Raw genomic sequence first — 46,571 nt, forward strand, 5'->3', positions numbered from 1 at the left:
ACGAGGGGCAGGGCGAAGCCGTTGAGGCCGAGGCAGCTGGCCCCGACCACGCCGGTGAGGAGCTCCCGGCTCCCGAGGCAGGAGACGGGAACCATGAGTGACGTGGCGGGCACCGGCACGTCCCTTGTGGAGCGCTTCGACGCCCTGCTGTGCGACCTGGACGGCGTGGTCTACGCCGGCCCCACGGCGATCGACGGCGCCCCCGAGAGCCTGGAGCGAGTGCGGGCCACGGGCCGGGCGGTCGTGTACGTGACCAACAACGCGTCGCGCCCACCGGCGGCCGTGGCCGAGCACATCTCGTCGCTGGGAGCGAGTACGAAGGCGTCGGACGTCGTGAGCTCCGCCCAGGCCGCGGCCTCGTTGCTCGCGGAGCGGTTGGAGGTCGGCGCGCCCGTGCTCGTCACCGGCGCAACCGCGCTCGCCGACGAGATTCGTGCCGTGGGACTCGTGCCCGTGCGCTCGCAGGACGAGAAGCCGCGCGCCGTGGTGCAGGGCTTCGATCCGCGCCTCGGCTGGGAGGACCTCGCGGAGGCCGCGTACACGCTCGCGGACGAGTCCGTGCTGTGGTGCGCCACGAACACCGACCGCACGATCCCGAGGGAACGGGGGATCGCCCCGGGCAACGGGACGCTGATCGCCGCCGTCGCGGCCGCCGCTGGGCGGCAGCCACTGGTCGCGGGCAAGCCGGAGGCGCCCATCTTTCACCGGGCCGCCGAGCGGGTCTGCGCCCACCGGCCCGTGGTGGTGGGCGACCGGCTGGACACCGACATCCTGGGTGCCCACAACGCCGGCATGGAGAGCATCGAGGTGCTGACGGGCGTGGACACCCCGGCCTCCGTGCTCGGGGCGTGCACCGCCCAGCGCCCCACGTACCTCCTGGGCAGTCTGCGGGAGCTCTTCGAGCCCTACCCGGAGATCGCCGCGGGCACCGCGGAGAACGGGTTCCACGCGGAGTGCGGCGGAGCGCGCGCGGAGGTCGCGGGCGACGTCGTCCGCGTGGCCGCGGAGCGCGACGCACTGGACGGCTGGCGCGCGGCCTGCGCCGCCTGGTGGGCGGCCCACCCGGACGAGACCGAGGCCACCTCCCCCGAGGTGCGGTGGGAGCCCGCACCGTGACGAGGGAGTCCCCCGCCGAGCAACCCGGTGTGCCGGGGGATCCGTCCCCCGCAGGGGCCGGGGTCGCGGAGACGCCGGGCGTGGCAGGAGACGCAACAGGGCACCAGGGAGCCGGGCGTCATGCCACCGCGTCCCCGCGCACCGGGTTGGATCCCGTGGACCGGGTCCTCGCCCGGGAGGCCGACATCGCGCGCCTGCCCGTCACCGAGCGGGCGGCGGCGTACGAGGAGCTGCACGCCGAGCTGGAGCGCATCCTCAGCGAGGACCCGGGGAAGCTGCCGCAGGGTCTCTTCGCGACCTTGTCCCCGGCAACCGCCGAGGCCGCCCGCGGCCTCACGGGGGCACCGCGCCCCGGAGAGGCGCCGCGTCCACGAGCGGGTGCCCCAGACACGGGGGAGGGGCGCGCGCGGTGACGACCCGTCTGGACCGGGCGCTGACCGAGCGCGGTCTGGCCCGCTCCCGCACCGTGGCCGCCGCGCGGATCAGAGAGGCCCGCGTGAGCGTGAACGGGCGCGTGGTCACCAAGCCCTCGGCCCCGGTGTCCGGTGAGGACCGCGTGGTGGTGCTGCCCTCGGAGCAGGAGGAGTACGTGAGCAGGGCGGGCCACAAGCTGGCGGGGGCCCTCGAGGCCTTCCCCGACGTCAACCCCTCGGGACTGCGGTGCCTGGACGCGGGGGCTTCCACGGGCGGGTTCACCGACGTCCTGCTGCGCCGAGGAGCACGGGAGGTGGTGGCCGTGGACGTGGGCCACGACCAGCTCGTGCCGCAGCTGCGCGCGGATCCGCGGGTGCGGGTGCACGAGGGACTGAACGTGCGCCACCTGGACCCCGCCACGATCGGCGGCCCCGCACGCCTCACGGTGTGCGACCTCTCCTTCATCTCCCTCACGCTGGTGGTTCCCGCCCTGACGGGCGCCACCGAGCCCGGTGGGGACCTGCTCCTGATGGTCAAGCCGCAGTTCGAGGTGGGGGCGCACAACCTCTCGCGCACGGGCGTGGTCACCTCCGAACGGGCCCGCGCGGAGGCGGTGCGCCGGGTGCAGGACAGTGCGGCGGAGGCCGGGCTGGAGGTGCGCGGGAGCGTGCCGAGCCCGCTGCCGGGACAGGACGGGAACGTGGAGTTCTTCGTGTGGTGCCGACGACCGGGCGGCGCTGTGCGCGTCGGAGTGCTCGCGTAGTCTTGGCCGAGTCAGCCCGCCGTGGGAGTCGACCGCAGGAGGATGGTCCGCAGCACGTGACCCGCAAAATCTTGGTGATGACCCACACGGGACGCAGCGAGGCCAAGGACGCCGCCCGCCAGTCCTGCGAGCAGCTGCACACGGCCGGCCTCACCCCCGTGCTCTCCCGGCCGGACCTCGAAGCCCTGTGCGCCGACGGGCTGGAGATGTCCCCGGTGGAGATCCTCGAGGAGGACGTCGCCCTGCGGGAGATCGAGCTCGTCATGGTCCTCGGTGGGGACGGCTCCATCCTGCGCGCGGCCGAGCTCGTGCGGGGTGTGGACACGCCCCTGCTCGGCGTGAACCTGGGACACGTGGGCTTCCTCGCAGAGTCGGAGCGCTCCGGACTGACAGAGACCGTGCAGGCCATCGTGGACGGGCGCTACACCGTGGAGCGTCGCATGGCCCTGGACATCACCGTGTGGGAGCACCGGCGCAAGGTGCTGCACACGTGGGCCCTCAACGAGGCCTCCGTGGAGAAGGGCGACCGCGAGAAGATGATCGAGGTGGTCACCGAGGTGGACCGCCGCCCCCTGTCCACGTTCGGCTGCGACGGCGTGGTCATGGCCACGCCCACCGGGTCCACCGCCTACGCGTTCTCCGCCGGCGGTCCCGTGGTCTGGCCCGAGGTCGAGGCGCTGCTGATGGTGCCCCTGTCCGCGCACGCCCTCTTCTCCCGCCCCCTGGTGATCTCCCCGCGCTCCATGATGGCGGTCGAGGTCCTCACCCGCACCGACGCCCGCGGGGTCCTCTGGTGCGACGGCCGCCGCACGGTGGACCTGCCGCCCGGCTCCCGGATCGAGGTGCGCCGCTCCGAGAAGTCGGTGAACCTGGCCCGGATGCACGCCACGCCGTTCTCAGAGCGCCTGGTCAAGAAGTTCGAGCTGCCCATCGCGGGCTGGCGCGGGCCCCTGCCGAGCGAGCAGACCGACCCCGCGACCTCCGCCCTGCCCCTGGTCCAGCCCACCACAGCGGTGCGGGAGCAGGACCTCTCCCACCCACGGCTCTCCGTGGGCCGGGAGATCCCGCACCGGACCGGTTCCTGCCGTGACGGTGGCCCCGGGGACGGACAGGAGGATCCGCGGCGTGAATCCGCCGCACCGGACGGAGGGGGTCGGCCGTGATCGAGGAGATCCACATCCACGACCTCGGCGTCATCACGGACGCCGTGCTGCCGCTGGGCCCGGGACTGTCCATCCTGTCCGGCGAGACCGGAGCGGGAAAGACCATGGTGGTCACCGCCCTGAACATGCTGCTCGGCAACCGGGCGGACGCCGGTGCGGTGCGCTCGGGCAGCTCCCGGGCGCTCGCCGAGGCCACGGTGCGTGTGCCCTCGGAGCACGCCGCGGTGTCCCTGGTAGAGGAGGCCGGGGGTACCGTCGACCGCGAGGACGTCGCCGGGGGTGAGGAGGCCCTGATCCTCGTCAGCCGCACCGTGTCCGCGGAGGGCCGCAGCCGCGCCCACGTGGGCGGGCGCTCCGCCCCCGTGGGCACGCTGGGTGCGGTGGGGGAGAGCCTCGTGGCCGTGCACGGGCAGTCGGACCAGCTGCGGCTGAAGTCCACGGCGGCGCAGCGCAAGGCCCTGGACGACTACGCCGGCGCGCCACTGGCCACCGAGCTCGCCTCCTTCCGCACCCAGCTCGCCCGCTACCGCAGCGTCGTGGCCACGCTGCGCGCCGCGAAGGAGAACTCGCGCGAGCGAGCCCTGGAGGCACAGAGCCTGACCACCGCGCTGGCCGAGATCGACGCCGTGGAACCCGTCCCCGGCGAGGACGCCCGGCTGGACGCCGAGAGCGAGAAGCTCACCAACCTGGAGGCCCTGCGAGCCGCGGCCACCACCGCCCACGCCGCGCTGAGCGGCTCGGACGCCGACGACGCCCCGGACCTCAACGCCGTCGCGCTGCTGTCCCGGGCGCAGCAGGCACTGGACGTGGAGTCCGACGCGGACCCCGAGCTTGCCGCGCTCGCCGGACGGGTGCGCGAACTCACGGTGGTCGCCGCCGACGTCGCCGCGGACCTCTCCGGCTACGCGAGCGGGCTCGACGAGGACGGGCCGGAACGGCTCACGGAGGTCGAGAACCGTCGCAGCGCCCTGCGCCGGCTCACCAAGAAGTACGGTGCCACGATCGACGAGGTCCTGGAGTGGGCGGAGCGGGCGCGCGCCCAGCTGGACGAGCTGGTGGTGGATCCCCAGCGCGAGGAGGAGCTGCGCGCGGAGGGGGAGGCCCTGCACGCCTCCCTCACCCGGCACGCCGAGAAGCTGCTCGCGCTGCGTCGCACCGCCGCCGAGAAGCTCGCCACCGCGGTCAGCGCGGAGCTGACGGCGCTGGCCATGCCCAACGCGTGCCTCGTGGTGGCGGTGGAGCCCGCCGAGCGCTTCACCGACGACGGCCGGGACACCATCGAGTTCATGCTCGCGCCGCACGCCCAGGCCACGCCCCGTCCGCTCGGCAAGGGTGCCTCGGGCGGTGAGCTCTCCCGCATCATGCTCGCGCTCGAGGTGGTGCTCTCCGAGGTGGACCCCGTGCCCACGTTCGTCTTCGACGAGGTCGACTCCGGCGTGGGCGGCAAGGCCGCCGTGGAGATCGGACGCCGTCTGAAGATGCTCGCCGAGAACGTGCAGGTGCTGGTGGTCACCCACCTCCCTCAGGTGGCGGCGTTCGCCGACCACCACATCCTGGTGTCGAAGTCCTCGGACTCCAGCGTCTCGGACGTGAAGGTCCTCACCGACGACGAGCGCGTGGTCGAGCTCGCCCGCATGCTCGCCGGGCACGAGGACTCCAGCGCCGCTCGCGAGCACGCCCGTGAACTCCTGCGGGACGCCAGCGCATGACCCCTCCGCACCCCCGACCCGACGAGACACGAATGGTAGGCTTGAATCCCGTGGTGAATGCTCAGGACGCCGCCCACGAGGCAGGCACAGAAAAGAACAACGGCAAGGTGACCCGGCAGATCTTCGTCACGGGTGGTGTGGCCTCGTCCCTCGGGAAGGGCCTGACCGCTTCGTCCCTCGGGATGCTGTTGCGCGCACGCGGGCTGTCCGTGACCATGCAGAAGCTGGATCCCTATCTGAACGTGGATCCCGGAACCATGAACCCCTTCCAGCACGGCGAGGTCTTCGTGACCGACGACGGCGCGGAGACGGACCTGGACATCGGCCACTACGAGCGCTTCCTGGACGAGAACCTCGACGCCTCGGCGAACGTGACCACGGGCCAGGTGTACTCCACCGTGATCGCCAAGGAACGCCGCGGCGAGTACCTGGGGGACACCGTGCAGGTGATCCCCCACATCACGGACGAGCTCAAGCGGCGCATGCGTCGCCGCGCCGAGGACCAGGACGCCCCGGACATCATCATCACCGAGATCGGTGGCACGGTGGGGGACATCGAGTCCCAGCCGTTCATCGAGGCGGCCCGCCAGGTCCGGCAGGACGTGGGACGGCGCAACGTCTTCTACCTGCACGTGTCCCTGATCCCGTTCATCGGCCCCTCGGGTGAGCTGAAGACCAAGCCCACCCAGCACTCCGTGGCCACACTGCGGGGCCTGGGCATCCAGCCGGACGCCCTCGTGCTGCGCTGCGACCGGGACGTCCCGGACGCGATGCTCCGCAAGATCGGCAGCGCGTGCGACGTGGACCTGGACGCCGTGATCTCCTGCGCGGACGCCCCGAGCATCTACGACATCCCCAACACCCTGCACAGCCAGGGCCTGGACACCTACATCCTGGACTACCTGGGCCTGGACTACCGGGACGCCGACCTGCGGCAGTGGTCCCGGCTGCTCACCGCGGTGCACGAACCGGCCCACCAGGTCACGGTGGCGCTCGTGGGCAAGTACATCGACCTGCCGGACGCCTACCTCTCCGTCTCCGAGGCGCTGCGGGCCGGTGGTTTCGCGAACAACGCCCGCGTGAACATCAAGTGGGTTGCCTCGGACCTGTGCGACACCCCCGAGGGAGCCCAGCGCGAACTCGGTGACGTGGACGCCGTCCTGATCCCCGGAGGCTTCGGCATCCGCGGTCTGGAGGGCAAGCTTGGTGCCCTGACGTGGGCCCGCGAGCACAAGGTCCCCACGCTCGGCCTGTGCCTGGGCCTGCAGTGCATGGTCATCGAGTACGCGCGCAACCGGGCGGAGCTGCCGAACGCGTCCTCCACCGAGTTCGACCCCGAGACCGACACCCCCGTGATCGCCACCATGGAGGAGCAGAAGCAGTTCGTGGAGGGCGCCGGCGACCTCGGCGGCACCATGCGCCTGGGTCTGTACCCGGCTGCGCTCCAGGAGGGTTCGGTGGTGGCCGAGACCTACGGCGCCACGGAGGTCTCCGAGCGGCACCGGCACCGCTACGAGGTCAACAACGTCTACCGCGACGCCCTCTCCGAGGCCGGGCTGCGGATCTCGGGCACCTCGCCGGAGGGGACCCTCGTGGAGTTCGTGGAGCTGCCCCGGGAGGAGCACCCCTACTACGTGGCCACGCAGGCCCACCCCGAGCTGGCGTCCCGCCCCACCCGCCCGCACCCACTGTTCGACGGACTTGTCCGGGCGGCACTGGAGCGTCGCGGGGTCCAGGCCGACGGCTGACCCTGCGCGGTTCCGGCCGGGGGCTCAGGGGGCACGATCGCCCTCGGAGTCCCCGGCCGTTCCATTCCCAGGCGCCCCCGGCCGCTCTCATGGGCGGCGCCCCTCACTTCCCCCCACAGGGCGGTCGAGCACGACAGACTCGCCCACGACAGACCACCACGCGAGTCCACCACGAGAGAACGGACACACCATGGATTTCACGACCATCACCCCGGAGCAGCTGCAGGACCGGCCCGATCCCCACGAGGTCACGGACGCGGAGACCGTGTACCACGGGGCCATCTGGGACGTGGCACGGGAGACCTTCCGCATGGCGGACCAGGACGAGCCCCTGGTCCGCGACTACATCACCCACCCGGGCGCGGTGGCCGTGCTCGCGCTGGACGAGCACGACCGGGTCCTGCTCATCAACCAGTACCGGCACCCGGTGCGGATGCGGATGTGGGAGATCCCCGCTGGCCTGCTGGACGTCTCGGGGGAGCCGGCGCTCGACGCCGCCCGGCGTGAGCTGGGGGAGGAGGCTGATCTCACCGCCGAGCAGTGGGACACCCTGGTGGATTTCGAGAACTCGCCGGGCTCATCTGCGGAGGCCAACCGGATCTTCCTGGCCCGCGGGCTCGGCGAGGTTCCCGAGGCCGAGCGCTTCACCCGCGAGGGCGAGGAGGCAGAGATCGTGGCCGGGTTCGCCGACCTCGACGCCGCCCTGGCAGCGGTTCTCTCCGGCCGCCTCACCTCGCCCGCCGCGGCGCTGGGCATCCTGGCCGCCCATGCCGCACGTGCCCAGGGGTGGAGCACCCTCCGGGCACCCGACGCCCCCTGGTCGGCCCGGCCCCACCACGCCGGGTGAGCGGCACGCTCCTGGACCCCGACTCTCCGGCCCCGGAATCAACCGACCGGGCATCACCGCACCCGGACTCCCCGGGGCCGGACGACGCGGAACGCAGGGCTCCGGGTGCGGAGGGAACTGGTGCGGAGCCCGAGGTGACCGTCACGGCGCCCCTGCCCGTGGTGGCGGGGGCGCGCCGTGAACCGGGGCGGGCGGCGTCGTCGGCCGAGGAGGGGGAAACCGCGCCGGAGCTGACCCGCGCGGTGGGCCGGTACCTGGACCACCTGGTGGTGGAGCGCGGCCTCGCGCAGAACACGGTGAGCGCGTACCGGCGTGACCTGCGGCGCTACCTGGACCACCTCACGGCCACGGCGCCGCAGCTTCGTGTGCCGCGGGACATCACCACGGACCACGTGCGGGCGTTCGTGCGGGTGCTGCGGGAGGGGGACGCCGAGCACCCCGCGCTGTCCGCGCGCAGCAGCGCCCGGGTCCTGGCCGCGGTGCGGGGCGCGCACGCGTTCTGGGCCACGGAGTCCACGGTGGACACCGACGTGGCGTCCCGGGTGAGTCCGCCCACCCCGCCGCAGCGGCTCCCCAAGGCCATCGGGGTCACGGAGGTGGAGAACCTGCTGGCCGCGCCGGACCCCGAGACTCCCGCGGGACTGCGGGCCAGGGCGTTCCTTGAGCTGCTGTACGCCACGGGTGCGCGCATCTCGGAGGCAGTGGCGCTGGACGTGGACGACCTCGCCGGACTGCACGACGAGGACCTCGCTCTCCTGCGGGTGACGGGCAAGGGCGACAAGCAGCGGCTCGTGCCGGTGGGCTCCTACGCAGTGTCAGCGCTGGACCGCTACATGGTGCGCGCCCGGCCCGAGCTGGCACGCCACGGTCGGGGCAGCCCTGCCGTGTTCCTCAACGCCCGGGGGACACGGATCTCCCGGCAGACCGCCTGGACCATGGTCAAGGACGCCGCGCGCAGCATCCACCAGGAGGAGCGGATCACGCCGCACACCCTGCGGCACTCCTTCGCCACCCACCTGCTCGAGGGCGGCGCGGACCTGCGGGTGGTCCAGGAGCTGCTGGGTCACGCCTCCCTGGCCACCACGCAGATCTACACGCGGGTCTCCGTGGAGTCCCTGCGGGAGGTGTACGCGACGTCGCACCCCCGGGCCCGGTGAGGCGGGCGCCGGGGGATTCCCCCGCCGGGCGCGTCACCGTCGAGGCGCGGTCGGGAGCCGGGTGACCCCGGCGGAGCGGACCACGGGCCGGGTCAGTCCAGATGGCGCTCCGCGGGCCCGTTGTAGTCCGAGAGCGGACGGATCAGCGAGTTGTTCGCGCGCTGCTCCATGATGTGTGCGGTCCACCCCACGATGCGGGCGGCCACGAAGATGGGCGTGAACGTGGGGATGTCGAAGCCCATGAGCCAGTAGGTGGGACCGGCGGGGTAGTCCAGGTTGGGCTTGATGGCCTTCGCCTCGTCCATGGACTTGGCCAGACCGTTGTATAGCCCCAGGATCTCCGGACGCTCGTAGTGCTCCAGCATGCGGAAGAGGGCCTCCTGCATGGTGGGCACACGGGAGTCGCCGTGCTTGTACACACGGTGCCCGAACCCCATGACCTTCTTCTTCTCCGCGAGCGCCCGGTCCATCCACTCCTTGGCGCGCCTCTCGGCGTCCTCCGCCGACTCGTCCGTTCGGATGCCCAGCTCCTCGAACGTGTGCATCACGGCCTCGTTGGCACCACCGTGCAGGGGGCCCTTGAGTGCCCCGATGGCGCCGGTGACCGCGGAGTGCAGATCTGAGAGGGTGGAGGTGATCACCCGGGCCGTGAAGGTGGAGGCGTTGAACGAGTGCTCGGCGTACAGGATGACCGACACCCGGAACGCGTCCACCACCTCGGGGGCGGCTTCTCGACCGAATGCCATCCAGAGGAAGTTCTGGGCGTAGTCCAGGTCCGTGCGGGGTTCCACGATCTCCTGCCCGTGGCGGCGGCGCTGGTCGTAGCAGACCACCGAGGGCATCACGGCGAAGAGCTCCTGGGCCTTGCGCAGCTCCGCCTCTGGGGAGTTGTCCTCCGCGAGGGGGTGCTGGGCGCCGATCACGGAGGCGGCGGTGCGGCACACGTCCATGGGGTGGCAGGTGGTGGGCAGCAGGTCGATGGCGCGTCGCAGCTCGGGGGACATGACGCGGTGCGAGCGCTCGAGCTCCTGGAACGCGGCGAGCTCCTCCTCCGAGGGCAGCTCGCCGGTCCACAGCAGCAGCGCCACTTCCTCCGCCGTGCACTTCTCCGCGAGCTCCTGCACGGGGTAGCCCCGGTAGAGCAGGGAGTTGGTCTCGGCGTTGACCTTGGACACGGCGGTGGCGTCGGCGACGACGCCGGCGAGTCCCTTGCGGATCTCTGTATCGGCCACGGTTGTTCTCCTTCGACGGGTGAGGACGGGTCAGGGGTGCCGGCCCGCCCCGTGGTGGAGGGGCGGGCCCGGTGGGTCAGTGCTCGGGTGCTCCGGGGACCTCGAAGTCGAAGATCCCGGAGTCGAACCGGTTGTACCCGGTGTAGTCCACCAGCTCGTACAGGCGCTTGCGGGTGAGCATGGTCTCCACCTGGGCCTGCTGGGTGCCGTCCTCCCGGATGGTGGTGAGCAGCCGTTCCATGGCACCCATGGCCTGTCGCTCCAGGGACACGGGGTAGATGACCATGGAGACGCCGGCGTCCTGCAGCTGCCGCGTGGTGAACAGCTCGGACTTCCCGAACTCGGTCATGTTCGCGAGGATCGGCACGTCCACCGCGGCGGCCATGCGCTCGAACTCGGAGAGATCTGCCATGGCCTCGGGGAAGACGACGTCCGCGCCGGCGTCCACGAGCGCGCGCGCCCGCTCCACGGCGGCGTCGAAGCCGTCCACGCCCCGGATGTCCGTGCGGGCCATGACCACGAAGTTCGGGTCCCGGCGGGCCGCCACGGCGGCGTGGATGCGTTTGACGGCGGTGGCGGTGTCCACGACGTTCTTGCCGTCCAGGTGGCCGCAGCGCTTGGGGTTGAACTGGTCCTCGATGTGGCAACCCGCGAGTCCGGCGTTCTCCAGCTCCTGCACGGTGCGCGCCACGTTCATCGGCTCTCCGAAGCCGGTGTCCGCGTCCACGAGGCACGGCAGGTCCGTGACGCGCGCGATCTGCCCGGCGCGGGTGGCCACCTCGGTGAGGGTGGTGAGGCCGATGTCCGGCAGGCCGAGCTCGTTGGCGAGCACGCCACCGGAGATGTAGACGCCCTCGAAGCCCTGCTCCTGGATGAGCGTGGTGGACAGCGGGGTGAACGCGCCGGGGAAGCGGGCGATCTGCGGGGCGGCCAGCAGCTCGCGGAAGCGCTCCCGCTTCTGCGCGGGGGTGACGGTGGAGTACAGCATGATCAGAAGATTCCCTTCGGCGACTTCTCCAGGCCCACGGCCGCGGTGATGTTGAGCTGGCCGAGCTCCCCGGCCTTCAGCTCGGGCAGGCGCTGCGCGGCGTCGAGGAAGCGCTCGATCTCCTGGGGTGCCACGAGGCCCTCGGCCAGGGTGCGGAACTTGGCGATGTACTGCTCCCGCGCGAAGGGCCGTGCCCCGAGCGGGTGCGCGTCCGCCACGGCGATCTGGTCCGTGATCACGGTTCCGTCCGTGAGGGTGATCTCCACGGAACCGCCGAACGCCTTCTCGGAGATGTCCAGCGAGTGGTAGCGCCGGGTCCACTCGGGATCCTCCCGGGTGGTGACCTTGTGCCACAGCTCCACGGTGTCCGGGCGGGCGGCACGCTCCGGGGCGTAGGAGTCCACGTGGTGCCACGCACCGTCCTGCAGGGCCACGGTGAAGATGTAGGGGATCGAGTGGTCCAGGGTCTCGCGGGACGCGGTGGGATCGTACTTCTGCGGGTCGTTGGCCCCGGAGCCGATCACGTGGTGGGTGTGGTGGGAGGTGCGGATGAGCACGGACTCCACGTTCGCGGGGTCCGTGACCTCGGGGTGCTCGCGGTGCAGCTTGCGGGCCAGGTCGATCCACGCCTGCGCCTGGTACTCCGCGGAGTGCTCCTTGGTGTAGGTGTCCAGGATGGCGCGCTTGGGCTCGCCGGGCGCGGGCAGGGCCACCTGGTAGCGGGCCTCCGGGCCGGAGAGCAGCCAGGCGATCACGCCGTCCTCGCCCTCGTAGATGGGGGTGGGGGAGGTCTGCCCGCGCATGGCACGGTCCACTGCCTCGACGGCCATCTTCCCGGCGAACGCGGGGGCGTGGGCCTTCCACGTGGAGATCTCGCCCTTGCGGGACTGGCGGGTCTGCGTGGTGGTGTGCAGTGCCTGGCCGATGGCCTGGAAGATCGTCCCGGTGTCCAGGCCCAGCAGCGTGCCGATGCCTGCGGAGGCGGACGGGCCGATGTGCGCGATGTGGTCGATCTTGTGCTCGTGCAGGCACATGCCCTTGACCAGGTCCACCTGGATCTCGTAACCGGTGGCGATGCCGCGGGCCAGGTCCTCGCCGGTGGCGCCCACGTGCTGGGCGACGGCCAGGATCGGGGGGATGTTGTCCCCGGGGTGGGAGTACTCCGCGGAGAGGAACGTGTCGTGGTAGTCCAGCTCGCGCACGGCCACGCCGTTGGCCCACGCGGCCCACTCGGGCGAGACCGCGGCGTCGTCCTGCGGTGCGCCGAACAGCAGCGCACCCTGGCCGGAGAACCCGCCGCCCGGGACCACCCGGTGGCACAGCGCCTGCGAGCGGGCGGAGACGATGGGTGCGCGGTTCAGCGAGGCCACGGCCACGGAGGCGTTGTCGATGACGCGGTTGACCACCATCTCCACGACCTCGGGCTCCACGGCCACGGGGTCGGAGGCCACGGCGGCGAGCTTGTGGGCGAGCTGCTCCTCGCGGGGCAGCTCCTCCTGGGACGAGTGCGTGCGCACGGTGTGTGTGACGGTCACGGGTGTTCCTTCCGGTACGGGTCTTGCGGTCGGTGGGTGCTCAGGAGGCCACTGCGGACACGGTGGCGAGCTCCGGGGTGCTCAGGGCGCTGCCGAGGGCGTTCTTGAGGTGGACGCGCGTGGTGGCCACCGCCAGGGGGGCGTCTCCGTCGGCAACGGCAAGGGCGATCGCCTGGTGCTCCGCCGCGGCCACCGCGAGGCGCCGGGGGTTGGACGTGGACAGGCGCCGCACGCGCGCCAGGTGGAGGCGCACGTTCGCCAGGGCCTGCCGCAGGTAGGGGTTGCCCGCGGCGGCGTCGATCTCCGCGTCCATGCGGTCCACGAGGGCGTAGTAGGCGGCGTGGTCGGGATCTCCCGGCAGGGTCTCCGCGGCGTGGGAGAGCTCCTCCGCGAGCGCGCGGAAGGTCTCGGGGTCCCCGCGCTGCGCGGCGAGCTCGGCGGCACGGCAGTCCAGCGTGTCCCGCAGCTCGTAGAGCGCGCGGACGTCCTCGGCGGAGAGTGCACTGACGACGACGCCGCGTCCGGCGTGCGGCTCGGCCAGCCCGTCCGCGGTGAGCCGGGACAGCGCCTCGCGCACCGGGGTGCGGGAGATGCCCAGGCGCTGCGAGAGGTCCACCTCGCCGAGCACCTGGCCCGGGAGCAGCCGCCAGGACACGATGTCCGCCCGCAGCTCGCGGTACGCGCGCTCACCTGCTCGCATGTCTTCTCCTGACGTGTGGGTCGACCCCATTGTATACACCGGCTGGGTCTGCGCCAAGCATGTTCGCGTGGCAGGCGCGTTGATGAGAATTTCTGTATACACAGCCCTTGTGAATTGTGATGTTCACCACTACTCTGGGCGCACGCCGACGTCCGCCCCAGCATCCAGCACCACGTCCGGAGGAAGCCATGTCGCAGCCCACCTACGAATCCGTCTACCGCGCCAGCGCGAACAATCCCGAGGCGTTCTGGCTGGATGCCGCGCGGGCCGTGGACTGGGTCACGCCGCCCACCCGCGCCCTGGACGACTCCGCCGCCCCCCTGTACCGGTGGTTCCCGGACGGCACGCTGAACACCTGCGTCAACGCCGTGGACCGCCACGTGGCGGCCGGTCACGGTGAGCGCACCGCCCTGGTCTACGACTCCGCGGTCCTGGGAGTGCGGGAGCACATCAGCTACGCGCAGCTGCAGGACCGGGTGGCCCGCTTCGCGGGGGCGTTCGCGGCCCAGGGGGTGGGCAGGGGGGATCGTGTTCTGCTCTACATGCCCATGGTCGCCGAGGCCGTGGTGGCCATGCTCGCGTGCGCCCGGATCGGCGCCGTGCACTCGGTGGTCTTCGGAGGGTTCGCCCCGAGAGAGCTCGCGAGCCGGATCGACGACTCGCGGCCGGTGGCCGTGGTCACGGCCTCCGGTGGTGTGGAGCCCAGGCGACGGATCGAGTACCTGCCCGCTGTCGAGGAGGCGCTGCAGCTCAGCGAGCATGCGCCGTCGGCAGTGCTGGTGCACGAGCGGGACGGCTTCGCCACGAGTGTCGCGGACGCGCGTGAGCGCGCGTCGGTGAACGGCGGCCCCGCGTGGCTTTCCTGGACCGAGGCACAGGACGGCGTGGCCCCGGCGGATCCCGTTCCGGTGGCGGCGACCGATCCGCTCTACATCCTCTACACGTCCGGGACCACGGGGAGGCCGAAGGGCGTGGTGCGTGACAACGGCGGGCACGCGGTGGCGCTGACCTGGTCCATGGCGAACATCTACGACGTCCACGCCGGGGACGTGATGTGGACGGCCTCGGACGTGGGGTGGGTGGTGGGCCACTCGTACATCGTCTACGGTCCCCTGTTCGCCGGCGCCACCACAGTGGTCTACGAGGGCAAGCCCGTGGGGACCCCGGATGCCGGCGCGTTCTGGCAGCGGGTCGAGGAGCACGGCGTGAAGGTGATGTTCACCGCGCCCACCGCGCTGCGCGCCATTCGCCGGGCGGACCCGGACGGACAGTTCGTGGCGCGTCACGACACCACCTCCCTGCAGGCACTGTTCGTCGCGGGGGAGCGGCTGGACCCCGAGACCCACCAGTGGGCCACCCGCGTGCTGGGGGTGCCCGTGGTGGACCACTGGTGGCAGACCGAGACGGGGTGGGCCATCTGCTCCAACCCGTTCGGCATCGAGCGGCTCCCGATAGTCCCCGGCTCTCCCACGGTTCCCGTCCCGGGCTTCCGTGTGGAGATCCTGGATCCCGTCGGGGAACCCCTGGGCCCGGGGGAGGAGGGCAACATCGCCCTGCGCCTGCCCCTGCCACCCGGAACGCTGAGCACACTGTGGGGCGACGACGCCCGCTTCGTGTCCTCCTACCTCTCCGCCTTCCCCGGCTACTACGCCACGGGCGACTCCGGGTTTGTGGACGAGAACGGGTACGTGTTCGTGATGGGCCGCACCGACGACGTCATCAACGTCTCCGGACACCGGCTGTCCACGGGGCAGATGGAGCAGATCGTGGCCACCCACCCGGACGTCGCCGAGTGCGCGGTGATCGGCGTGAACGACCCCCTCAAGGGCCAGCGGCCCAGCGGGTACGTGGTGCTCAGGACGGGGGCGGAGACCACGGGTGAGCGGCTGCGCGAAGAGCTCGTGACCATGGTGCGCTCGCAGATCGGGCCGGTCGCGGACTTCAAGGACGTGTCCGTGGTGGAGGCCCTGCCCAAGACCCGCTCGGGGAAGATCCTGCGCAAGACCATGCGCCAGATGGCCGACGGCGAGCAGTACACGGTGCCCTCCACCATCGAGGACCACTCCGTGCTGGAGGCACTGCGCACGGTGATCGCCCCGCGGCACTGAGACCGGCAGAGCGGCACCGACACCGAACCCGCCCTGCGCCGTCCGAGGTTCCCGCCCGCCGTCGCCCGGGGCGGCGCGGAGACTGCGCCGTCTCGCAGCGGGCCCGGCGTGTGAGGCGGGCCCCGGGGCGCGGGGGAGAGCACAATGTGATGTCCGGCTCACCCAGGTTCGCACCGGGTGAGCCGGACACGTCCCACCGATCCACCACAGACCAGGAGCACGCCATGACCCACGATTCCTCCCCGGGAGCCTCGCCCGGCGGCGCACGGGCCGCGAGGCCCGCCAAGAAGCGCGACCGCACCCACTACCTCTACATCGCGGTGATCGCCGCCGTGGTGCTGGGCGTGGTGGTCGGAATGCTGTTCCCCGCCGTGGGCGTGGCCCTGAAGCCCCTGGGCACCGGCTTCGTGGCGCTGATCAAGATGATCATCACCCCCGTGATCTTCTGCACCATCGTGCTGGGCGTGGGCTCGGTGGCCAAGGCAGCCACCGTGGGCAAGGTGGGCGGTCTGGCACTGCTGTACTTCATCGTGATGTCCACGTTCGCGCTGGCCATCGGCCTGGTGGTGGGCAACATCGTCCAGCCCGGTGAGGGCCTGGACCTCGCGAACGCCCACTTCGACTCGTCCTCCCTGGCCACCGGTTCGGGCGAGGAGGGCGAGGGGGGTCTCACCGGCTTCGTGCTCGGGATCATCCCCACCTCGCTGTTCTCCGCGCTGACCTCGGGCCAGATCCTGCAGACGCTGCTGATCGCCCTGCTCGTGGGCTTCGCACTGCAGAGCATGGGCGAGGCCGGCCAGCCCGTGCTCAAAGCCGTGGGCTACCTCCAGGCCGTGGTCTTCAAGCTGCTGTCCATGATCATGTGGCTCGCGCCCATCGGTGCGTTCGGGGCGATCGCCGCGGTGGTGGGCGCCACCGGCATGAAGGCCGTGTTCTCCCTGCTCGGTCTCATGGTGGCGTTCTACATCACCTGCATCCTGTTCATCGTGGTGGTGTTGGGCCTCATCCTGAAGCTGGTCTCCGGGGTCAGCATCTTCAAGCTCATGAGGTACCTGGGCCGCGAGTACCTGCTCATCTTCTCCACCTCCTCCTCCGAGGCGGCCCTGCCGCGGCTGATCGCCAAGATGGAGCACCTGGGCGTCTCCAAACCCGTGGTGGGGATCGTGGTTCCCACCGGCTACTCGTTCAACCTGGACGGCACCGCCATCTACCTGACCATGGGAGCCCTGTTCGTGGCGGACGCCATGGGCAAGCCGCTGGCCATCGGCGAGCAGATCGCGCTGCTGGTGTTCATGATCATCGCCTCCAAGGGAGCGGCCGGGGTGACCGGCGCGGGCATCGCCACGCTCGCCGCGGGGCTGCAGTCCCACCGCCCGGACCTGCTGGACGGCGTGGACCTGATCGTGGGCATCGACCGGTTCATGTCCGAGGCCCGTGCGCTCACCAACTTCTCCGGAAACGCCGTGGCCACCCTCGTGCTGGGCACCTGGGTCAAGCAGGTGGACAGGGCCCGCGTGCAGCGCGTGCTCTCCGGCGAGGAGCCCTTCGACGAGGCCACCCTCGCCGTGGACCCCCACACCTCTTCGACACCCGCGGTCCAGGCCGCCTCCGGGGCGCCCGGCACCGAACCCCGCCCCGCCGACGGCGAGCGCTGAGCGCGGCACCCACCCGCGGCCCCGTCGTCGTCGGCGCGAACGCCGACGACGGCGCCGCCTGCCCGCCACTGCGGCCCCTGCCCACCCGGGTGGGGGCCGCAGTCGCATCCGGAGGCCCACCCGGAGCACAACACGGAGCCCCGCCCAGCACCCCTGTCGGGCACCCGCCGCGTGGTCCCGCCCCACGTGAACGGTAGGGTGGGGCGGTGAGACACGTACCCACGCCGAGCAAGGAAGGCGGTCGCCCGTGAGCAACGCCAGTGATGAGACGCCCCAGCAGAGTCAGGCCGCGTCGTCGGAGGCCGTGGGTCCCACCGGCCGGCCCGTGCGGACCTTTCCCGACCCCCCGGAGCTCACCACCCACGGCCCCGCGCGGATCATCGCGATGGTGAACCAGAAGGGCGGGGTGGGCAAGACCACCTCCACCATCAACCTGGGTGCCGCGCTCGCCGAGCTGGGCCGCAAGGTGCTGCTGGTGGACTTCGACCCGCAGGGCGCACTCTCGGCGGGCTTCGGCTCCAACCCGCACGAGCTGGACCTCACGGTCTACAACGTGATGATGGACCGCTCCGTGGACGTGTGGGACGTGGTGCAGCAGACCCACGTGGAGAACGTGGACCTGCTCCCGGCCAACATCGACCTCTCCGCCGCGGAGGTGCAGCTGGTCAACGAGGTGGCCCGCGAGCAGGTGCTCGCCTCCGCGCTGCGCAAGGTCGAGGACTACTACGACGTGATCCTCATCGACTGCCAGCCGTCCCTGGGGCTGCTCACCGTGAACGCCCTCACCGCCAGCCACGGGGTGATCATCCCCCTGATCTGCGAGTTCTTCGCGCTGCGCGCGGTGGCCCTGCTGGTGGACTCCATCTCCAAGGTGCAGGACCGCATCAACCCCAAGCTGCAGATCGACGGCGTGCTGGCCACCATGTTCGACTCCCGCACCCTGCACTCCCGCGAGGTGATCGCGCGGATCGTGGACGCCTTCGGCGACAAGGTCTTCGACACCGTAATCAAGCGCACCGTGAAGTTCCCGGACGCCACCGTGGCCGCCGAGCCCATCCTGAACTTCGCCACCAACCACCCGGGTGCGGAGTCCTACCGCCAGCTGGCCCGTGAGCTGATCTCGCGCGGCGGCGCGCCGTGACCAGCCGGGCCCGGGAGCATCGAGGCGCGTGAGCGACGTCGTCGAGCTGCCCGCGGCGTCCGGTGAGGACACCGGGCCGGGGAGGGGTGCAACGGGGGAGGGCGCCGCGGCGCCGGAGGCCCCCGCAACGGAGACCGCGCCCGCGGGAACCACCGGCGGCTTCACGGTGGCGCTGGAGAACTTTCAAGGCCCCTTCGACGTGCTGCTGTCCCTGATCGCCAAGCACGAGATGGACATCACCCAGGTGTCCCTGTCGGTGGTCACGGACGAGTTCATCCGCTACGTCCGCGCGCTGCAGGACAGTGCCTCCGCCGAGGCCCTGGACGAGACCAGCGAGTTCCTGGTGGTCGCCGCGACCCTGCTGGACCTCAAGGCCGCGCGGCTGCTGCCGCGCGGTGAGGTGGAGGACGAGTACGACGTGGAGCTGCTGGAGGCCCGCGACCTGCTCTTCGCGCGGCTGCTGCAGTACAAGGCGTTCAAGGAGGTGGCCGGGCAGCTCAACGCCCGCTTCGCGGCGGAGTCCGTGCGCTTCCCGCGCCAGGTGGACCTGGACCCCGCGGTCACCACCGCGCTGCCGCCGCTCACGTGGACCCTCACCCCGGAGCAGCTCGCGCAGCTGGCGGTGGCGGCCCTGGACCCGGAGCGCCACGTGCCGGAGGCGGTGGACGTGGCCCACCTCCACGGCGCGCAGGTGCGGGTGGCGGACGAGGCCGAGACGCTCGCCGCGGCGCTGCGCGACGGCGCGGACCACCCCTTCCGGGAGCTGGTCGCGGACGCCGGGTCCACCCTGGTGGTCGTGGTGCGCTTCCTGGCCCTGCTGGAGATGTACCGGGACCGGGTGGTGCGTCTGCACCAGGACGAGGTGCTCGGCACGCTGCTGGTCACGTGGGACGGGCCACCGCACTGGACGGCGGAGTCCCTCAGCAGCGAGTACACGGGCGGGGAGACCGTGGGTGACGAGGCGGCGTCGTCGGCCAGCGGCGAGGGCGAAAACCTGGGAGACTGAGAACCCCGCACAGGATCGGTGTGAACCGTACCGAAGGAGATGAACGCCGCATGGCGGAACCCGCCCCCGCACCACCCCCACCAGAAGACTCGGCAGAGGCCGCGGACGCCGCGGCGGAAACCCCCGCGTCGCACGCCGCGCCGCAGCCGGAGGACCTGCACGCCCGGCTGGAGGCAGTCCTCATGGTCGCCGCGGCGCCCGTGGGCGTGGCGGACCTCGCGCGTGCCACCGGTGCGCCCACCCACCGCGTGCGCAGTGCCCTGGAGCACCTCAAGGCGGACTACGACGGCGTGATCGGGAACACCGTGGAGTCCCCGGACGGCGGCCGCTCCGCGGGCTATGATGGACGGTCGGCCGCACCGGCCGATGCTCCTCCGCTCCCACCCGGCAGGATCCGCGGCTTCGAGCTGCGCGAGGTGGCCGGAGGGTGGCGCATCTACTCCCGCAGCGACTACGCCCACCTGGTCACGGATTTCGTGGTGGAGGGCAGCAGCTCCCGGCTCTCCCAGGCGGCGCTGGAGACGCTGGCGGTCGTGGCGTACCTGCAGCCGGTCTCCCGCTCCCGGGTCTCCGCCATCCGCGGCGTGAACGTGGACGGCGTGGTGCGCACCCTGGTGCAGCGGGGACTGCTCACCGTCCACGACCGCGAGGACACCACGGGCTCCGTGCTCTACTCCACCACCCCGCTCTTCCTGGAGAAACTCGGTCTCGGCTCGCTGGACGAGCTCCCGGACATCGCACCCCTGCTGCCCGGAACCGACCAACTCGACGATATTGAGGACTGATCGACGCATGGCACCATCAAACGGCAACTCGTCCCGCGGCGCGGGCGCCCGCGGCCCCCAGGGGCGCGGCAAGGGCTCCAAGGCCGGGCCCAAGGGCGGCTTCCGCTCCGGCCCCGGCAAGAAGTCCGGCGACGCCGCCGGCGGCCGTGGCTACGGCAAGGGCCCCGGTGCCCGGGGCTCCGCCGCGAAGGGACCCGCCGCCGGACGCGGCAAGGGCCCCAACGCCAAGGGTCCCGGCAAGCCCAAGGCCGCGGCCGGGCAGAAGGGCCCGCAGAAGCCCCGCGCGTTCGCGGGCGTGGACAAGTACGAGCGCCGCGCCGCAGCGATCAAGGAGCACGGCCCGCACCGGCGGCGTCGTCCGAAGAACCCTCCCGTGGACCGGCTGGAGGTCCACGACGAGAACGGCGTGCGGCTGCAGAAGCTCATGGCCCAGGCGGGCGTGGCGAGCCGGCGCGTGTGCGAGGAGATGATCCAGGACGGGCGCGTGAGCGTGGACGGGGAGATCGTCACCGAGCTCGGTGTGCGCGTGGACCCCGCGCTGCAGGCCGTGCACGTGGACGGCATGCGCATCCAGACGGACGAGAAGCTCGTCTACTACGCGTTCAACAAGCCCGCCGGGGTGGTCTCCACCATGGAGGACCCGGACGGGCGACGCTGCGTGAGCGACTACCTGGACCCGCGCAAGCACGAGCGGGTGTTCCACGTGGGCCGCCTGGACGTGGAGACCGAGGGTCTGCTGCTGCTCACCAACGACGGTGAGCTCACCAACCGCCTGACCCACCCCTCCTACGAGGTGCCCAAGACGTACCTGGTGCAGGTGCACGGCCCCGTGGAGAAGGGGATCGGCAACCAGATGAAGGAGGGCATCCGCCTGGAGGACGGGATCGCGAAGGTGGACGACTTCCGCCTGGTGGACTCCACCCCCGGGCACGTGCTGATCGAGGTGGTGTTGCACTCCGGGCGCAACCGGATCGTGCGGCGCATGTTCGATGCCGTGGAGCACCCCGTGGAGAAGCTCGCGCGCACGCACGTGGGCCCCATCCAGATCGGGGACCAGAAGCAGGGAACGGTCCGCAAGCTCTCCCACACCGAGGTGGGCAACCTGCTCGCGTCCGTGGGGATGTGAGCGTGGTCCCCGTGACCGCCTCCAGCACGGGCCCGGTCCTGGTGGTCGGCTCCGGGCTGCTGGGCGCCAGCATCGGCCTGGGGCTGCGCCACCTGGGCGTGGACGTCCACGTGCGGGACGCCTCCCCGACCACGGAGGCCGTGGCGCAGGACATCGGGGCGGGCCGCTCCGTGCGCGCCGCGGCCGCCGCGGGGGAGCAGCTCCCGGAACCTGCCCTCGTGGTGGTCGCCGCGCCCCCGGACGTGGTGCCCGAGCTCGTGGTCGAGGCGCTCGCCGCGCACCCGGGCGCGGTGGTGCTGGACATCGCCTCGGTCAAGGCCCCGATCCTCGACGCCGTCACGGCCGCGGGTGCGGACCTCACCCGCTACGTGGGCACCCACCCCATGGCTGGGCGGGAGAAGTCCGGGCCAGTGGCAGCCCGCGGCGAGCTGTTCACCTCCATGCCGTGGGTGGTCTGCCCCGGTCCCGCTGCCGGCGCCGCCGCGGTGGCCGCGGCCAGGCACCTCGCGGTGGACCTGGGAGCCACCCTCACGGTGATGGAGCCCGTGGAGCACGACGAGACCGTGGCCCTGATCTCCCACCTGCCCCAGGTGATGTCCTCCCTGCTGGCCTCCCGGCTGCAGGACACCGCCCCGCACCACCTGTCTCTGGCGGGTCAGGGGCTGCGGGACACCACTCGGATCGCGGGCTCGGACCCCGGGCTGTGGGTGCAGATCCTCGCGGCGAACGCGCGGCCCGTGGTGCAGTCCCTGCACGGGGTCCGCGCGGACCTGGACCGGTTGATCGCCACGCTGGAGCACCCGTCGGCGGACGGTGCACGCCTGGACATCGCCCGGCTGATGGCCGAGGGCAACGCCGGACGGGCCCGGATCCCGGGCAAGCACGGCGGCGCCCCCGCGGCGTTCGCCACGATCACGGTGGCAGTGGACGACACCCCCGGCACGATCGCCAGGCTGCTCACGGAGATCGGGGAGATCGGGGTCAACCTGGAGGACATGCGCCTGGAGCACTCGCCCGGGCAGCCGGTGGGTCTGGTGACGGCCTCGGTGGAACCCTCCCGGCACACGGAACTGGTGGACGAGCTGCAGACACGCGGCTGGAAGGTGGTGCAGTGATGAACGCACGGAACGCGGACGCCCGACTGGTGATCGCGATCGACGGGCCCTCGGGCTCCGGCAAGTCCTCGGTGTCCAAGGAGGTGGCGCGCCGCTTCGGGCTCGCGTACCTGGACACCGGGGCCATGTACCGCGCGGTGACGTGGTGGTGCCTGGACTCGGGAGCGGACCTGGACGACCCGGACGCCGTGGTGGGTGCCACCCGCACGGTGCCCCTGGAGCTGGGCACGGACCCGGACGAGGAGCACATCCTCGTCAACGGCGAGGACGTGCGCGCGGCGATCCGCGGGGACCTGGTGACCGACAACGTCTCCAAGGTCTCCACCACGGTGGCAGCCCGCGAGATCCTGGTGCGCATGCAGCAGGACGTCATCCGCGACAGCGGCTACCGGATCGTGGCCGAGGGTCGAGACATCACCACCGTGGTGGCCCCGGACGCGGACGTGCGGATCCTGCTGACCGCCTCGGAGGCCGCGCGGCTGGCACGGCGCGGCAGGCAGCTGGGCGCGGCGGCGTCGTCGAACCTGGAGGCGCAGGTGGTGGGCCGTGACGCGAAGGACTCCACCGTGGTGAACTTCACGCAGGCCCAGGACGGCGTGCAGCTGCTGGACTCCTCCGAACTGAGCATGGAACAGACCGTGCAGGGCGTGATCGACCTGGTCATCCGCGCCACGGACACGGCACACGAGACGGGCCACGAGGCCCACGACGAGACGGGCGCCACGGCCCCCGAGGAAACGAGGCAACCATGAGCGCATCCGACGAGCCCACCGTGGACTCCTACGAGCAGTCCGTGCTGGGCGGGGGCAACGAGGACATCTCCGAGCGCCTGGCCGCGATCGACGACACCGAGGCCGAGGCCCGGGCGCAGGCCCTGCGCGAGGGGCTGGCGGACTACGAGCTGGACGACGAGGACGCCGCGCTGCTGGCGGACTGGATCGACGGCGAGGACGCCCGCGACGCCCGCCGCCCGGACCCGGTGGTGGCCGTGGTGGGTCGGCCCAACGTGGGCAAGTCCACGCTGGTCAACCGGGTGATCGGCCGCCGGGAGGCCGTGGTGGAGGACACCCCGGGCGTGACCCGGGACCGCGTGTCCTACAAGGCGGAGTGGAACGGCAAGAACTTCACCCTGGTGGACACCGGCGGCTGGGAGCAGGACGCCAAGGGCATCCACAAGCGCGTGGCGGACCAGGCCGAGCTGGCCGTGGAGAACGCGGACGCGGTGCTGCTGGTGCTGGACGTGACCGTGGGTGTGACCGCGACCGACGAGGCCGTGGTGAACATGCTGCGCCGCGTGAAGAAGCCCATCATCGTGGTGGCGAACAAGGCGGACTCCCCGCAGCTGGAGCTCGAGGCGACCGCGCTGTGGTCCCTGGGCATGGGGGAGCCGTTCCCGGTCTCCGCACTGCACGGCAAGGGCTCCGCCGATGCGCTGGACGCACTGGTGGAGGCGCTGCCCGAGTTCTCCGAGGTGGCCGAGGCGGAGCTGGAGGGCGGTCCGCGGCGCGTGGCGCTGATCGGACGGCCCAACGTGGGCAAGTCCTCCCTGCTGAACAAGCTGGCCGGCACCGACCGCGTGGTCGTGGACGACACGGCCGGCACCACGCGCGACCCCGTGGACGAGATCGTGATGCTCGGCGGCGAGCCGTGGCGCTTCATCGACACCGCGGGCATCCGCCGGCGCGTGCACCTGCAGCAGGGCGCGGACTTCTACGCCTCGCTGCGCACCCAGACCGCTCTGGAGCGCGCCGAGGTGGCCGTGGTGCTGCTCGCCGTGGACGAGGTGCTCTCCGAGCAGGACGTCCGCATCCTGCAGATGGCCGTGGACTCCGGGCGTGCCCTGGTGCTCGCGTTCAACAAGTGGGACACCCTGGACGACGAGCGCCGCTTCTACCTGGAGCGTGAGATCGAACGGGACCTCGCCCACGTCTCCTGGGCCCCACGGGTCAACATGTCCGCGAAGACCGGGTGGCACAAGGACAAGCTGGCCCCCGCGCTGCACACCGCCCTGGACTCGTGGGACCGCCGCATCCCCACCGGGCGTCTCAACGCGTTCCTGGGGGAGATCGTGGCCGCCCACCCGCACCCCGTGCGCGGCGGCAAGCAGCCCCGCATCCTGTTCGGCACCCAGGTCTCCTCGCGCCCGCCCAAGTTCGTGCTGTTCACCACCGGGTTCCTGGACCCCGGCTACCGCCGGTTCATCCAGCGCCGCATCCGCGAGACCTTCGGCTTCGAGGGCACCCCGCTGGAGGTCACCATGCGCGTGCGGGAGAAGCGCCAGCGCAAGCGCTGAGTCCACCCCGGGCGACGACGCCGCGGCGGGTCCGCCACGAAGGGCCCGCCGCGGGCGCCTCCCGCGATGTGAAAAACGGGGCCGGGTGGGGTAATGTATCCCAGGTGTTCGGCACTGGTTCGCCAGGGCTGAGCACGGTCGCGGGATGTGGCGCAGCTTGGTAGCGCACTTGACTGGGGGTCAAGGGGTCGCAGGTTCAAATCCTGTCATCCCGACCGACGGACCGGCTCTGACAAGGCACAACGCCTCGTCAGGGCCGGTCCTTCTTCGTATCCAGGGGTGAAGGTGTCCACTTACTGACCACTTTCGACACGACTACGCGGGCGGCGCGAACGCCTCCACCACCGCGGAGAAGTCCACCAGCCCGTCCCGCTCGATGTAGTACCGGCGGGTGACCTCCGGGCCCGCGTGGCCCAGTTGCCCGGCCGCCGCCTCCGCACCCTCTGCCCGCGAGATCAGCGTCGCCACGGCCTGCCGGTAGTGCTTGAAGGACACGTGCTCCCACCGTTCCCCGCGGGCCTGGCGCCACAGCCGGTGGATGTTCGACAGCTCGTAGTACGTCCCGTTGCGGGTGGTGAACACCCCACCGGTCTTGTCCTCGGCCCGCAGATAGCGCAGCCGGAGCACCTGCACCACGAACGCCGGGACGGTCACACCCCTGGTCGAGGTCTCCGTCTTCGGGGTCTCCTGCCGGATCAGGCCGTCCTTAGTGCGGGTGATCGTGCCGGTGATGCGCACGACCCCGGCGCGCAGGTCCACGTCCTCCCACCGCAACGCGAGCACCTCACCCGGCCGGCACCCCGTGCCCGCGAGCACGTCGAACACGTCCAGCAGCAAGGGTGCGTTCCGGGGCGGGCCGGGGGCCTTGACCTTCCCCCATGCCACGACCGTGTCCCGCACCGCCTGCACATCGGAGGGCGACAGGGCGACGACGGCCGCACGCTTACCCCGGGGGAGCGCAGCCGCGCCCACGGGGTTGTGGGGGATCACGTCGTCCGAGACGCACATGCCCAAGATCTGGGACAGCGCCACCTTCGCGTGCTTCGCGGCCGTGGGCCCACCCACCGTCTCGCCGTCCTGCTCGCGTGGCTCGGCCACAGTCTGCAGGAACGCCCGCACCTGGGAGGTCTTCACCTCGCCCACGGTGAGCGCCCCGATCAGCGGGACGATGTGCACGCGCACGGTCTTCTCGTACCCGGCGCGGGTCGCGTGCTTCACGTCCAGGTGCTCCAGCCACATGCGCGACGCCGTCGTGAGCGTGGTGGTGGCCTTCAAGGCGCCCGCTGAGGGCGGCACCCGTGTGGCGGCCTTCGCCTTCAGGGCAGTCTGGGCCTTCCCGGAGGTCGCACCATGGGCGGCGATCCGGCGGCGCACACCGTCCTTGTCCCGAATCCACGCCCTGGCCTGCCACTGCCCGGGCTGCAGGTGGGTGACGGTGATCTTCCCCATCGCCCCGATGGGCAGGCGTTCACGCGGCACCCGGGTCACCCTTCGGCGTGGTAGCCGGCATCCTCTTCTGCAGCCACCAGAACAAGGCGGCGAGCCCGAAGAACAAGATGGACCCGTTGAGCACGGACCCCACCAGGCCGAGCGCGAGCAGCACGTAGGCGCACACCCGGTAGACCTTGATCGCCCCCGCGTAGCTGCGCGCCTTCTTCGGGCGGCCGGGTGCGGGTTCGGCCTTCACGAACTGGCCCTTGCTGTTCCGGGCGGGGCCCGCTGACGGCCGGGACGGCGCGGTCTCGGCGCCGGTGGTGCTTCCGGTGAGGAAGTGCTTGGGCTTCGCGAGGTCGAGGGCGATCTCGTCGTCCGCGGTGAACTCGCGGATCGTGGCCAGTACCTCCATGCCCTGCAGGTGTGCGTCCATCAGGGGCGCGTAGTCCACGGCCTCGTCGGCGGGCAGGTAGCCGACGTGGTGGCCCCAGATGTCCACGGCGATTGCGTTCGGGTCGTGGGGGTTCTGGGGCTCCCGGCGCAGGACGGCGAACGAGGGGGTGATCCCGGCGTCAGCGACGGCTTCGACGGCGTCCGGACGGAATATGGTGCCGGCCACGAAGGTGACGGCGCCGGTGGGGGCGAGGTAGCTGCTCATGGGGGTCTCCTCAGATGGTGTGGGTTCTCAGGTAGGTCTCAACGACCCAGGGGAGCACGTCGAGCTCGCGGCACCACTCGGCGGTGTCCTCGATCCCGCGGACCCGGTGAAGGTCCTCGGGGGTGAGGAGCCTGCTGGCGGCGATGCTGTCGCAGCGCTTCTCGCGCTTGGCGTGCCACACGGGGTCGTGGACGGGCGGGTCGTCGTACTCGTGGTGGACGATCTCGTGGGCGAGCGTGGAGCGCTTCGCCCGGGCGGTCATGGTGTCGCGGATGACCGCGGTGTGGGTGGTGTGGTGGTAGATCCCGGCCAGCCCTGGTCCGGGATCGCCCCACACCACACGCAGCCCGAGTTGGGCTGCGTGGGTGTACGGGTCGTACATGGGGGGGTCCTACTCTTCGGGTACGTCCTCGGTTTCGGTCTTGGCGGCCACGTGCAGGTTCGTGACGTTAGAGGTCTGGTCAGACTCGGAGAAGGCGTCGATGCTCTCGTTGAACTGTTCGGCGCCGTGTTGCATCCGGCGCAGCACTTCTTCGGCTACCTGCTCGTCCGTGGCCTGCTGCAGGGAGTTCTCGGAGCGGAGCGCCCGGGCCTCGTGGCGGGTGATCATGCCGGCGACTTCGAAGAGGTCGAGCATGTCGAGGTCGGTGGCGCGGGCGAGGTCCCTGAGTGTCTCCATGCTGAGTGCTGTTTCGCCGCTGAGCTGGCGGGAGAGCTTGGAGGGCTGGATGCCGCTGGCCTTGGCGAGCTGCCTCATGGAGAGGCCTGTGGTCTTCGCGAGGTAGGTGCTGATGTCCATGCCTCTAGTGTTGCATATTTGCAACACTTGCGCCACCTAGTACGCCGTATTCCTAAGCACTCGCGGGCACTTGCGGCACATGTCTGCGTTGACGTGTTGCAATCATGCGTCAAGTGTTCTACTATTGGGACAACACCGAAAGGAGGTGAGGAGATGAACTTCCAGTTCAACCCCGATGTCCTCTGGGACATCAAGCACCAAGAGCGCATCGAGACCTGGGGTGAGCTCGCGGCCCGACTCGGCGTCAACGCGGCCACCCTGGAACGGTGGCGTTCCGGCAAGTCCGCGCCGTCGTTCGCGGCGGTGTCCCGGATGGTCCTGCAGTTCGGGATCCCGTTCCACCGCATGACCCTCCCAGCAGAGGAGGCGGCAGCATGATCGCCCCCCTGGACCCGGCGTCCCGGCTCACCACAAGCGAGTCCGCCGAGTACCTGGGGGTGCGCCCCCAAACCATGGCGAACTGGCGATCCGCCGGCACCGGGCCCCCGTTCTACAAGATCGGCGCCGCGGTCCAGTACCGGGTCGCCGACCTGGACACCTGGATCGAAGCCCAGAAGATCGCCGCCTGACCCCCCCCAACCCCCCTGTTGTTCGCGACTCGGGATCTCGAAGGAGACGACTATGCACTGCCTGTTCGCTGGCGTGGACCGCGCCGACACGAAGAACACCATCCGCGACATGTTCATGGAGAACCTCGCCTACCTCGGTGTGGAGCTCTCCCGGGCGAAGGCCTCGAAGCTCGCCGACCAGTACAAGCGTGGCCGGCTGGACGAGATGGACCCGGAGCTGATGCGGGTCCTGCAGTACTCGGACCCCACGGGGGAGACCGCGGTGCGCCACGTCATGGCGGCCGCCGCGTGACGGCGATGGTGCTGGAGCAGGCGGAGACGGATGCGCGGGAGCGGTGGAAGACCGACGCCGCGGACACCGTGGCCGCGCTCGCCGCCGACGGCGGGGCGTTCACGGTGAACGATCTGCGCGCCGCGGGCCTGCCGGAACCACCGCACCCGAACATGTGGGGCATGGCGCTGCAGTGCGCTGCGCGCCGCGGGGTGATCGAGTACGTCGACCACGTCCGCTCCCCACGACGACAACGCGCCGGCGGGGCTGTAGCCCGCTGGCGAGGAACCCAAGCCGCTCACCCCGAGCGGCTTTTTTGATGCCTGAGGAGGCCTGATGTTGGACCTGTTCCCCGGCCTGGTGGACGTGCTGATCGTCGCCGGGCTGTGCGTCACCGCGGCGCTGACCTACGCGGCCGTGGTGCTCGTGAGGTCGCTGCAGTGAGCGGCCTGTACCCACCGGGGCCTATGGGGGGCTCCGGGATCGACGACTACGACACGGAGGGCACCGCTGACTGTGAGGCGTGTGGGGCGTTCGTCTCCACGACGCTCACCTGGCGGGGCCTGGCGTACACGTTCACGTGCCCCGAGTGCGGGGCTGACGGAGAAGGGAGCCTGTAATGGAGGAGTACTGCAACACCTGTGACGATCTCCGGCCCGTCACGGAGGCCGAGATCAAGCGGCTTGACCAGGGAGACATCGAGTTCACCTGCCGGGAGTGCAGCACGAAGAACCGGAACATCGACGCCACCAGGTCAAGCGGATGATGCGCGTTGACGTCGTCCCGGACACTCTGGAGTGGGAGGCCGAGCGGCGGCACAGCATCGGCGCGTCCGAGGTGGCCGCAGCGGTGGGGGAGTCGTCCTACGACGGCACCCCGCTGAGCGTGTACCTCGACAAGATCGGCGCTGGCCGCAACACGTTCGACCCGATCTTGTCGCTGATCGGCCACGGCGAGGAGCCGATCATCGCGGAGTGGGTGGCCCGCTACCACCCCGAGGTCGGCGAGGTGGGGCCGGGGTTCATGGCCCGCCACGAGGACTACCCGTGGTTGCACGCCTCGTTCGACCGGGTCGTCCGTGACCCGACCGGGTGCACGGTGCCGCTGCAGCTGAAGACCTCCACGGTGTTCGTACGGCACAAGTGGAACCTCGGCGTGCCGGTGGACTACCTGATCCAGGAGGAGATCGAGTGCCTGGTGATGGGAGCCCCATACGCGCTGCTCGCGGTGCACCACACGGGCACCACGGAGTTCGAGCTGTACAAGCTGCCAGCCCACCCGGAACGGCAAGCGCAGCTCGCGGACGCCACCCGCCGGCTGTGGGAGTGCATCAAGAACCGTACCCCGCCCCCGCCGACGCTCGGGGATGACCTGGCCCGCCTGTACCCCGCGAGCGACGGCAAGCAGGTCACCGCGGATGACGACGTCTTGGACACCCTCGACTTCCTCCGGGAGACCGCGGCGCAACGCAACGAGGTCGTGCGCGAGTACAAGGCCATGGAGGCCGACGCGAAGTTCCAGCTCGAACAGTTCATGCAGGACGCCACCGAGATCACCGACCCGTACACGGGCCGCACGGTGCACACCTGGAAGACCACGAAGAACGGCGACCGACGCCACTACACCCCCAAGGGAGAGAACGCATGACCATCCAGACCCGCAAGCCCACGAGCAAGCCCTCGTGGCCCGTCCTGCTGCTGGCAGGAGCGGAGAAGGCCGGCAAGAGCTACGCATGTGCGCTCGCATCGGCGTCCCCGAAGATCGGACGCACCCTGTGGGTGTCCGTGGGGGAGACCGACCCGGACCAGTACGGCGCGATCCCCGGCGCGGACTTCGACATCGTCGAGCACGACGGCACGGTCCGCGGGGTCCTCAACGTCCTAGTGGAGATCGCGTCCCTGCCGCCCCAGGAGACGCCCACCCTGCTCGTGGTGGACTCCATGACCCGCTTGTGGGACATGGTCACCGACGACCTGCAGGCGACCGCGAACGCCCGCGCCAAGCGCAACGGCCGGGGCGGTGACCAGGGCATCACCATGGACCTCTGGAACCGCGGCAAGGGCATGTGGCGGCACATCGTGCAGGCGATCAACGCGCACAACGGCCCGGTGCTCCTCACGGCCCGCTTGGAGCCGGTGACGGTGATGGACGACAAGGGCAAGCCCACCCCGATCAAGGCCGACAAGATCAAGACGGAGAAGTCCCTGCCCTACGACGTGGACGGGGTGATCCAGATGCCCGAGCGCGGGAAGACGATCATCAGCGGCCTGCGGTCCGTGGTGATCCAGCTGGACGGTCCGACCGAGTTCCCGAACTTCACCGTGGACAGCCTGTGGTCCTCCCTCGGCCTGGGGGATGCGCAGCACCGGAGGGTGTCGGAGCCCGCGGCGGCTCAGGACACGGACGAAACCGGCCATGAGTGACGACGACAAGGTGGTGCCCCTCGAAGAGTACGGGCGCCAGGTGAAGGCCCATCAGGGCAACTACGAGCTCACGGGGCACTTCATGGCCCTGCTGAGGGCCAACAACCAGGAAGGAGACGACGATGCCGGTGAGCCGACAGACGCGTGAGCGGGTGTTCGAGCGGGACGGGTACGTGTGCGTGGACTGCGGCACCCCGTACGCGCTCACGGTCCAGCACCGGGCGGGCCGGGGCATGGGCGGGTCGAAGCACCTGGACCGCATGTCGAACCTCCTGACCATGTGCAACGTCCACAACTGCCTGCTGGAGGAGTCCGCGAAGTACGCGGAGACCGGCCGGGAGCTCGGGTGGAAGCTGCACCGGAACCGGCTGGTGTCCCCGGCGGACGTGCCGGTGTTCCACCGTCCCTTGCGGGCGTGGTTCTACCTGGAGGACGACGGGTCGAGGATGCAGGTGGAGGCCCCGGATGAAGCCGCATAGCAGCTCGTACCCGATGCCGAAGACGGTCCCGCAGAACGGCAAGGACCGCGGCGGGTACTACCAGTACCGCGGAGAGAAGAAGTTCCCCCAACCGGGGGAGCGACCGAAGAAGTAGAGCCCCGAACCATGCAGCGGTTCGGGGCTCTCGCATACCAGAACGGAGCATACCAAATGAGCTCAGAAGGAATGGCCTGGGCATTCAAGCAGCACGAGGTCAAGGGCAATGAGCTGTTGACCCTCGTGGTCATCGGGGACGGCGCCACGACATTCGAGGGCGTCGTTCGGGCGACTCACGCGACGACGGGCGAGGCGATGGACTCGCTCTGCTGGTTGGCGGAGAACCGGTACATCTTCGTCCTGCCGGGCGGCACCTACGAACTCGCGATGCCGCCCGCTCAGGAGCCGGGGCGACCTGAACCGGGCTATAAGCGCCGGCCCGTTTCGACACGTAAGGCGCTCGCAGTGTTCGACCGTGACCACTACACGTGCCAGCACTGCGGAGCACGGAAGGGACTGACCGTCGACCACATCGTGCCGGTATCCAAGGGCGGGACCAACGACCCCGACAACCTGCGGACGCTGTGCGGGCCATGCAACTCCAGCAAGGGCGCACGCGACGAGCCCACCCGATCCCGTGGGGCCGGAAGGAGGGGCCGCTTTGGGGATCATCACTAACCACATCGACTTCACCCGTGACTTCACCCAGATCCCGAACACATGGGTGCGAGACAAGCGCCTGTCCCACCGCGCTCGCGGGGTGCTGGCGGTGATCCTCTCCCACCGTGACGGGTGGGAGACCACGACGCAGTACCTCGTGGAGAACGGGGCTGAGGGCCGTAACGCGATCCGCGCCGCACTGAACGAGCTCTGCGACATCGGGTACCTGCGCTACGAACCGATCCCCGGTGAAGGCGGGAGGTTGGCCGGGTCCAGGTACGTCACGCAGATCCCGCCGAGCGACCGGGAATCACCTCACCGAGAGGCAGAAAACCGGGCGGTCGGTGAACCGGGCGCCCGGGAATCGGCCACAAAGAATACCAACTCAAAGAACACCAGAGAGAAGAAGACCAGAGAAGCTTCTTCGTCACCTGCCGGTGACGGCGCCCGCTACTCGGCGGACTTCCTGGCCTGGTGGGAGCACTACCCCCGGAAGCAGGACAAGGGAGCGGCGTGGCGGGCGTTCCAGAAGATCCGGGACACCCCGGTCGAGGTGCTGATCGCTGGCGCTGACCGGTACGCGGCTGACCCGAACCGGGAGCCCAGGTTCACGAAGCACGCGGCGACGTGGTTGCGGGCCCGGGCGTGGGAGGACGAAACCCCGCTCCCGGCCCGTGCCCAGAAGCCGGGCTCGCGGGACCGGCTCGCGCAGATCCAAGCCCTGAAGGGAGGCGCCCCGTGGACCGAGCGGACGTCGTTGACTTCCTGACGAAGGTCAGCAGCTACGACCGGCGGACGGTGGACGAGACGGACATCGCCCCGTGGATGGAGTTCTTCGGCGCGAACGAGTGGATCACCCGCCCGCTCGCGTTGGAGGCGGTGCGCCGGCACTTCGACTCCTCGACGGAGTGGTTGAAGCCCGCGCACGTGAAGCAGCAGGCGCGCATGGCGAAGGACTCGCTGGAGCGGGACGCGGCGAAAGCGTCTGCTCTGGCCCCGGGGCGACGGGTGGAGAACCCGCTGTCGTTCCGGCGTCGTGACCCGGGCCGGTGGGATGCGCTGTTCGAGGAAGGCCGGGTGGAAGGCGCGGTGGAGTGCGCTCGCCGCCGGGCTGACCTGGATGGTGTGCCGCGGGCGGTGGCGGAGTCGTGGGCTCGTGAATGGATCACGGCCCGCATCAACGCGGAGGCACGTGGTGTGCCTGATGCGGTACCGGGGGTCATGCCGTGGCCCCCTGAACAGTGAGCACCCTGCGGGGTGCTCTTTCTCGTTGGAAGGACGAAACACATGGCAGGCGACACGATCATCACGGTGGTTGGCAATCTGACGGCGGACCCGGAGCTGCGGTTCACGACGTCGGGGGCGGCGGTGTGCAACTTCACGGTTGCATCGACGCCTCGGCAGTACGACAAGCAGTCGAACGAGTGGGTGGACCAGGAGACGTTGTTCATGCGGTGCTCGGTGTGGCGGGAGGCCGCGGAGAACGTGGCCGAGTCCCTGTCCAAGGGCAACCGCGTGATCGTTCAGGGCCGGTTGAAGGCCCGCTCGTACGAGACGAAGGAGGGTGAGCGGCGCACGTCCACGGAGCTGGAGGTGGACGAGGTGGGCCCGTCGATGAAGTACGCGACGGCGAAGGTCACCCGGAACTCCCGTCAGAACGGGCAGGGAGCCCCGCAGGGAGGCCAGTACGCCCAGGGCGGGGGAAACACCCGCCAGGGCGCTCCCAGGCCGTCTCAGGGCCAGCCGTGGGGCCAGTCGGGGCAGCAGCAGTCCTCGTACGACTGGGGCACCGGCAACGACCAGGACCCGCCCTACTGATCCACCACCCCACATCGTGAGCCCTCGCGTCGTCCTGGCGCGGGGGCTCACCCACATCTTCGAGGAGACGACCATGCACCCTGACACGAACCTGTACCGGATCATATGCGAGCCGCTGGCCCCTGGGCTGAACACCATCGTCGGGGTGGTGGAGTTCGCGGGCATGGCCCTCACCGGTGAGGGCCATGAGTTGCGCTTCCGGGGCACCGAGCCGCTGACGGAGGTGACCCGGTGAACGCGGCGGAGGACCTCGCGCAACGCCTGGAAGCGGCGCGGGAGACGTTGCACGCGGTGCGCGAGTTCGTGGGCCCTGGGCAGTCGCGGTTCAAGCCGGAGGTGATCGGGGTGTACGAGGCGGCGGTGGTGACGCTGGAGGAAGCGCACGAGCTGGCGCTTGCCTCGACCCCGCCCCCGGCCCCCGCGAAGCGTGAGCCGAAGGAGGACCCGGCGGAGCGTGCCCGGCGTATCCGCGCATCCCGTGAGCGCCGCCTGCGGGCGGCGCGGGACCGGGTGGACGCCTACGAGCGGGCACACCCGATCAACGAACACGGGGTCCACACGGCGCCGTCCGTGGCCTCGAACAACTGGCGGCACCGGAATGCCGCCGTGGACCGGGACCTCGCCGCGTGGCGGCAGTACGAGCACGACACGAAGATCATCCGGCACCTGACCGGACTCATGGAAAAGGAGGCCCCGGATGCTTGATCAGCAGCGGGTGCAGCTGACCCGGGCGGTGGCCGTGCTCCTGGACGAGGACGCGGCCACCGTCCCCAACCTGGAGCACCAGAGGGTGCTGTACGGGGCCACACGGGCCGAACTCGTGGAGATCCTCCACGGGCTCGACACCCAGGCCGCACACGACTACGAGGAGACGACGTGAAGTACGAGGTGAAGATCCGGCGTGACGGGCTGTGGGCGGTGATCGCCCCGTCCGGGCAGGTGGCAGGCCTGTGCCCTACCCGGATGGAGGCCATGACCGCGGCCCGCGGGCTGTTGGCGTTCAAGGCGTTCGCGTGCCGGGAGGTGGCGGCGTGAAGGCCACGGTCCACAAGGTGGGTGACCAGTGGGTGGTGGAGTCCAAGGGCCCGGCCCGGAAGGTGCGGGTGCGGTCCTGGGAGGAGGCCATGCGCGTGGTGGCCGGCCCCACCGGCAAGGAGACGGTGTGTCAGGGGTGCGGGCGCCCCATGAGTTCCATGCGGAACCGGCCCATCGGCGTGTACCACCAGCGCACCCTGCTGCACTGCCATGTGTGCGTCTACCTCGACCCGTCCCTGGTGGAGGTAGGGCGCCGCGAGCGTGAGGCCCGGCGTGCGGCGAAACGGGAGGCGGAGGAGAAGGCGCGGGCGGAGCGTGAAGCGGTGAAGGCCGCCCAAGTGGAGGCTCGTGCCGCGGAGAAGGCGGCTAAGGCGGAACGGGCCCGGGTGCGGGAGGAGGCACGCCGGGAACGCGAGCGGGCCCGCGCCGCCGAGGAAGCCGCACGCGCCGCCCAGCAGGAGGCCCTGGCCGCAGAGCAGAAGCAGCAGCAGGAACGCGAGCGGGCCCGCGCCGCCCGGCGCACGGCCCAGAAGATCCCACCCGACGCGCTCACCCGTGACGCCGGGCTGGCCTCATGGCTGGACGCCCGCAACCGGCGCCTCGCACGCCGACAACGAATGACCACCTGACCCCCGGAACCCCCGGGGGTCTTCTCATGCAAGGAGACAGACATGAACCTCGAACGGCTCGACCCGTACATGCCCGCCCCGTCCTACGCGCACCCCGGTGACGCCGGCCTGGACCTGCACGCAGTCGGGTTCTTCCGCATCACCCGCACACCGAAGCTGATCCCCACGGGGATCAAGGTCGCGATCCCGGACGGGCACGTCGGCCTGGTGTGCCCTCGCTCCGGGCTCGCCGCGAAGCACGGGGTGACTGTCACCAACGCCCCCGGGGTGATCGACGCCGGGTACCGCGGGGAGGTGAAGGTCGTCCTCCACCACCAGGGAGCCGAGGGTGACGCCTACTTCCTGTCCCACGGGGAGCGGTGCGCGCAGCTGCTCATCGTCCCCATCGCCCGCCCCGAGATCACCGTGGTGGACACCCTGGACGCCACCGAACGCGGCGCCGACGGGTTCGGGAGCACGGGCCGGTGATTGTCGAGAACCCGACCGGAGTGCAGGCCCGGCAAGCAGCGCGTCTCGCGCAACACCACTACGAGCTGCGGCAGGCGTACCAGTTCACCCGCAACCCCAATGTGGCCGAGGCAATGGCGACCATACAGGCCCGTCGTGAGGACCACCAGACCCGCACCGGATGGGTCGCCGACTACGACGGCGAGACCACCACCTACCACTACACCGACCCAGCAGAGAGGCCCCAGCTATGACCAGGCTCCGAGACACCACCCCCTGGGCTGTCCAAGACAACTCGGACCCCATCAACCCCGCCCACTACCAGGGCTTCAGCAACGGCGCCCAGGTCATCGACATCACCGAGAACCTCCCGTTCAACGCGGGCAACGCGGTGAAGTACCTCGCCCGCGCCGGACGCAAGCACGCCGAGACGCACGCGGAGGACCTGCGGAAGGCCCTCTGGTACGTGCGCCGCGAGCTCGCCCGCATCACCGGGGAACCGGAACCCGAATCCTCCCCGGCGGCCCCGGTGGTCACCCCGGAGATGGTGCAGCTCGTGCTCGACACGTACGCCGAGCACGAGGACATCGTGACCCGCGAACGCAAACGCTACTGCGCCGAGTGCGACGCCCCGCTGGTTCACGGGCTCACCCCCGCGGCGCATGCTCGGAATATGGCGGCCGCCACCCTAGAGGACGCCATCGCGAAGGCGGGCCGAGATGCCCAGGAGTAGGGCAACCGCGAAGGCCGCGGGCGCGTCCTTCGAGCGGCTGATCGCTGACCACCTCGCCAAGGTGCTGGACGACCGGATCGACCGCCGGGTGAAGACCGGCGCCGCGGACAAGGGCGACATCGGCGGTGTCCGGGACCGTGACGGCCGCCGCGTGGTCCTGGAGTGCAAGGACTACGGCGGCCGCCTGCAGCCCCCCGAGTGGCTCCGCGAAGCCCACACCGAGCGCGACAACGACGGCGCCGCCGTGGGCGTGGTCGTCGCGAAGCGCCGCGGCACCACCGACCCCGGCGCCCAGTACGTGCTGATGACCGTGAACGACCTCGTGCAGCTGCTCGGCGGCACGAGCCCGAAGGAGGACGCATGACCGAGTACAAGCCGCAACGCGGGGAACGGGCCGTGTTCCACGGGTTCGCCGTGGGGTCCGTGGAGGTGTTCGTGGCGAACCACCTGCCCGTTTTCGCGTCGGTGGGCAAGTACGACTCGCGGGCGCCGGGCATGGTGTGGCACCCGGTCACGGCGCACGGCACGGGCGACGTGCGCCCACTCGCCCCGGGCACCCAGGCGTGGGCGTGGGACACGCTGTGCGAGGCGAAGCGCCGCCACGAGGCCGGGGAGGACCTGGCACCCATGGCCACGCACGAGCTCGTGAAGAACGAGAGCAACTCGGGGATGCACCTGGCGCCCATCGAGACGAAGGAGGACCCCTCATGCTGACCTTGATCCTGGCTTACGCCCTCACCGGCGCGGCCGCCTGCGGGCTCATGGCCGCGATGGTGGTCCTGCTGGTGGGTGTGGCCCTGTACACCGACTGGCGGGACGGGGTGAGGGCATGACGATCCTCCCGCCGCCACCGAAGCCCGAGCCGCGGCACACGTGCGGCGCCTCAGAAACCGGGGTGCCCAGCATTATGACGCACCAGGCGGGCACGCTCTGGGAATGCCCGGAGTGTGGGCGCTGGTGGAAGCTCCACACGAGCGGCATGTTCTACGAGCCCGGGTGGACTCCCGTCTCCTGGTACGACGTCCCGGCCCGCCGTCGGATCGCCGCCCACGAGACCGAGAAGATGCACTACCGCGCCCCCTCGACCGTGGGGACGCGCCACTGGTGGGACTGCCACCCCAACCCCAGGAAGGGACGCCCGTGACCCTCGGAGTCCTCCTGGCCCAGGTCGCCGCGTCCTGGGCCCACCACCAACCGCCCGCCCACGGGTGGACACCAACCGAAAGCGAGACCGACATGACCGAAACCCCCGCCCAGCCGACAGCAGTGCCGCTCGGGCACACCGCGCAGATCATGTTGCGGCAGCTCGCCGAGCATCAAGACGCCCGCCCGTTCGACCCCGACAACGTGGGAGACGCCCTGCCCGAGTACGAGGTGGCGCGCATGGACGAGTGGCAGCGCCTGGACTCCGCCATGCGCCTTGTCATGGGCAGCGTGCTCACCCGCGAAGCGTTGCGCGCCTGGCAGGAGGCCACGCCGTGACCCGCCCGAAGTACCGGGCCTACGTGTGGAAGGACAGATGGGCGTTCGGGGACCACTACTGGCTCGTGGGTGTGTGGGCAGACGGCGGCCAGGTCGTGTTCCGCCCCAACGCACCCGTTGGCTTCCCGACGCACGCCGAAGCACTCGCCGAAGGGCTGGCTTGGGCGGCCGAGCTCAACACCCGAGAGAAGGAGGAAGCATGAGCACGCACGAGAGCATGACCCCGGAACGGCTGGCCGAGATACGGGGGCGGGTGGAAGCGTCCACCTGGAACCCGAGCGAACCGTGGGCGATCTACGATGACGGGCTAACCCGGAGCGTGTGGGTCCAGGACGGGGCCACCCTATGCACCTTCGTCGCCGACAACTTCTACCGTGGGGAGCCATGCGGGGAGGCGGATGCTCGGCTCACTGCCCACGCACCCCAGGACCTAGCGGACCTGCTGGCAGAGGTGGAGCGGCTGCGGGCACGGCTCACCGTGGACGACGACATGGCCGAGCGGGCGTCGCGGGCGCTGAACGCGGATGACCCCGAAGCGTACCCCTGGGAAGACATCTCGGAGTTTGCCCGAACCGAACGACGGAACGACGCCCGTGTCGCCCTCAACGCCGCACTCGGCACCCAGGAGGGGGCGTGAGCACCAGCCTTTTCGGCAAGATCACCGGCAACGTCCTCGACGACCTCGCGTACCTCGTTGCCCGCGGACGATGGGAGACACCCCCGCACCTGCCCTCCCAGCGGGGCGTCAGGTGGGGGGACTACCCGGAGGCCCGGCGATGCGTGATGGTCGCCACCATCCGCAAGGAGCTCGAAAAGGTGCTCCGCCCCGCGGTCACGGACGAGATGGTGAGTGCCGCCGTCAGTGCACTCCGCCCGCACCACACCTACCAAGTCGAGAACGGTGAAGCGTGGGTGGACATGGACGGCCCCCTCAAAATGCGGGACGCAATCGAAGCCGCTCTCGACGCGGCGACCTACCACAAGGAGAACCGATGATCCAGATCTTGACCATCATCTGCCAGATGCTGACGGTCTGCGCTCTGGCGCTCACCGTCTACTGGCAGCGGAAAGCAGACCAGCAGCTGAAGGAGGCCGCCAAAACCAGAGCCAAGATCACCGTGCATCACCACCGCTGACCCTCTGACCCAACCCCCAGGCCACTCCGAACCGGCTGGCCTTTTCCGTGGCCCCCGCACACCCGTGTGGGGGCCACTGTCGTAAGGAGAGAACCATGACCACCTTCACGGTCATCGCCGGGTACTGGCTGATCGCGGTGCTCGTCGCCACGGTCGCCAGCATCACCGGCGTGTACGCCAACATCTGGCCCGCCACGTCCCGCAGGTGCGCCCGCACCGCGCTGCTCGCGTTCGCGTGGCCCGCCCTCGTCCTCTACTGGGCGGCCCGGTGGGTGCGCTACATGTGGGGCCTCGCAGAGTGGAGGACCCGATGAGCCTGTGCGGCATCTGCCAAGCCCCCGCCACCGTGGGGTCCATGTGCGCCGGGTGCCTCGCCCGCGCCGAGCTGCGCATCATGGACACCCCGGAACTCCTCCGGGACCTGGACGTGACCATCACGAAGCAGGCCCGGCAAGCCGCCCCCGGCCCAGGTGGGGGATCGGACCGCATGGTCCTCAACCTCCCCGCCTCCGAGACCGGGGCGGAGCTGCGCGCCGCGTACCGGGCGTTCGCCGGGAAGCACGACCCCACCGTCCGTGAGACCCTCGACGGGCTCCACGCCACCGCACGGCACCCGGACACCCCAGCCCGGGTAACCCGCCTGGAGGACGCGTTCAAGGCCGCCGACCGGGCCAGGGACTCCGCACCCGAACGCCGGGTCATCGGCACCTGCCCCTGCGGCCGGCCCCTGGCCACCACCCGCACGACGGGCACCATCGAGTGCCGGCGCTGCGGGCAACGCTGGGACATCGCCGGAACCTTGGAGGACCGCACCCAGAGGGTCCAGCACTGGGAGGTGTCACCCGCGGAGGCTGAGACCTACGTGTGGGCCGCGTACCGGGAGCGCCTCCCCGCGGAGACCGTGCGCACCTGGATCAAGCGTGGCACCCTCACGAGGGTGTGGCCTGACGCGGAACGGGTGCTGCTCGGGGACGTCATCCGGGTGTGGGAGGAGAAGACCGATCGCGTGACCCACCGTGACGCCGCGTGACCCCCACTGATCTCCAGGGATTGCGGCTCAACGCCTGGACCCGTAGTATGTAGTTAGATCAGGTTCCGTCTAGGCGGGGCCTTTTTTCATGCCCCCAACGTGTTCGACACGCTGGGGGCTTTTGCATGTGCTGGCCCCATCTTGGGGGTGGGACCAGCACCGCCCATCGTCGGGAGACGTAGGGCCGCGGCGAGAGTGAAGGCTTCGGCCGGGTTCGAGTCCCGGCGCCGCACTGGTGGTGTCAAACCCTGCAGATCGGGGCAAGGGCGCCCATGACGCGACGAGGAATGCCGAGACGCACCTGCACCACCAACCACTCAACACGGTAGGAGGTGCCCATGCTGACCTGCTACGCGTGCGAGGTCCGAGACCCCAGGGAGTGGTGCGAGATCAACCGGGTCCCCGTGTACCTCGCAGAGGACGCCGAGCTCGCCTTCTGGGGGCCGTTCATGTTCACCCGGGAGGCGCTCCTTCCCGGCATCGGCAAGGGCTGGGGCAGGAAGTTCCGGCGATCTCGCATCGGCCAGCGCTTCCCTCAACTCGGCAGGGCAGTGGACCGGCTCGACTGGGCGGTCTACATCAAGGACCTGGAGCCGCGCACCATGCCGCTCGTGTGGCCGATCCGCCGGCGCCCCGACCTGTACCCCGGAGGTGGACAGTGAAGCCCACCCCTGACCTGTACGACCGGCTGAGGGCCGATGCAGTACGCGCCGCCCAGTCCGCACCACGCCGCGGTCGGAACCCCTGGGAACCCGAGACCACCACATCAGCACGCACCTACCCGGACCCCACCGGCGACCAGGCCACCGCCCAAGCGGACAAGGCCCGCCGCAAGAACCCCCGCCGCTAGCCGGCGGGGTGGTGGGTTGAGCGACCCCTCCCCGGTCACCGCTCCCCACCTGGGTGCGTCCCGGCCCCTTTCTCTCCTTTCAGGCCGGGACGCACCACCCACGACAAGGAGGACCCATGAGCTCTGGACACACCGTGACCGACTGGCACCAGCTCCAGGCTGCGCACCCCATCACCATGCACGGCACACCCGGCATGTACCTGGCACCCGAGCTCACCGGGTATAAGGACCACCTGGTCGTGCTTACCGCACCCGACAGGACCGGGGCGTTCCTGTACCAGTACCTGGTGGGCACGGACGCACCCGAGGGTCTTGCTGTTGCGGGCCCGCCCCTCTACGAGACCCCACACCTGGGCCACGCCCACCCTTCCACCAGGTGACCCGCCACCCCTACCGGCCTCGCCTCTGCTCCTGCGGGTACGAGGCCGTGTACGGCCCATGGTGCGCCGCATGCGCGGAGCAATCGGGAGCTAATGATCAGTCGTCCACGCGACGCAGGGCACCTTGACTGAACCACCCCACGAGGGTGGAGGCCAACAGCACGGCGGCCTGAGCTTCTTCCACGCTCACGTCCTGGTAGTCTCCCTGGCCGTGACGATCCGACTGGGAATGCCACAGCAGCTGCATCATGGACACCAGGTGTTCGACGGCGCTCGAATCCTTCGACCCGGCCATCACGAACTTCCAATTGTGCCCACCGGACCGCAACACGTTGATGTCCTTCCCCAGTGTGGCGTCCTTGTCCTTGGGTGAGATCAGGGGAGTGGAGAGGATTTCCACGGCCTTCACCGCATCGTGGTACGCGGAACTCGGGGAAGGGTTGACCCCGTACGCCTGCCCCCATGCCTTTCGGAGTTGGCTGCTGGCTAGATCCTGCTTGGACATCACCGACTCGACCACCACGGCCACACCCGAGGGCACACGCTCGACGAGTCCGTACCGTCCTTGACGGTTGCCCACGGCCCAGTTCGACCCACTGCGCCGCAGGATCTCCCCCAAAGCCGACACGCTTTGGGGTGCCCGCCCCTCGTAGATGAGATGCTCACTGAGGAGGAAGTCGAGGTAGTAGAGCAGTACCTTGTCTGGAAGTTCAATGAGCTCCTCAAGGACCTCGTGCGGATAGCGCGGGGACGGCGAATGAACGCCGAGGTCAATGTGTGACGCCGTCTGAAACCTCATGAACGAGGACATTGGGGTCATCCCCCGAGGCGTTGCGGCGGGCATCGCCCATGTTGCAAGCTCCGGCTTCGCGGCGGGAGGCACGTCCTCGATTAGTTCAAGGAACGACTCAGCCTCATCGGCATCCAGCCCAGGGGGAACCCATCGGTATTCATCGGTACTCATGACCGCATTGTGTCCGCGCTCACCCCGACGCACCGAGAGGCGCGCCGATACGACGTGACAGACAAGGCGGAGACCCCATGACCACTGATCGCAACTACATACCCACCCTCAAAGATCGCAGCGAGGACACATGAACCCCAAGGCCAAGCAGGTCATCGCCGGTGAGCACCTCACCGTGCGCACCCGCAACGAGTACCACGACATCGTGCATGCACTGCACTGCACCAACCACCTCGACGTGCACGTGGACGGTGACACCACCACGGCAGGCAAGGGCAGCGTCACCTACACCCGAAGCACCAAGGCCAAGGCCAACACCAAGGACTGAGAACGAGGGACAGGTGACGCATGTCAAGGACAGCGACACCAGCATGGCGACAACTCCGCAAGGTCAAGATCGAGGAAGCCCAAGCACGAGGCCAGACCACATGCCTCGTGTGCCGGGCATGGCTCGACTACGACCACAAGGGCCAGCCCAACAGCCCCGAGCTCGACCACATCGTGCCTCACGCCGCCGGGGGAACCGACCACCCCAACAACACCCGCATCATCTGCCGCACCTGCAATAGACGGCTCGGCGGGAAGCTCGGGAATCAACGATCCCGAGCGCGCTCACCCTTCGCCCCCAAGCAACCAGGCACCACCGCGGCCTGGTAACCCCTGGCGGACCAGCCGCCCCCTGTGGATAACCCCAGGGGGGAGACGGTCCCTCAGGGCCCCAGCGATCATCCCGGGCGTTGCAATACCCCCGTGGGGTTTCTGGTATCCGCAGGTGCCCGTAGCGGGTGGCCCGGCCTGGCCTGTGTTTCTGCGGTTCTGGGGATCCGTGATGCGAAGCATTTTCACCCGGAAGGGGGTCGTGATGCCGACTCGTCCTGCGACTGTGTTCACGGCGTCGAGGAAGTCCCGTCTGGAGGGTCTGCGGGCTCTGCGGGACAAGCTTTCTCGGGTGATTGACGCGACGGAGTCGGGCCGTGACCTGGCGTCGTTGTCGGCGCGGCACGTGGAGGTGCTGGCGTTGATCGCGGAGCTGGAGTCCGCGGAGCAGTCGACGCAGCAGACGGCGCCGTCGACGGCGGCTGACGAGGTCGCGGAGCGGCGGGCTCGCCGGTTGGCGGAGCGTAGGGGGGCGTGATGCTGGTTCAGGGCACGCAGTCCCCGCGGGTTTCGATGGCGCCGGTGGGGGAGTGGTCGGAGTCGGAGGACTGCGCGGACCTCGCGGCCCAGTACGGGCTGACCCCGGACCCGTGGCAGCGGAACGTGCTGGACGCGTGGATGCGTCGCGGCGCGGATGACCGCTGGGCGGCGGGTCGGTGGGGTGTGGCTGTGCCTCGGCAGAACGGCAAGAACGGTCTCGTGGAGATGGTGGAGCTGTACTTCATGGTGATCTTGGGGCTGCGGGTGTTGCACACCGCCCATGAGGTGAAGACGGCGCGGAAGGCGTTCCTGCGCATCCTGTCGTTCTTCGAGAACGAGCGGCAGTACCCGGAGCTCGCGGCGATGGTGAAGGGCTCCCCGCGGAAGACGAACGGGCAGGAGGCGATCTTCCTGCACGCCCCTGGCTGTGGCCGTGGTGAGAACTGCGGGTGCAAGGGGGGCGGGTCGGTGGAGTTCATCGCCCGCTCGAAGTCCTCGGGGCGTGGTTTCACGGTGGACGTGCTGATCTGCGACGAGGCCCAGGAGTACGGGGATGACGCGCAGGCGGCGCTGCTGCCGACGATCTCCTCGGCACCTTCGGGGGATCCGTTGCAGATCCTGCTGGGCACCCCTCCGGGCCCGGGCATGGACGGCACGGTGTTCACGCGGCTGCGTGAGGGCGGGCTGTCGGAGGCGACGCGCACGGCGTGGTGCGAGTGGTCCTGCAAGCCCGGCGTGGAGGTGGGGGACCGGGCGGAGTGGTTCGCGTCGAACCCGTCCCTGGGCATCCGCCTGAACCTCTCGACGGTGGAGGACGAGTTCGGGGCCATGTCCCCGGAGACGTTCGCCCGGGAGCGCCTGGGCGTGTGGGACACGGGCGCGAACGGGTCCGCGGCGTTCAACTTCACCCAGTGGCAGTCGCTGACGGGTGAGCCGCCGGCGGATGCGGTGCGGGTGTTCGGCGTGAAGTTCTCCGCTGACGGCTCGCACGTGTCCCTGGCGGGGTGCATGAAGCCGAAGGAGGGCCCGCTGTTCGTGGAGGGCATCGCGTCCCGGCCCATGTCGGAGGGCACCCAGTGGCTCGTGGACTTCCTCGTGGAGCGCAAGGCGGACACGGCGCAGATCGTGATCGACGGCCGCTCGGGTGTGGGTTTCCTGGTGGAGGCTCTGCGTGAGGCGGGTGTCGGGAAGCGGGTGCTGCTGACCCCCACGGTGGGGGAGGTGGTGACGGCGCACACGATGTTCGATCAGGCGATCACCGAGGCCACGCTGACGCACTCGGGGCAGGCCCTGTTGGGCGACGAGATACGAGACGTGACACGCCGACCGATCGGGACCCTGGGCGGGTTCGGGTGGGCGGCCATGACAACGGGCGGGTCTGTGGGGCTCGTCGACGCGGTGACCCTCGCTCATTGGGGTGCCCGGACAACGAAGCGGAAGCCGGGCAGGAAGCAGGTGATGATGTGAACTGGTCGCTGGGTGACATCGCGGACCTGCGCGTGGAGGGCATCTCGGAGGAGGTGTCCTCGGAGCTGAAGGACCTGCTGACGGTGTGGCGGTCTCGGTGGGAGAAGAACTACCGCCGGACCTTGTACTGCGACACGGAGCAGGAGTTCAAGAACATCGGGATCGCCTTGCCCCCGAAGATGTCCCGCACCCGGTACGTGCTGGGGTGGGCGGGGCAGGCCGTGAAGAAACCGGCGATGCGCTCGCAGTTCGATGGGCTGCGGATGCCGGGTTCGGAGGACCCGTTCGAGCTGGGGGAGACCCTGTACGCGAACCGGTTCGGGCTGGAGTTCTCGCAGGCGATCCAGTCGGCCTACAAGCACGGGGTGGCGTTCGTGACGGTCGCCGCTGGCCGTGAGGGTGAGCCGCCGGTGCAGATCATCGGCCACTCGGCGGAGGCCGCGTCGGGCATCTGGGACGCCCGGAACCGGTGCCTGCGCTCGGCGGTGACGATCACGGACACGGACGTGGAGGGCAAGCCCACGGAGTTCGTGGTGTGGCTGCGCGACGAGGTCGTGACGTGCACCTCGGACGGTGGCCGGTGGTCGGCGGAGTCGGTGCCGAATCCCACGGGGCGGGTGCTGTGCGTGCCGGTCGTGAACGACCCGGAGTTGACCTCACCAATGGGGCGGTCCCGGCTGACGAACTCGGTGATGGTCCTCAACGACATCGCGGTGCGCACCATGGCTCGCATGGAGGGCAACGCGGAGTTCTACTCGTCGCCGCAGCTCGCGGTGCTGGGCGCTGACCCGGACGCGTTCTCGGGGTTGTCCTCGGACGCGAAGTTCAAGCTCGCGATGGACCGCATCCTGGCCTTGTCGAAGGACGAGGACGGCGACACCCCGTCGCTGACGCAGCTGTCGCAGGCGACGATGACCCCGCACTCGGACATGATCCGCACGGTGGCCATGGCGTTCGCGGGGGAGACAGGCATCCCGCCGTCGTCGTTGGGCGTGATCCATGATCAGCCGGCGTCGGCGGAGGCGATCCGCGCCGCGGAGCATGACCTGCTGATCGACGTGCTGCGCATGAACCGGTCGGTGCTGCCGTTCGCGGTGAAGGAGATCGCGGGTCTGGCGGTCATGGTCCGTGACGGGGCCACCGAACCGCCGCCGGAGCTGTGGCGGGTGTCGGTGTCGTTCGCGGATCCCGAGTTCCGGTCGCTGTCGGCGGAGGCGGACGCGGTGCAGAAGCTCGCGTCGATGATGCCGACGATCTCGAACTACCCGGTGCTGCTGGAGAGGCTGTTCGACTCGGGTGAGGTGGAGCGCATCCAGGCGGACAACCGGCGGTCGGAGGTGTCGTCGTTCATGGAGCAGGTCGCTCAGCGTGCGGCGACGCCGCGTGCGACAGCCGCTGAGGGTGACCGTGGCCCGGTGACCGAGGACCCTGCAGGGACCCCGCCCCAGGCGCCCGAACGCCCCACCCCTCCCCGAGTAGCGGCGAAGCCCGCCCCGGAGTCGGCTGACACCGAGGACGAGAAGGACGAGAAGGTCGAGAAGCCCGGCGACAAGCCCGGTTCCACGACCACCA

The 46,571-nt window shown here is 70.3% G+C and carries 66 protein-coding genes and 1 tRNA gene; 58 read left to right on the plus strand and 9 right to left on the minus strand.

The window, feature by feature from the left end; genetic code table 11:
• The first annotated feature begins 93 nt into the window (after positions 1–93).
• The 8 genes from Q4A22_RS10100 to xerD all read left to right on the plus strand — a co-directional run bounded on the left by Q4A22_RS10100 (position 94) and on the right by xerD (position 8,917).
• Complete coding sequence (locus tag Q4A22_RS10100) at positions 94–1,116, plus strand: HAD-IIA family hydrolase (RefSeq protein ID WP_303179151.1); 1,023 nt, start codon at positions 94–96, stop codon at positions 1,114–1,116.
• Between the two features lie 80 nt (positions 1,117–1,196).
• Positions 1,197–1,529, plus strand: coding sequence for a hypothetical protein (locus Q4A22_RS10105; protein WP_303179153.1), 333 nt, complete (start codon positions 1,197–1,199; stop codon positions 1,527–1,529).
• Positions 1,526–2,293 (plus strand): TlyA family RNA methyltransferase, encoded by a 768-nt coding sequence (locus Q4A22_RS10110; RefSeq protein ID WP_303179155.1) that lies wholly within the window; start codon positions 1,526–1,528, stop codon positions 2,291–2,293. The genes Q4A22_RS10105 and Q4A22_RS10110 overlap by 4 nt, the downstream gene beginning before the upstream one ends.
• Positions 2,294–2,349: 56 nt before the next feature.
• Positions 2,350–3,456 (plus strand): NAD kinase, encoded by a 1,107-nt coding sequence (locus Q4A22_RS10115; protein WP_303179157.1) that lies wholly within the window; start codon positions 2,350–2,352, stop codon positions 3,454–3,456.
• Positions 3,453–5,165, plus strand: coding sequence for a DNA repair protein RecN (gene recN, locus Q4A22_RS10120; RefSeq protein ID WP_303179160.1), 1,713 nt, complete (start codon positions 3,453–3,455; stop codon positions 5,163–5,165). The genes Q4A22_RS10115 and recN overlap by 4 nt, the downstream gene beginning before the upstream one ends.
• A 32-nt stretch (positions 5,166–5,197) precedes the next feature.
• Positions 5,198–6,913, plus strand: coding sequence for a CTP synthase (locus Q4A22_RS10125; protein WP_303179162.1), 1,716 nt, complete (start codon positions 5,198–5,200; stop codon positions 6,911–6,913).
• 190 nt (positions 6,914–7,103) lie between these two features.
• Positions 7,104–7,760 (plus strand): NUDIX hydrolase, encoded by a 657-nt coding sequence (locus tag Q4A22_RS10130; RefSeq protein ID WP_303179164.1) that lies wholly within the window; start codon positions 7,104–7,106, stop codon positions 7,758–7,760.
• A gap of 134 nt (positions 7,761–7,894) precedes the next feature.
• Positions 7,895–8,917 (plus strand): site-specific tyrosine recombinase XerD, encoded by a 1,023-nt coding sequence (xerD, locus tag Q4A22_RS10135; protein WP_303179165.1) that lies wholly within the window; start codon positions 7,895–7,897, stop codon positions 8,915–8,917.
• 92 nt (positions 8,918–9,009) lie between these two features.
• Here xerD and Q4A22_RS10140 read toward each other — a convergent pair whose 3' ends face one another.
• The 4 genes from Q4A22_RS10140 to Q4A22_RS10155 all read right to left on the minus strand — a co-directional run bounded on the left by Q4A22_RS10140 (position 9,010) and on the right by Q4A22_RS10155 (position 13,372).
• A complete protein-coding gene (locus Q4A22_RS10140) occupies positions 9,010–10,149 on the minus strand; it encodes a bifunctional 2-methylcitrate synthase/citrate synthase (RefSeq protein ID WP_303179167.1) in 1,140 nt (379 codons plus the stop codon).
• Positions 10,150–10,225: 76 nt separating this feature from the next.
• Complete coding sequence (gene prpB / locus Q4A22_RS10145) at positions 10,226–11,137, minus strand: methylisocitrate lyase (protein ID WP_303179170.1); 912 nt, start codon at positions 11,135–11,137, stop codon at positions 10,226–10,228.
• 2 nt (positions 11,138–11,139) lie between these two features.
• Complete coding sequence (locus Q4A22_RS10150; RefSeq protein WP_303179172.1) at positions 11,140–12,672, minus strand: MmgE/PrpD family protein; 1,533 nt, start codon at positions 12,670–12,672, stop codon at positions 11,140–11,142.
• A gap of 40 nt (positions 12,673–12,712) precedes the next feature.
• Entirely contained in the window at positions 12,713–13,372 is a 660-nt protein-coding gene (locus tag Q4A22_RS10155; protein WP_303179174.1) for a GntR family transcriptional regulator, read from the minus strand.
• Between the two features lie 188 nt (positions 13,373–13,560).
• Here Q4A22_RS10155 and Q4A22_RS10160 point away from each other — a divergent pair, with 188 nt between their 5' ends.
• The 10 genes from Q4A22_RS10160 (at position 13,561) to Q4A22_RS10205 (ending at position 24,816) form a co-directional block, all read left to right on the plus strand.
• Positions 13,561–15,480 (plus strand): AMP-binding protein, encoded by a 1,920-nt coding sequence (locus Q4A22_RS10160; RefSeq protein ID WP_303179176.1) that lies wholly within the window; start codon positions 13,561–13,563, stop codon positions 15,478–15,480.
• Positions 15,481–15,704: 224 nt separating this feature from the next.
• Entirely contained in the window at positions 15,705–17,135 is a 1,431-nt protein-coding gene (locus tag Q4A22_RS10165) for a cation:dicarboxylase symporter family transporter (protein WP_303179178.1), read from the plus strand.
• Between the two features lie 247 nt (positions 17,136–17,382).
• Positions 17,383–18,276 (plus strand): ParA family protein, encoded by an 894-nt coding sequence (locus Q4A22_RS10170; protein ID WP_303179179.1) that lies wholly within the window; start codon positions 17,383–17,385, stop codon positions 18,274–18,276.
• Between the two features lie 166 nt (positions 18,277–18,442).
• Positions 18,443–19,282: a ScpA family protein gene (locus tag Q4A22_RS10175; protein ID WP_303179280.1), complete on the plus strand. Its 840-nt coding sequence runs from the start codon at positions 18,443–18,445 to the stop codon at positions 19,280–19,282.
• 50 nt (positions 19,283–19,332) lie between these two features.
• Positions 19,333–20,067, plus strand: a complete 735-nt coding sequence (scpB, locus tag Q4A22_RS10180; RefSeq protein ID WP_303179181.1) for an SMC-Scp complex subunit ScpB — start codon at positions 19,333–19,335, stop codon at positions 20,065–20,067.
• Between the two features lie 7 nt (positions 20,068–20,074).
• Complete coding sequence (locus Q4A22_RS10185) at positions 20,075–21,193, plus strand: pseudouridine synthase (protein WP_303179182.1); 1,119 nt, start codon at positions 20,075–20,077, stop codon at positions 21,191–21,193.
• Positions 21,190–22,308: a prephenate dehydrogenase gene (locus tag Q4A22_RS10190; protein ID WP_303179184.1), complete on the plus strand. Its 1,119-nt coding sequence runs from the start codon at positions 21,190–21,192 to the stop codon at positions 22,306–22,308. Before Q4A22_RS10185 ends, Q4A22_RS10190 begins: the two co-directional genes overlap by 4 nt.
• Positions 22,308–23,060, plus strand: coding sequence for a (d)CMP kinase (gene cmk, locus Q4A22_RS10195; protein ID WP_303179186.1), 753 nt, complete (start codon positions 22,308–22,310; stop codon positions 23,058–23,060). The genes Q4A22_RS10190 and cmk overlap by 1 nt, the downstream gene beginning before the upstream one ends.
• Positions 23,057–24,601 (plus strand): ribosome biogenesis GTPase Der, encoded by a 1,545-nt coding sequence (gene der / locus Q4A22_RS10200; protein ID WP_303179188.1) that lies wholly within the window; start codon positions 23,057–23,059, stop codon positions 24,599–24,601. Before cmk ends, der begins: the two co-directional genes overlap by 4 nt.
• A 141-nt stretch (positions 24,602–24,742) precedes the next feature.
• Positions 24,743–24,816: transfer RNA gene (locus Q4A22_RS10205), tRNA-Pro, on the plus strand.
• Between the two features lie 100 nt (positions 24,817–24,916).
• Here the strand turns inward: Q4A22_RS10205 and Q4A22_RS10210 are convergent.
• From Q4A22_RS10210 to Q4A22_RS10225, 4 genes are read right to left on the minus strand one after another with little or no spacing between them, the layout of a single operon-like run.
• Positions 24,917–26,080 carry a site-specific integrase gene (locus tag Q4A22_RS10210; RefSeq protein WP_303179190.1) on the minus strand — a complete coding sequence of 388 codons (1,164 nt, stop codon included), beginning with the start codon at positions 26,078–26,080 and terminating at the stop codon, positions 24,917–24,919.
• A complete protein-coding gene (locus tag Q4A22_RS10215; protein WP_303179191.1) occupies positions 26,070–26,693 on the minus strand; it encodes an HIRAN domain-containing protein in 624 nt (207 codons plus the stop codon). Before Q4A22_RS10215 ends, Q4A22_RS10210 begins: the two co-directional genes overlap by 11 nt.
• 10 nt (positions 26,694–26,703) lie before the next feature.
• A complete protein-coding gene (locus Q4A22_RS10220; protein WP_303179194.1) occupies positions 26,704–27,075 on the minus strand; it encodes an ImmA/IrrE family metallo-endopeptidase in 372 nt (123 codons plus the stop codon).
• Between the two features lie 9 nt (positions 27,076–27,084).
• On the minus strand, positions 27,085–27,492 hold the full coding sequence (locus tag Q4A22_RS10225; protein ID WP_303179195.1) for a helix-turn-helix transcriptional regulator: 408 nt from the start codon (positions 27,490–27,492) through the stop codon (positions 27,085–27,087).
• A gap of 153 nt (positions 27,493–27,645) precedes the next feature.
• Between Q4A22_RS10225 and Q4A22_RS10230 the strand changes: the two genes are divergently transcribed.
• The 36 genes from Q4A22_RS10230 to Q4A22_RS10405 all read left to right on the plus strand — a co-directional run bounded on the left by Q4A22_RS10230 (position 27,646) and on the right by Q4A22_RS10405 (position 41,431).
• The gene (locus Q4A22_RS10230) at positions 27,646–27,870 is read left to right on the plus strand and encodes a helix-turn-helix transcriptional regulator (RefSeq protein ID WP_303179197.1); all 225 of its coding nucleotides are present in this window, start codon (positions 27,646–27,648) and stop codon (positions 27,868–27,870) included.
• Positions 27,867–28,061, plus strand: coding sequence for a helix-turn-helix domain-containing protein (locus tag Q4A22_RS10235; protein WP_303179199.1), 195 nt, complete (start codon positions 27,867–27,869; stop codon positions 28,059–28,061). Before Q4A22_RS10230 ends, Q4A22_RS10235 begins: the two co-directional genes overlap by 4 nt.
• 52 nt (positions 28,062–28,113) lie before the next feature.
• Positions 28,114–28,353, plus strand: coding sequence for a hypothetical protein (locus tag Q4A22_RS10240; RefSeq protein WP_303179200.1), 240 nt, complete (start codon positions 28,114–28,116; stop codon positions 28,351–28,353).
• Positions 28,350–28,652 carry a hypothetical protein gene (locus Q4A22_RS10245; RefSeq protein WP_303179202.1) on the plus strand — a complete coding sequence of 101 codons (303 nt, stop codon included), beginning with the start codon at positions 28,350–28,352 and terminating at the stop codon, positions 28,650–28,652. Before Q4A22_RS10240 ends, Q4A22_RS10245 begins: the two co-directional genes overlap by 4 nt.
• Positions 28,653–28,951: 299 nt before the next feature.
• Positions 28,952–29,098, plus strand: a complete 147-nt coding sequence (locus tag Q4A22_RS10250; protein WP_303179203.1) for a hypothetical protein — start codon at positions 28,952–28,954, stop codon at positions 29,096–29,098.
• A complete protein-coding gene (locus Q4A22_RS10255; RefSeq protein ID WP_303179204.1) occupies positions 29,095–29,979 on the plus strand; it encodes a YqaJ viral recombinase family protein in 885 nt (294 codons plus the stop codon). Before Q4A22_RS10250 ends, Q4A22_RS10255 begins: the two co-directional genes overlap by 4 nt.
• Positions 29,976–30,755: an AAA family ATPase gene (locus Q4A22_RS10260; protein ID WP_303179205.1), complete on the plus strand. Its 780-nt coding sequence runs from the start codon at positions 29,976–29,978 to the stop codon at positions 30,753–30,755. The genes Q4A22_RS10255 and Q4A22_RS10260 overlap by 4 nt, the downstream gene beginning before the upstream one ends.
• On the plus strand, positions 30,748–30,903 hold the full coding sequence (locus Q4A22_RS10265; protein WP_303179207.1) for a hypothetical protein: 156 nt from the start codon (positions 30,748–30,750) through the stop codon (positions 30,901–30,903). Before Q4A22_RS10260 ends, Q4A22_RS10265 begins: the two co-directional genes overlap by 8 nt.
• Positions 30,884–31,234, plus strand: coding sequence for an HNH endonuclease (locus Q4A22_RS10270; protein ID WP_303179209.1), 351 nt, complete (start codon positions 30,884–30,886; stop codon positions 31,232–31,234). The genes Q4A22_RS10265 and Q4A22_RS10270 overlap by 20 nt, the downstream gene beginning before the upstream one ends.
• Positions 31,221–31,349: a hypothetical protein gene (locus Q4A22_RS10275; protein ID WP_303179210.1), complete on the plus strand. Its 129-nt coding sequence runs from the start codon at positions 31,221–31,223 to the stop codon at positions 31,347–31,349. Before Q4A22_RS10270 ends, Q4A22_RS10275 begins: the two co-directional genes overlap by 14 nt.
• 56 nt (positions 31,350–31,405) lie before the next feature.
• Positions 31,406–31,909 carry an HNH endonuclease gene (locus Q4A22_RS10280; RefSeq protein WP_303179211.1) on the plus strand — a complete coding sequence of 168 codons (504 nt, stop codon included), beginning with the start codon at positions 31,406–31,408 and terminating at the stop codon, positions 31,907–31,909.
• Positions 31,893–32,660 (plus strand): helix-turn-helix domain-containing protein, encoded by a 768-nt coding sequence (locus Q4A22_RS10285; protein ID WP_303179212.1) that lies wholly within the window; start codon positions 31,893–31,895, stop codon positions 32,658–32,660. The genes Q4A22_RS10280 and Q4A22_RS10285 overlap by 17 nt, the downstream gene beginning before the upstream one ends.
• Positions 32,630–33,136: a hypothetical protein gene (locus Q4A22_RS10290; protein WP_303179214.1), complete on the plus strand. Its 507-nt coding sequence runs from the start codon at positions 32,630–32,632 to the stop codon at positions 33,134–33,136. Before Q4A22_RS10285 ends, Q4A22_RS10290 begins: the two co-directional genes overlap by 31 nt.
• A 42-nt stretch (positions 33,137–33,178) precedes the next feature.
• Positions 33,179–33,709, plus strand: coding sequence for a single-stranded DNA-binding protein (locus tag Q4A22_RS10295; RefSeq protein ID WP_303179216.1), 531 nt, complete (start codon positions 33,179–33,181; stop codon positions 33,707–33,709).
• A gap of 16 nt (positions 33,710–33,725) precedes the next feature.
• Positions 33,726–33,944: a hypothetical protein gene (locus tag Q4A22_RS10300; protein ID WP_303179218.1), complete on the plus strand. Its 219-nt coding sequence runs from the start codon at positions 33,726–33,728 to the stop codon at positions 33,942–33,944.
• Positions 33,941–34,414 carry a hypothetical protein gene (locus Q4A22_RS10305; protein WP_303179220.1) on the plus strand — a complete coding sequence of 158 codons (474 nt, stop codon included), beginning with the start codon at positions 33,941–33,943 and terminating at the stop codon, positions 34,412–34,414. The genes Q4A22_RS10300 and Q4A22_RS10305 overlap by 4 nt, the downstream gene beginning before the upstream one ends.
• Positions 34,407–34,589 carry a hypothetical protein gene (locus Q4A22_RS10310; RefSeq protein WP_303179222.1) on the plus strand — a complete coding sequence of 61 codons (183 nt, stop codon included), beginning with the start codon at positions 34,407–34,409 and terminating at the stop codon, positions 34,587–34,589. Before Q4A22_RS10305 ends, Q4A22_RS10310 begins: the two co-directional genes overlap by 8 nt.
• Complete coding sequence (locus Q4A22_RS10315) at positions 34,586–34,744, plus strand: hypothetical protein (RefSeq protein WP_303179224.1); 159 nt, start codon at positions 34,586–34,588, stop codon at positions 34,742–34,744. Before Q4A22_RS10310 ends, Q4A22_RS10315 begins: the two co-directional genes overlap by 4 nt.
• The gene (locus tag Q4A22_RS10320; RefSeq protein WP_303179227.1) at positions 34,741–35,373 is read left to right on the plus strand and encodes a hypothetical protein; all 633 of its coding nucleotides are present in this window, start codon (positions 34,741–34,743) and stop codon (positions 35,371–35,373) included. The genes Q4A22_RS10315 and Q4A22_RS10320 overlap by 4 nt, the downstream gene beginning before the upstream one ends.
• A 42-nt stretch (positions 35,374–35,415) precedes the next feature.
• Positions 35,416–35,841: a dUTP diphosphatase gene (gene dut, locus Q4A22_RS10325; protein ID WP_303179228.1), complete on the plus strand. Its 426-nt coding sequence runs from the start codon at positions 35,416–35,418 to the stop codon at positions 35,839–35,841.
• Positions 35,838–36,074, plus strand: a complete 237-nt coding sequence (locus tag Q4A22_RS10330; RefSeq protein ID WP_303179231.1) for a hypothetical protein — start codon at positions 35,838–35,840, stop codon at positions 36,072–36,074. Before dut ends, Q4A22_RS10330 begins: the two co-directional genes overlap by 4 nt.
• On the plus strand, positions 36,071–36,553 hold the full coding sequence (locus Q4A22_RS10335; protein ID WP_303179232.1) for a DUF3310 domain-containing protein: 483 nt from the start codon (positions 36,071–36,073) through the stop codon (positions 36,551–36,553). The genes Q4A22_RS10330 and Q4A22_RS10335 overlap by 4 nt, the downstream gene beginning before the upstream one ends.
• Positions 36,540–36,917 (plus strand): hypothetical protein, encoded by a 378-nt coding sequence (locus tag Q4A22_RS10340; RefSeq protein WP_303179233.1) that lies wholly within the window; start codon positions 36,540–36,542, stop codon positions 36,915–36,917. The genes Q4A22_RS10335 and Q4A22_RS10340 overlap by 14 nt, the downstream gene beginning before the upstream one ends.
• Positions 36,914–37,267 carry a hypothetical protein gene (locus tag Q4A22_RS10345; RefSeq protein WP_303179234.1) on the plus strand — a complete coding sequence of 118 codons (354 nt, stop codon included), beginning with the start codon at positions 36,914–36,916 and terminating at the stop codon, positions 37,265–37,267. Before Q4A22_RS10340 ends, Q4A22_RS10345 begins: the two co-directional genes overlap by 4 nt.
• Positions 37,261–37,386 (plus strand): hypothetical protein, encoded by a 126-nt coding sequence (locus Q4A22_RS10350; RefSeq protein WP_303179235.1) that lies wholly within the window; start codon positions 37,261–37,263, stop codon positions 37,384–37,386. Before Q4A22_RS10345 ends, Q4A22_RS10350 begins: the two co-directional genes overlap by 7 nt.
• A gap of 146 nt (positions 37,387–37,532) precedes the next feature.
• Positions 37,533–37,697 carry a hypothetical protein gene (locus Q4A22_RS10355; RefSeq protein ID WP_303179236.1) on the plus strand — a complete coding sequence of 55 codons (165 nt, stop codon included), beginning with the start codon at positions 37,533–37,535 and terminating at the stop codon, positions 37,695–37,697.
• A 92-nt stretch (positions 37,698–37,789) separates the two neighbouring features.
• Positions 37,790–38,035, plus strand: a complete 246-nt coding sequence (locus Q4A22_RS10360; protein WP_303179237.1) for a hypothetical protein — start codon at positions 37,790–37,792, stop codon at positions 38,033–38,035.
• Complete coding sequence (locus Q4A22_RS10365) at positions 38,032–38,238, plus strand: hypothetical protein (RefSeq protein ID WP_303179238.1); 207 nt, start codon at positions 38,032–38,034, stop codon at positions 38,236–38,238. Before Q4A22_RS10360 ends, Q4A22_RS10365 begins: the two co-directional genes overlap by 4 nt.
• Entirely contained in the window at positions 38,235–38,672 is a 438-nt protein-coding gene (locus Q4A22_RS10370; protein WP_303179239.1) for a hypothetical protein, read from the plus strand. Before Q4A22_RS10365 ends, Q4A22_RS10370 begins: the two co-directional genes overlap by 4 nt.
• Positions 38,669–39,031: a hypothetical protein gene (locus Q4A22_RS10375; RefSeq protein ID WP_303179240.1), complete on the plus strand. Its 363-nt coding sequence runs from the start codon at positions 38,669–38,671 to the stop codon at positions 39,029–39,031. Before Q4A22_RS10370 ends, Q4A22_RS10375 begins: the two co-directional genes overlap by 4 nt.
• Positions 39,028–39,171 (plus strand): hypothetical protein, encoded by a 144-nt coding sequence (locus Q4A22_RS10380; protein WP_303179241.1) that lies wholly within the window; start codon positions 39,028–39,030, stop codon positions 39,169–39,171. Before Q4A22_RS10375 ends, Q4A22_RS10380 begins: the two co-directional genes overlap by 4 nt.
• Before the next feature lie 95 nt (positions 39,172–39,266).
• Entirely contained in the window at positions 39,267–39,485 is a 219-nt protein-coding gene (locus Q4A22_RS10385; protein WP_303179242.1) for a hypothetical protein, read from the plus strand.
• Positions 39,482–40,201 (plus strand): hypothetical protein, encoded by a 720-nt coding sequence (locus Q4A22_RS10390; protein WP_303179243.1) that lies wholly within the window; start codon positions 39,482–39,484, stop codon positions 40,199–40,201. The genes Q4A22_RS10385 and Q4A22_RS10390 overlap by 4 nt, the downstream gene beginning before the upstream one ends.
• 338 nt (positions 40,202–40,539) lie before the next feature.
• Complete coding sequence (locus Q4A22_RS10395) at positions 40,540–40,863, plus strand: hypothetical protein (RefSeq protein WP_303179244.1); 324 nt, start codon at positions 40,540–40,542, stop codon at positions 40,861–40,863.
• Complete coding sequence (locus Q4A22_RS10400; protein WP_303179245.1) at positions 40,860–41,051, plus strand: hypothetical protein; 192 nt, start codon at positions 40,860–40,862, stop codon at positions 41,049–41,051. The genes Q4A22_RS10395 and Q4A22_RS10400 overlap by 4 nt, the downstream gene beginning before the upstream one ends.
• A gap of 116 nt (positions 41,052–41,167) precedes the next feature.
• Positions 41,168–41,431, plus strand: coding sequence for a hypothetical protein (locus Q4A22_RS10405; protein ID WP_303179246.1), 264 nt, complete (start codon positions 41,168–41,170; stop codon positions 41,429–41,431).
• A 97-nt stretch (positions 41,432–41,528) separates the two neighbouring features.
• On the opposite strand, the gene Q4A22_RS10410 is transcribed toward Q4A22_RS10405, so the two are convergent.
• Entirely contained in the window at positions 41,529–42,395 is an 867-nt protein-coding gene (locus Q4A22_RS10410) for a hypothetical protein (protein ID WP_303179247.1), read from the minus strand.
• A 130-nt stretch (positions 42,396–42,525) separates the two neighbouring features.
• On the opposite strand from Q4A22_RS10410, the gene Q4A22_RS10415 reads away from it, so the two are divergent.
• The 4 genes from Q4A22_RS10415 to Q4A22_RS10425 form a co-directional block, all read left to right on the plus strand.
• Positions 42,526–42,723, plus strand: coding sequence for a hypothetical protein (locus tag Q4A22_RS10415; protein WP_303179248.1), 198 nt, complete (start codon positions 42,526–42,528; stop codon positions 42,721–42,723).
• Positions 42,724–42,743: 20 nt separating this feature from the next.
• On the plus strand, positions 42,744–43,052 hold the full coding sequence (locus tag Q4A22_RS11855; RefSeq protein WP_368410631.1) for an HNH endonuclease: 309 nt from the start codon (positions 42,744–42,746) through the stop codon (positions 43,050–43,052).
• Positions 43,053–43,526: 474 nt separating this feature from the next.
• Positions 43,527–44,999 carry a hypothetical protein gene (locus tag Q4A22_RS10420; protein WP_303179249.1) on the plus strand — a complete coding sequence of 491 codons (1,473 nt, stop codon included), beginning with the start codon at positions 43,527–43,529 and terminating at the stop codon, positions 44,997–44,999.
• The coding region (locus Q4A22_RS10425; protein ID WP_303179250.1) for a phage portal protein at positions 44,996–46,571 on the plus strand (1,576 nt) is incomplete at its 3' end. The genes Q4A22_RS10420 and Q4A22_RS10425, both read left to right, overlap by 4 nt.

Source organism: Kocuria sp. (assembly GCF_030530945.1).
Classification (GTDB): Bacteria; Actinomycetota; Actinomycetes; order Actinomycetales; family Micrococcaceae; genus Kocuria.

What these genes read in the sequence shown, in the direction of transcription:
- Q4A22_RS10160 (WP_303179176.1), top strand. Translation starts at nt 13,561, where the DNA reads ATGTCGCAGCCCACCTACGAATCCGTCTACCGCGCCAGCGCGAACAAT.
- der (WP_303179188.1), top strand. Translation starts at nt 23,057, where the DNA reads ATGAGCGCATCCGACGAGCCCACCGTGGACTCCTACGAGCAGTCCGTG.
- Q4A22_RS10250 (WP_303179203.1), top strand. Translation starts at nt 28,952, where the DNA reads ATGGAGGAGTACTGCAACACCTGTGACGATCTCCGGCCCGTCACGGAG.
- cmk (WP_303179186.1), top strand. Translation starts at nt 22,308, where the DNA reads ATGAACGCACGGAACGCGGACGCCCGACTGGTGATCGCGATCGACGGG.
- prpB (WP_303179170.1), bottom strand. Translation starts at nt 11,137, where the DNA reads ATGCTGTACTCCACCGTCACCCCCGCGCAGAAGCGGGAGCGCTTCCGC.
- Q4A22_RS10395 (WP_303179244.1), top strand. Translation starts at nt 40,540, where the DNA reads ATGCTGACCTGCTACGCGTGCGAGGTCCGAGACCCCAGGGAGTGGTGC.
- Q4A22_RS10345 (WP_303179234.1), top strand. Translation starts at nt 36,914, where the DNA reads ATGACCGAGTACAAGCCGCAACGCGGGGAACGGGCCGTGTTCCACGGG.
- Q4A22_RS10100 (WP_303179151.1), top strand. Translation starts at nt 94, where the DNA reads ATGAGTGACGTGGCGGGCACCGGCACGTCCCTTGTGGAGCGCTTCGAC.
- Q4A22_RS10125 (WP_303179162.1), top strand. Translation starts at nt 5,198, where the DNA reads ATGGTAGGCTTGAATCCCGTGGTGAATGCTCAGGACGCCGCCCACGAG.
- Q4A22_RS10225 (WP_303179195.1), bottom strand. Translation starts at nt 27,492, where the DNA reads ATGGACATCAGCACCTACCTCGCGAAGACCACAGGCCTCTCCATGAGG.
- Q4A22_RS10230 (WP_303179197.1), top strand. Translation starts at nt 27,646, where the DNA reads ATGAACTTCCAGTTCAACCCCGATGTCCTCTGGGACATCAAGCACCAA.
- Q4A22_RS10275 (WP_303179210.1), top strand. Translation starts at nt 31,221, where the DNA reads ATGAAGCCGCATAGCAGCTCGTACCCGATGCCGAAGACGGTCCCGCAG.
- Q4A22_RS10165 (WP_303179178.1), top strand. Translation starts at nt 15,705, where the DNA reads ATGACCCACGATTCCTCCCCGGGAGCCTCGCCCGGCGGCGCACGGGCC.
- Q4A22_RS10295 (WP_303179216.1), top strand. Translation starts at nt 33,179, where the DNA reads ATGGCAGGCGACACGATCATCACGGTGGTTGGCAATCTGACGGCGGAC.
- Q4A22_RS10310 (WP_303179222.1), top strand. Translation starts at nt 34,407, where the DNA reads ATGCTTGATCAGCAGCGGGTGCAGCTGACCCGGGCGGTGGCCGTGCTC.
- Q4A22_RS10220 (WP_303179194.1), bottom strand. Translation starts at nt 27,075, where the DNA reads ATGTACGACCCGTACACCCACGCAGCCCAACTCGGGCTGCGTGTGGTG.
- Q4A22_RS10385 (WP_303179242.1), top strand. Translation starts at nt 39,267, where the DNA reads ATGACCACCTTCACGGTCATCGCCGGGTACTGGCTGATCGCGGTGCTC.
- Q4A22_RS10130 (WP_303179164.1), top strand. Translation starts at nt 7,104, where the DNA reads ATGGATTTCACGACCATCACCCCGGAGCAGCTGCAGGACCGGCCCGAT.
- Q4A22_RS10240 (WP_303179200.1), top strand. Translation starts at nt 28,114, where the DNA reads ATGCACTGCCTGTTCGCTGGCGTGGACCGCGCCGACACGAAGAACACC.
- scpB (WP_303179181.1), top strand. Translation starts at nt 19,333, where the DNA reads ATGGCGGAACCCGCCCCCGCACCACCCCCACCAGAAGACTCGGCAGAG.
- Q4A22_RS10390 (WP_303179243.1), top strand. Translation starts at nt 39,482, where the DNA reads ATGAGCCTGTGCGGCATCTGCCAAGCCCCCGCCACCGTGGGGTCCATG.
- Q4A22_RS10355 (WP_303179236.1), top strand. Translation starts at nt 37,533, where the DNA reads ATGTTCTACGAGCCCGGGTGGACTCCCGTCTCCTGGTACGACGTCCCG.
- Q4A22_RS10260 (WP_303179205.1), top strand. Translation starts at nt 29,976, where the DNA reads ATGACCATCCAGACCCGCAAGCCCACGAGCAAGCCCTCGTGGCCCGTC.
- Q4A22_RS10415 (WP_303179248.1), top strand. Translation starts at nt 42,526, where the DNA reads ATGAACCCCAAGGCCAAGCAGGTCATCGCCGGTGAGCACCTCACCGTG.
- dut (WP_303179228.1), top strand. Translation starts at nt 35,416, where the DNA reads ATGAACCTCGAACGGCTCGACCCGTACATGCCCGCCCCGTCCTACGCG.
- Q4A22_RS10265 (WP_303179207.1), top strand. Translation starts at nt 30,748, where the DNA reads ATGAGTGACGACGACAAGGTGGTGCCCCTCGAAGAGTACGGGCGCCAG.
- Q4A22_RS10280 (WP_303179211.1), top strand. Translation starts at nt 31,406, where the DNA reads ATGAGCTCAGAAGGAATGGCCTGGGCATTCAAGCAGCACGAGGTCAAG.
- Q4A22_RS10185 (WP_303179182.1), top strand. Translation starts at nt 20,075, where the DNA reads ATGGCACCATCAAACGGCAACTCGTCCCGCGGCGCGGGCGCCCGCGGC.
- Q4A22_RS10335 (WP_303179232.1), top strand. Translation starts at nt 36,071, where the DNA reads ATGACCAGGCTCCGAGACACCACCCCCTGGGCTGTCCAAGACAACTCG.
- Q4A22_RS10215 (WP_303179191.1), bottom strand. Translation starts at nt 26,693, where the DNA reads ATGAGCAGCTACCTCGCCCCCACCGGCGCCGTCACCTTCGTGGCCGGC.
- Q4A22_RS10155 (WP_303179174.1), bottom strand. Translation starts at nt 13,372, where the DNA reads ATGCGAGCAGGTGAGCGCGCGTACCGCGAGCTGCGGGCGGACATCGTG.
- Q4A22_RS11855 (WP_368410631.1), top strand. Translation starts at nt 42,744, where the DNA reads ATGTCAAGGACAGCGACACCAGCATGGCGACAACTCCGCAAGGTCAAG.
- Q4A22_RS10360 (WP_303179237.1), top strand. Translation starts at nt 37,790, where the DNA reads ATGACCGAAACCCCCGCCCAGCCGACAGCAGTGCCGCTCGGGCACACC.
- Q4A22_RS10405 (WP_303179246.1), top strand. Translation starts at nt 41,168, where the DNA reads ATGAGCTCTGGACACACCGTGACCGACTGGCACCAGCTCCAGGCTGCG.
- Q4A22_RS10370 (WP_303179239.1), top strand. Translation starts at nt 38,235, where the DNA reads ATGAGCACGCACGAGAGCATGACCCCGGAACGGCTGGCCGAGATACGG.
- Q4A22_RS10235 (WP_303179199.1), top strand. Translation starts at nt 27,867, where the DNA reads ATGATCGCCCCCCTGGACCCGGCGTCCCGGCTCACCACAAGCGAGTCC.
- Q4A22_RS10380 (WP_303179241.1), top strand. Translation starts at nt 39,028, where the DNA reads ATGATCCAGATCTTGACCATCATCTGCCAGATGCTGACGGTCTGCGCT.
- Q4A22_RS10410 (WP_303179247.1), bottom strand. Translation starts at nt 42,395, where the DNA reads ATGAGTACCGATGAATACCGATGGGTTCCCCCTGGGCTGGATGCCGAT.
- Q4A22_RS10340 (WP_303179233.1), top strand. Translation starts at nt 36,540, where the DNA reads ATGCCCAGGAGTAGGGCAACCGCGAAGGCCGCGGGCGCGTCCTTCGAG.
- Q4A22_RS10350 (WP_303179235.1), top strand. Translation starts at nt 37,261, where the DNA reads ATGCTGACCTTGATCCTGGCTTACGCCCTCACCGGCGCGGCCGCCTGC.
- Q4A22_RS10255 (WP_303179204.1), top strand. Translation starts at nt 29,095, where the DNA reads ATGATGCGCGTTGACGTCGTCCCGGACACTCTGGAGTGGGAGGCCGAG.